The organism is Rhizobium sp. P1_B8 (genome assembly GCF_056406515.1).
Genome location: NZ_JBFTZZ010000039.1, coordinates 54,946 through 97,388, shown reverse-complemented (window position 1 = coordinate 97,388; position 42,443 = coordinate 54,946). Strand labels below are relative to the sequence as shown.

Here is a 42,443-nt window from a genome sequence, read left to right as displayed (position 1 = left end):
CCTTGCTCATGTCGTTGGCGATACCGCTGTAATAGCCGCTGTATTCCGGAAATTCGTGATCCTGGAACGTATTGCGTTTAAGCTCGCGATAGATCGTCGAACGATGACGACCGAGTTGGCGGGCAATCTCCGAGACGGAAACCTTGCGTTCTCTAAGATGAAAAAGACGCTTGCGATCAGGCAGGGTGAGCTGCGAATAGCAAAGGGACATGCATATATCTCCAAGGCGAAGCCATTGTTTTTATAAGCATGTCGCACTTGGAAATAGAATGTACCCGGCTACACACATATATCGCATAAGATAGATTATGGAACAGAAGGATGCCATTTGATTACAATGGCATACCTTCGTCATCCATCTCAAAGGCCCACTCTTTTAAAATCGACCTGCTCGAATTTGCGTCTTGACGATCCAGCACATCGACGAGTTCATCGGTGAACGTGCCCTCATGGAACAACTGATCCCAGCCGACAAACTCTTTCGAAACCCGTGTCTCGGACGACGCGCTTGGCCGCAACGTCCGGGTCAGAGAGTTGCTTTGACGGTATTCGACGGAAAGCTCGCCTGTCCGCTCACCGTTGCTATTCCTCAAGTGTCGAGATGACTTTCGATGGTCTTTGCAGCTCCGTTGCGGCAGCAGAAGCCGCGGCATCGGCGGGACCGCCGGAAACATGAACCGTCGGCGTTGCAAACTGGATACCTTTTTCCGCGAATGTCTTCTTGAGCATGGCGAGCGCCTTTCGGCGAACGCCGAACTGTTCGCCGGGTTTTGCCATGAATTTCAGCCGAATTTGCACGCCGTAGTCCGCCATCTGCTCAATCCCTTGCATTTTCAAGGGCTCGATGATGTTAGGACCGAGTTCGGCATCCTCCAGAAGCTCAACGCCGATGCGCTTGATGGTCTTGCGGACCTCCTCAAGGTCGCTGTCATAGTTCAGGGTGAGCGTAATGATGTCGATGACCCAGTCGCGGCTGAGGTTTTGCACCGCGCCCAGTTCGCCGAAGGGAACGATGGTGACCGGACCGCGATGGTGGCGCAAGCGGATCGATCGCAGCGAGAAACCTTCGACCGTTCCTTTATATTTTGCCGCCTGGATGTATTCGCCGATGCGAAAAGCATCGTCGAACAGATAGAAGACGCCGGAGATAATGTCCTTGACGAGTGTTTGGGCGCCGAACCCGACGGCTATGCCGACGACGCCAGCACCTGCCAGCAACGGTCCGATCTGGATGCCGACGGCATCCAGGATCATCAGGAAGCCGACGGCTCCGATCGCCAGGAACAGTACATTGCGAAGAATGGGCAGGAGGGTATTCAACCGTTGACGCCGGCGTGCATCGGGTCCTTCCTGATGCCCTTCCCGCACGCTTCGCGACGCCACCGCCATCTGACTGTCGATCAGCGTGCTTGCGAGCTTCCAGATAACGTCGGTCACCAGCAGCACGATAACGATGCGGATTCCGGCGCGGATCAAGCGCGTGGTCACCGTTTCGGCTGCGGCGAGGTCACTGAGATTGACATTCCACGCGCGGGCAATGAGGAGAGCGGCGACCACAATGAGACCGTTCCGCAGCGTTTGCATGATGACAACGGACCATCCGACGATGGCCGGATCTTCGACCGCCTGCCCCTCCCCGGATTGAATAATGCGACGAATGATATCATGAGCCACCGAAACGGTAAGCGGCAGAAGCGTAATGATGATCACCGTCCAGAATGCAGCGCGGAGCCCGGATACCCATAACAGCCACGATAGCAGGATGCTCGCGCTGAAGGCGACACAGACCAGCCGGCTCACGGGCGGCCCGTCAGAACGAAAGTGCCGCAGCCAGATCATAACGATAAAAGCGATTGAAACGACACCAAGCCATGCTGCGGTAAAGAGGTCGGCCAAGATGGGTGAAGCCCCGATCGTCCCCATCACTTCAATGGTGGCCCAGCCAGCCGCCAGCACTGCGACGATTCCGAGGAGCCAGTAGTACCAGAACCAGGCAAGCGAGGTGACAAGCGTCAGAAGCCGCATATGCGGCAGACGGGCGCCTGGCGCGATGACAATACGGCCCACAAGCACGCCAAGGCGCACCATGAGCGCGGCTGATAGCAGGATGAGCGCAATATCGCGAAACACGGCAGGCCATGGAAAGAGGATAAACGCGCCGAGACTTCCGATCAGGTAACCGACCAACGCGAGAAGACCCATTGAAAGCCGGGCGGCGTGGAGCTTGATCCGTTGCCGAACGGTGTCGGCAGGCGCGTTCAGCACAAAATGGAGCAGCCCTCGCCCTGACCACCAGGCAAGGCGCTGCGCAACGAACCCGCCTGCGACGAAGAGTATGACCGCCAAGATCAGGCCGACAGGTTCGATACGATCATCCGTTTGGAAGACCCGGATCGCCGACTGGATCTGCCCGGGAAGGGTCGGAACGGCATCGACGAGTGTCAGCAACCTCTGGCGCAAATCCTGTAGTGACGTGGCAATCGAAGTCGGTGCCGCCTCTTGCGAGACTGCCACCGGCTGCGCCGGTTCCTGATTGCCCGGAACGATCCGGCCGACCAGCGCTCGTCCGGAATCATCATTCGGCAATTCGATAATAACCCGGATCGGCGCCGAGGAATTGGTCGGCTCAGCCGCCGAGGCGGGGTTTGCGCTCGCCAGCAGAAGCGTTGAAAATACCACCGCCACGAATGCACGCACTCTGCGGAGGGGATGACGGTCGTCGATGATGCGCATGTGGCCGTGGTCCCCGCGATGGTGTCGTCGCTTTTGCCGGATTGGTCGAAACTTCGGACTTTGTGAAGCGTTGCACGACCAACGTCAATCGACGAACCGGTCTCGGGGACGCTGACTGCGAACCAAAGGCCAGGCGGCGTTAAGACCGCAAGCTTCTGAAGGCCTCCCTGATCTCCTGACTGAAGAGTTCCGGCTCCTCCCAGGCAGCAAAGTGACCGCCCTTGGAGGCGCGATTGTAGTAGATGAGCTTCGGATAAGCCTTCGACAGCCAATGCCTTGGCGGCTTGTAGACCTCGCCGGGGAACACCGTGACGGCGACCGGTACTTTGACGGCCGTGAGCTTGGCGCCCGACATGACGTTTTCCCAATAGATCCGACCACTTGAAGGGCCGGTGTTCGTCAGCCAATACAGTGTGATGTTGTCGAGGATTGCATCCTTGCCAAGAACCTGTTCGGGATCGCCGCGTGTATACACCCAGTCGGCGATCTTGTCGTAAAGCCAGGCGGCGAGGCCGACTGGAGAATCCGCAATCCCGTAGCCGACCGTCTCCGGCCGTGTGCTCATGATCGCTGCGTAGCCGAAGCCGTTGTTGAGGAAGTCCCGGGCCTCGTCGAAGACGACCTTCTCATCCTGAGACAGGCTATCGGGAGCCGGCCCTCCATTTTTAAGAGCCTGCGCTGCGTCCGCTGGGAAAGTCGTCGCACGCTCGACCCTGTTGACGTGGATCGCGAGTAGCCCATCGGGCGCCTGGCGACCCAGGGCGTCGCTGATGATCGCGCCCCAGTCGCCGCCTTGCGAGACATAGCGGTCATAGCCAAGCCGCTTCATCAGCACGTCCCAGGCAGCCGCTATCCGCTGGGGGTTCCAACCTGTTGCTGGTGGTTTCCCGGAGAAACCGAATCCTGGAATCGACGGGATCACCAGGTGGAAGGCATCATCAGCCCTGCCGCCATGCGCCGTCGGATCCGTCAGCGGCCCGATGACGTCAAGCAGTTCGAAGACCGAACCCGGCCAGCCGTGGGTCATGATCAGCGGCAGCGCGTTTTCATGGCGGGAGCGGACATGGATGAAATGAATGTCCAGTCCATCGATATTGGTGAGAAACTGTGGAAAACTGTTCAGCCTGCTCTCTGCCTTCCGCCAGTCATAGGACGACTGCCAGTAACGCACCAGTTCCTTCAGCCTGTCCGGCTGGACGCCCTGCGAACGATCCATCACGGTTTCGCCGTCGGGCCAGCGGGTCTCGGTGAGACGCCGCCTGAGGTCTGTAAGCGCCGCCTCGGAGACCTCAACCTTGAACGGTCGGATCTCTCCGGATGCGGCGACGACGACATCTGCAGCGGCGGACGTGCGTGGAAGGAGAGCGGCGGATATGCCGGCCGCGGCAACCCCCAACAACAGCGAGCGTCGCGATATATCCCTGTGTTTCAAAGAGTTCGGCAGTGCCATGGCACGTGTCCTTTCATGACATCGAGGGTCTTCCTGGGGCGGGAGGGGAAACGATGGCCCTGCCCCGCTTCAATGCCGAAAACGTCAGGTCTCGTCAGCTCCGGAACGAAAGATCAGAAACTTGTTGCCTTCCGGATCGCGAAAATATGCGCAGTAAGGACCCGTGCCATTCTCGCCACGTGGGCCAGGCGCTCCTTCGTCCGAGCCACCCGCCGCCAATGCCGTTGCATGGGCTTCGTCGACCTTTGAACGGGACGGAGCTTCGAAAGCAATCATTCCACCGTTGCCGACGGTGGCAGGGCGGCCATCGAACGGCTTGATGATGCCGAATTCGAGCGTGCGATGACCGTAGTAGATGGCTCGGTTGGGCTGGACGAGGACTCGTCCGATCCCGAACACGGCCAGAAGCTTGTCGTAGAATACCGACGCGGCATCCAGATCATTCGTGCCGACAGTGGCGTGGCCCCGGGAGGCTGCGGACCTTGTCGGGGGCGGCCGCAACTTGTCTGCTTTGGGAAATGTCGTTCATATCAGTTCTTCCTTATATTGTCGCGGCCGACGCTCTGCCTTCCGCACGCAAACGCCAACGAGCTGTCTCAAATCGGCGGCTGGTGGATATTTGGGCGGGTCGATGGCCGGCCGGCACCTCGCCAAAGTGAGAGGCACCCTCTCGTTCAGATGTCAGCCTTGGGCTGCCGGGTTTCGGCGTGCCGCCGTCGAGAGGGTTCCTCTCACTTTCTCCGGCTACCGCGGGTTGACGCCGTGCTCAATTATTTGTGGCGACAGCCGGCTTTTGGGCTTTGGCTGACCGCCGTTCAGAAAGGACATCCTATGTCTAAGGACAAAACCGTAAATGCTGCATCGGCCGCAGCAACTCTCTATTCCCAGGCGGCTGGAGCCTTCACTTCCGCGTCCAGAGAGGCCGCGCAAGACGCCGTCGACTTCATCGAGATCGATGAGGTCCTCACGCTGAGGAGGATGATTGTCCGCGCCCCCGCGCCAAAAGGCACGGTGCTTTTGCTGCATGGGTTTCCGGAAACGCTGACGGTGTGGAACGACATCGCGACAACGCTTGCTCACGACTACGACGTCCATGCCTTCGATTGGCCGGGCTACGGGCAGTCGTCGCGCCCGGCTTCGGAACGGTTTTCCTATGCGCCGATGGCGTACGCCCAGGTGTTGAAGGCCTATATCGAACGGGCAGGCATCGATCGGTCGAAGCTCGTGATCTACGCCACTGACATCGGTGCCCTCCCCGTCCTGCTGCTTGCTCTCGACGAGCCGATGATCGCCAGGCAGATCATCGTCGGAGACTTCGCGCCGTTCGACCGGCCGCACTACATGTGGGAGAACCTGCAGAACCTTAAAGCCGAGCCGACCGCCTCGCCGACCCGTGCCTACATGAACAAGACGAGCGACGAGATCCTCCAGAACGTGCACAGGCGCGGCCTATCTCCCGCTGAACAATTCGATCTGCCGGCTGACGTCCAGCGGGACATGACCCGTTCGTGGAGCCTTGACGGGATGACTTCAGCGGATGCCTTCGCCCACTACTACGCGAATTTCACCGGCGATCAGCATTATCTCGAGGCCAACCTCTCCCGCCTGAAGACGCCCGTGAAGGTGATCTGGGGCGAGAAGGACATCTACATTGCAAGGGAGATGGGCATCGAGTTCGCCGGCAAGATCGGTGCAAGAGTCGATATCCTGTCAGGTATCGGCCACTTTCCGCATCTTCAGAACTCGAAACAAACGGTTGAAGAGATCAACACATCATTCAGATAATGTTTGATTATTTTCGTTTTCAGATAGCGCGCAAGTGAGGCAATGCCCAGTCGACGAAAGCCCGTACCTTCAAGGCGAGAAGCCCCTGGCGGGCGTAGACGATATGAATAGGCTGCGGCGCGCCGTCGAAATTGCGGAGGATGGGAACGAGCGTGCCAGACGCCAGCTCGTCGGGAACCTGATAATCGAACAGCCGCGCGATCCCCGCCCCGCCGACGGCCGCCGCAACACAGTTCGCCGCGGTATTCACCTCCAGCCGGTTGCGGGGCACCGCCTCAATCGGCGTGCCGTCGACGTCGAAGGTCCAGAAGAATGTCCGCTTGTTGAAGATGATCCCGTCGCGATCGATGAGATCGCCGGGACGCTCCGGCATGCCATGCCGCTCGAGATAGGCAGGGCTCGCGCAAGTCATCAGGCGGAATTCCCCGACCTTGGCGGCATGGAGCGAGCTGTCGGCGAGGTTACCAAGACGGATCGCGATATCCACCTGCTCGGACACGAGATCGACCGTGCGGTCGAGCGACAGCAGGTTCAGCGATACCTCGGGATATTTGTCCATGAAGCTCAGCGCAACGGGCAGCACGTAGCGGCTCCCGTATTCGATCGGCATCGTGATCGTCAGCACGCCTCTGGGAGTCTGGTATTCCCCGGACGCCCTTCGTTCGGCCTCCTCCAAATCCGTCATGATCTTTCGGGCGGCGTCGACATAGTCGCGCCCCGCATCGGTGAGCTGAAGATTGCGGCTGGTGCGGACGATCAGGTTCGCCCCAAGATGTCGTTCAAGGTCCGCCACCTTGCGACTGACGCTGGGTAAGGGCGCGTTCAGCTTCCTGCTGCCGGCAGAGATGCTTCCGGCGTCGACGACGGCCAGTAATATGCGCATCGCTTCTAGACGATCCATCGGACACCGCCAGTAAGATATCGCTTCAGTTCAGCCCAGCTTAAGGCTTGGCTCTAGTCAAGCAGCTTCCGTATGGCCATGATCCCTTTTGCAGCATCCGACCAGGATTGACGCCAAATCAACACGCCGACGCTGAGGATGGTCGCCACAACGAAAGGGATTGGCCCGATAAACCAGAAGGCGGCTGCGACGGTGAAGTAGTAGGACCGGACACCAACGCTGAAGGATCGAAGAGCAGGGTTCAAAACCAGGGTCAGGGCGTTCGTCCAGCTGGCGATGTCCCGGTCTTCATCGCGGGATGGGCTCGCCCCGATCGCCGCCAGGCAGTAGTTGATCTGCCGGACCGCCCAGATGAAATCGGATAGTCCCCGCAGCAGTGTGGCCATGATCAGGAGGACCTTGCACTGGAAAAACCATGCCGGGTCCTGAGCCGCAAACATCGCAATCAGGCCACCCGATCCATAGTTCGGCTCCATGAATAGCGCGCCGCTGAGCCCAACGATGACGATGAGATTGGCGGATCCGAAGAAGGATGCTGAATTGATCGTGTGTCCCAGGATCGCGGCGTCGCCGATGAAGTTGTTGTCTCGCGTCAGGACCTCCCGCATCCAGGCCGCGCGAACGCGCACCATATCAACGGAAAGGCTATCGTTCCTCCTCGGCCACCCTGCTGCCATCAAAGGCTCGACCGCCACCCAGACGAGAATGAAGAAAACGATCGCCGCGACATTCAGAAAATCCATGGTGCCCCCGAACTGAATCTGGATTTTCTGAACACTACTTCGAGCTAACGGCAGCTCCAAGCGTCTATCGCCGCCCTGCCCTTCAGATCGACACGCCTATATAATGGCGTTGCATGGTCCGTCGCGGACTGCCGCGAGGTAACGGGACATCGTCGCAGCCCGAAGTCGAATGTGCTCGACCGCCTGTTGGGGTGTCACGGCCAGGAAACCGACATGGTCGCGTGGGCGGAGCTGGACGAAAGCGTCCAGATCCGAATCCACCACCGTTGCGATCTTGGGATAGCCTCCGGTCGTCTGGTGATCGGCCAGCAGAATGGTGGCGACGCCATCTCCGGCCACCTGCACCGAGCCCCGGACGATCGCTTCCGATGGCATGTCCAACGCGACGCTTGGCGCAAGCGACGGACCTTGGAGGCGTACTCCCATGCGATCATAGGCGTCGCTCAGGCGGAAGGGCGACGATAGGAAATTCGACAAGGTTTCTTTCGAGAAGAACCTATCCTGTGGACCAACCACCACACGCAGCTCGGATCGCGGTCTTGCGATGACCGGACATGTGATCGGACCATTTCGATCATTTCGCACTTCCGGATCGGCGAGAGTGAGCGTTTGACCGGCTGCAAGGCGCCCGCCGCCGAGGCCGGAGAGACTGTGAGTCGACATGCTGCCCAGCCAGGTCTTCGCCTCGATATGACCGGCGAAGGCCAGATAGGTCCAGCTTCCCCAGTGTCCCGGACGGATTGCCAGCCGTTCCCCGGCCTTCAAGGTGGCGACCATCCACGCGCCGCGCTTGTCGCCGGCATGCTCTATGATGAAGCCTCCTCCCGCGACGGCGAATGTAACCTCTCCCGACAGGCAGTCGAGAACCAGGCCGCCCATGGAGACTTCGATTGCTGGCTGACCAGCAGGATTGCCGACGGCGGCGTTGGCGGCTGCAAACGAGGTCCTGTCCATCGGACCGGAGGCCGGAACGCCATACCGCATCAATCCGTGACGTCCTCCGTCCTGGACCGCGACGTGAGGACCCGCGAAGTCGATTGCAAGGACGGCTTCGCTCATTCGGGGCACCTCGCGTCGAATTCGGCTCTCGATATGCGGCGGAAACGCACCGCGTCGCCGACGTCGAAAAGGAACGGACGGTCGTCGGACGCGGCGTCGAGGATCTTCGTCGGCGAGCGGCCGATGATCCACCAGCCGGTCGGCATGGTGAGCGTGCTCACCAGGCACTGCGGCCCCGCGATCAGCACGCTTCCGGCAGCTATGCCGCGAATGGGCGCCGGCTTCCTCGGCTGTTGAATGGCTTCGGGCACGCCTGCAAGATATGCATATCCCGGAGCGAAGCCGTACAAGAAGACGCTGTAGTCGCCCGAGAGATGGGCGGATATAACGTCTTCCGGCGATAATCCGCTTGCCTCGGCGACGGCGGCAAGGTCGGGCGCAAGATCAGGATCGTAGCAGACTTCGACTTCGCGCATCGCTCCAATCGTCGCTGGAACCTCAGCTCCCAGACGCTCGGCAATGGCCGCCTCCGTCGTGCGGTGATCGGCCACGAGCGGATCGAAGCATACGAGAATGCTGGCATAGGCCGGTACAGCTTCGACGAATCCTTGAAAGGGTGCCGCCTTCAAGGCGGCATCCAACTTGACGACCCGATCGTGGATCCGTTTATCGATGGTCGCGCCGAATTCGACGAGCACCGCGTGGCCGCCCACCGGACGGTAGTTCGGACCGGTGCCGGACGCTGCGAACGGGGTCTGTGACACGTCAGTCGGCGCCTTCGATCAGAATGAAATCCGCATCCGCGGCTCGCGCGCAGGTCCCGTAGGCATCCGGCTCGGTAACCCGGGCGATAAGATAGCCTTTGGCCATCACCTGTTTTCCTGTGTCGGTTGGAGGAATGGTGCCACCTCGATGCCTGCCTTTTGCAATTCCCTTCGCACGTGGACGGCCATGGCGAGCGCTCCTGGGCTGTCCCCGTGAACGCAGATCGAGTGCGCATCGAGAGGGATCGGAACGCCGTCGACCGTCGGCATGAGGCCGCTGGACAGGTACTCGATCAATCTCGAAGCTGCCTGCGCGGGATCATCGATCATTGCTCCCGGCAAGCTGCGCGGAACGAGCCGACCCGTGGAGAGGTAGCCGCGGTCGGCAAAAATCTCGCTGAAGACGGTCATGCCAGCATCGCGGGCCGCATGTTCCAGTTCCGTCCCGGAGATCGCCAGTACGGCAAGTTCCGGCGAGACCGCTCGGGTTGCGCGGATGATCGCGTCAGCGACCGGCCGTTCGTCGGCCGCCCAATTGGCGAGTGCGCCGTGCGGTTTGATGTAACGGATGCGGGCGCCCGCCAGAGCCGCAGCGCCCATCAGCGCCCCTGTCTGCGTCGCCACAAGCTGCTCCACTTCCCGGACGCTCAAGGGGATCAGGCGTCGTCCGAAGCCCTCGCGATCTGCAAAGCCCGGATGAGCTCCGGCGACGACGCCCCGTTGGCTTGCGAGCGCCAGCGTCTCCACCATGGTCGCCGGATCTCCGGCATGGCCGCCACATGCGATGTTGGCACTGGTGACGACGTCAAGGATCGCCTTGTCGTCGCCCATGCGCCAAGGTCCAAAGGCCTCCCCCAGATCAGAATTGAGATCGATTTTCGTCATGATTTCCCTCAACCCTTCGCGCCGGCCTTGTCAGCTTCGTCGCATTCTGGAACGTCGAAGCCGAGGTGGAGCACACCTTCGCCGTACGCGTCAAGAAAACGACGCTGCTGGCTGCGCGTGGCGAGCTTGTGTGGCGGTCTCGGGCCGCCTTTCGCGCAGAGCTTCGGTGGCAAGCTTACCATTCATTCGGCACAGATCGAACCCATCAAGCGTAGGTTCCTGCCAAGCGAGGACTCCTTAAATCGATTCCGATTTGAGGAATTATGCAGTAAGATCGGCGGCGAAATGGTCGAGCACGTCGTATTTTCTAAAGAGCCGGGGTGACGTGATCGACCGGCAGCATTGGCGCGCAGACTGGGGATGCGGAATGAACCTTGTCGACAGAGCTTTCGGAGCGTCCGAATTTTCGGATGCCGAAGAGCCTGGGATTTTCACCTGGGAGTTGGCGACCGACAAGGTTTATGCGGATTCGGCGCTGGCAAACCTCTTTGGGCTTGATCCGGAACAGACCCTCACAGGGCTGCCGGTCATACGATACCTCGACCGAATTCACCCTGACGACAAGCCATCTGTGGCCAAGGCGATTTCCGAATCGGTGATCACAGGAAATCCGTATCGCTGTGACTATCGGGTGTTTGATCGAAGCGGGCAAATAGTAGCCGTGGCTGCCTTAGGTCGCTGCTTCAGGGATGAAGACGGAAACCCGTCGCAATATGCGGGCATCGTATTTCCGACGAATGATCACGTCCAGCAGGACGAATTGTCTGCTCACTGCAGTGCGGCACTGAAAATCGCGCGGTCATCCGGCCTGCAGGCGACGGCCGATGCGCTTGAAGCGATTCTCAAAGAGCTTGCCAAGCCGATGCCTTCAGACGTCGCGCAGGTTCATTGATTCCTTCCCAAGTGCTAGTTGTCGCATCAGATTTTTGGCGATTGCGATGGTCTGTGCGAACCTTTGATACTTGACACCCGCAGAGGACGCTCTTCTCCGGGCAGTGATCGATGTTTCGGTCATCAGCAACGCGCCGCGCGCACCGCAGTCAGTGGCAAAGGACAGTGGGCATTTCGAGGCGGGTCAACAGGGACCGTGTAACCCCTCCCAAGATGAACTCGCGTAGCCTCGAATGGCCGTATGCGCCGGCGACGAGCAAATCTGCCTTGCGTTCCAGGGCTGCGCCTTGAATGACGTTAGCTGGCGAGTCTCCCTTCGCTTGCACGGCGGCGACATCGACGGCAAGACCAGCCTTGCGGAGCGCCGTCGCAAGGTGATCTCGGCCGCCCTCGTCAATCTGCTTATCATCGGTGATGGAAATCAGGACGATACGCGAAACCCGTTCCAGCAAGAACCTGGCACCCGCCAGTGTCCGCGCGACAGTGGCTCCTCCATCCCAGGCGACGGCAACAGCATCGATCCGGCCGGAGAAATTATCCGGGGGAAAAAGCAGGAGCGGTCTACCGCTTTCAAACAGCACGCTCTCGATCAGCGGCTTCATCAGCTCAGATGCTTCCAAAATAGAAAGATCATATGCGCGCGACAGCTCGGCAAGCGTTTGTGCGACAAACGGCTGCCTCACATCGAATGGCTGGATCTCGACCTCGACCTCGGCTTTTTTCGCATAATCACGGAGCGTCTGCCCGAGAACGGTTCCATTGTCTTTACTCAAGCGCTCCGCCTCCGCACGCATGTTGGCGACGTCAAGGAGTGATGGAAATCGCGGCTGAACGGGTTCGATTCTGACCAGCGGTATACTTGCCGTCAAACCGGCCTTTTGGTGAAGGGAAAAATCGACAGCATTCTGAAGGAGCGAGAAGGAGCTTGCGTCTGGATAGGTGGCCAGCGGTAAATGGAATTGCGCTTTCATGGCTGAAGTCCTCCGAATGCTTGCAGGTATCATTACATATGGGGGGTCTCTCGCGCTTTGACGAAGATCAAGGTCGCGAAACCGCGAAAGCGCGAGCGTGATAATGAACGTCCTCAACCGGAAGGAAGCGGAATTCGTTGGGCGAAGCGGCAAAGATCTATGCTAAGCGATCAAGTGCGATGCGCGATTGAATATCAGCACTTCGCAGAGCAGCTTGTGGATGAACAGCAATGGCATATACGGCGCAGCTGCCTTCGATGAATCGGCCGGCGCACCTGGACCCATCGGATGATGACATCATTGGTGACGACAGAAGCATTCCAGCGCCTCAGTCTGGCGCTTGCAATCGGCATTCTTGTCGGCATTGAGCGCGGCTGGCAGGATCGTGAGGCTGCGCCAGGCAAAAGAGTTGCCGGTATCCGCACCTATGGCCTGTCAAGTTTCCTCGGCGGCTTCTGCGGTTTCCTGCAGCCGGTGACAGGGCCGATTCTGCCGACAGCTATCTTTATATTCTTTTGCATCACGGTACTCCTCTTCAGCCGCATGCAGGCGGCACAAGAAGAGGATTACAGCGCCACCGGCACCATCGCCGCCCTGGCGGTCTTTGCGCTCGGCTTTGGTGCGGTCGTGGCGGATATGACGGTAACGGCCGCAAGCGCTGTGGCAATAACGGCCCTTCTTGCAGCGCGGGAGCCGTTGCATGGATTTCTTCGCCGATTGACCTGGCTTGAACTCAGGGCCGCTCTGATCCTGCTGACGATGACCATCGTCATCCTCCCTATCCTTCCCAACGAACCGATTGATCCTTGGCAGACAATCAATCCTTTCGAGCTTTGGATGATGACAATCCTGGTGGGAGCCGTTTCCTTTGCCGGTTATATCCTCATCAGGCTGAGCGGCGCCCGCGCCGGAATACTGCTGACCGGGACCAGCGGTGGCATCGTTTCCTCGACGGCCTTGACGCTTTCCTTCGCCCGTCAGTCGAAAGAGATGCCTGCCCTCTCGCCACTCCTCTCTGCGGGAGCAATGCTGGCGGGAGCCGTTTCTCTCGCCCGCGTGCTTTTGATTTGCGGCGTCATTGCACCAGCTGTTTTCAGGGAGCTTGCTCCATTACTCGCTCCGGCTGCTGCCACCCTCGCCATAGCAGGCGGCTTCGCCGCATTGCTGCAACGCCCGGATGACAGCACCGATTTTTCACCCCGAAACCCGCTCGAGGTGATGGTCGTGCTGCGCTTCGCACTCGTTCTCGCCGTCGTGACAGTCCTGACGCGAATGACCTTGATCGTCTTTGGAACTCAGTCGCTGATCGCCCTTTCATTCATCACAGGACTGGGCGATCTCGATGCGATAACGCTTGCCGTTGCGAAGCTGTCATCCATCCAGGTGCCTGCAGATGCGGCCGCTCGAGCCATCGCGGTCGCCGCTTTCGCCAATCTTCTGGCGAAAGCCGTTCTTGCTGCAAGTATGGGGACCATCGCCTATGCGGTTCGTTTTGCGATCGCAGGTGGTGTCGCGACCTTGGCCGGAATTGCCGGCTTGGTTTTGACATGAGCGCCTGTTCGCATGTCGATCACCGGCTCCAATGACGTTCGTCCAACCAATCGGTGCCTGGGGACACCATCAACGATCGTCACCGCGGTCTCGCCTCAGAGAGATGACCGGCAAATCCCGCAAGCAGCACGCCGAGCGGAAGACGTCGAACCAGTCTGGCCGCAATGAAGGTTGCGCCGATCGCCACGGCAAGTTTCAGCCAGGGATAGTCGCCGAGCTGGACATGGGCGCTTGCATCGACCGATGTGGCATTGGCTTTCAGCGCCGCTTCCGCATCCTCGCGCAGCATGCCTATGCGGGCATTCAGCAGCCTGACCTCATGCTGCAGAGCGTTCAGGCTCTCGTCGGCCTTTTCACGCGCGGTTTGCTCAGCGGCATCGGCAAAGGGCGGATCACCTTCCGCGATCAGTTCGTCGGGATCTGGCGGAAGGCCGTGGCGGTTGATGGATGATTGCATGGACGTATCCTCGAATAGGTGAGCGAGAGGCAATAAGGCCCGGCATTGCGGCCGGGCCTCATAATATCAGTGGTCGCGCCGGAAACCCTGGCTCTGGTGAGATCCGCCTTGCGATTGGGTCTGCGATTGGCGATTGGTTTCGTCCGATGACGGGGTGTCGGGGTCGGGCAAGGTATAGGCACGCACCTTGGCGCTTCCATGCGTGGTGTCGCGCATTGCAACCGGGCGCGCATCGTCGAACGCGCTCTCGGACACAGCGAGATCCTCCGACGATTTGCCGCCAGAGGGTTGGCCGGCAAAGCCGGTATTGGATGCGCCTTGCTGTCTGTCCTCCAACGACCAGAGATCTGCCCGCTCATCCATGTCGATGCTGCCCTCGTCGTCCAGAATATCGTGGACGGTCTCATAAAGCGCGTCATCGATATCATTGACCTGGACGAGGAAGCCGCCGCGCCGCAGCCCTTCTGCGTAGACCGCACGATCCTCGTCGGGGAAAAAGAAGTCTGCCAGCGCGTCGAAGAAGCCGCTGCGGTCGTCGCTCATCGCGCCGGCATTTTTTCCATCCGCCTCATATCCAGGCATCAGCCTTATTCTCGCAACCGGCACGCCCGCATCTTCAAGACGGGAGACGGCGGATTCGGCCTCCGGCCGGCTGTCGAAGAATGCAGTAAGGCTGCTGCCGCCTGTCGGTCCTGAAAAGGCCGGGTTGGTATCGTTGTAAATGCTGCCCATGGGACTCTCCTCTCGATGTCTGGCCCAGCCGCCAATCCGAAGTTTGGCGAAGTCTGGTGTCCTGACTTGAAGAACCGGCGGCTGAGTTGAATGTTCCAAGGGAATGGCATGGGAATGACTCCGCATGTCGCTCGCGTTCCATAACGTTGCCGCCTGCCATCAGATACGCAAAGTCGCAAATTGCGCCGCTCGCGAAATCCCTCAGCGGTTGACGTCAAACCGTCGAGACGCTAGCACGGCTTTGACGCATTGGGGATAATTCATATGGACATGTTTACGGCAGCCGGTCTGACGGCTTTGCTGCAGGTCATCGCTATCGACCTCGTTCTCGCCGGCGACAACGCCGTGGTTATCGGTCTTGCCGCTGCCGGCCTCGAGGCCACGCAACGCCGCAAGGCGATCATCGTCGGCATTCTGGCCGCGACAGTTCTGCGTATTCTCTTTGCCAGCGTCGCAGTCTATCTGCTGGCAATCGTCGGCCTGCTGCTGGCCGGCGGCTTGCTGCTGCTCTGGGTCTGCTGGAAGATGTGGCGTGAGCTTCGCGCCGGCCATGGCGAGAACCACGAAGCCGCAGGTGCCGTAGGCGCGCCGAAAAAGACCTTCTTCCAGGCGGCGACCCAGATCGTCATCGCCGACGTTTCGATGTCGCTCGACAACGTTCTGGCAGTTGCCGGTGCGGCGCGCGAACATCCGAGCGTGCTGGTCATCGGTCTCGGCCTGTCGATCGCGCTGATGGGTATTGCCGCAAACCTGATCGCCCGGTTGCTCACCAACCATCGCTGGATCGCCTATGTCGGTCTGCTGATCATCCTCTATGTCTCGCTCGACATGATCCACCGCGGCGCCGTCGAGGTTCTGCCCTACATGCAGTGACCCTGCATGCAGGGACCGGGCATGCGGTAACGCGGCTCAGGTCTCGATCCTGACCTCGGTCTCGAAGCTCATCTGGTCATACGCCGGCACCACATGGTCCGGCGTCTCAGCCATCACCACGTCGTAGTCGAGCGGCGTGTGCATATGCGTGAGGATCGCCTGTTTCGGCTTCAGCCGGCCTATCCAGTCGAGCGATTGTTCCAGCGACAGATGGCTCGGATGGTAGGTATATTGCAGCGCGTCGATGATCAGCATGTCGAGATTTTGAAGCTTCTCGACTGTCTGCGGCGGGAAGTCGCTGATATCGCTGCAATAAGCCACATCGCCGATGCGGAAGCCGAGCGAGTGGATGTCGCCGTGCTGCTGGATATGCGGATGGAAGGCAATCGTGCCTCCGGGGCCGTGGATTTCCAGAGGTTCGTCGAGATTTTCGATGACAATCGGCAGCACGATCGGCGGATAATTGCTGCCCGGCGGCGTTTCCAGGCAATAGCCGAAGGCTTCCCGCAACCTGTCCATCGTAAATTGGTCGGCAAAGATCGGGACCCGGCGGCGGGTATTGTGAAAATAGCCGCGCAGATCGTCGATGCCGTGAATATGATCGGCATGCGGATGGCTGTAGAGTACGGCGTCGACATGGTCGGCCCCTGCCCTGATCATCTGCTCGCGGAAATCCGGCCCGGTGTCGATGACGACGGTAGTCACCCCACCATCCGGTGCGAATTGCTGCACCATGAAGGCTGCGCGCGTGCGCCGGTTCTTCGGATTGTCGGGATTGCAGGCGCCCCAGTCGCCGGTGATGCGCGGCACGCCCGGTGACGACGAACAGCCGAGAATGGTGAAACGCCGCCGGTAGAGCACGCCGCTAGATCCTCGGCATCTTCGAGAACAGCCGGAAAGCGTTCTCCGTCGTGATCCGCGCGACCTCTTCGTAGGACAGGCCGATCGTATCGGCGAGCACCTCTGCCGTGTTGACGACGTAGGACGGCTCGTTGCGCTTGCCGCGCCAGCGCTTCGGCGCGAGATAGGGCGCGTCTGTTTCCACAAGCAGCCGCTCATGCGGGATTGTCCTGGCGATCTCGCGCAGTTCTTCCGACTTCGGGAAGGTCAGGATGCCCGAGAAGGAAATATAGCCACCGAGTGCGACACCGGTCTTGGCAAGCTCCGGGCCGGCGGAGAAGCAGTGGAGAATAAAGGGGAAGGCCCCCTTCCCGCTTTCCTCTGTCAGTATGTCAGCCATGTCCTCGTCGGCGCTGCGGCTGTGGATGACGAGCGGCAGCCGGGTCTCGCGCGCCGCCGCAATATGCCGACGAAATCCGGTCTGCTGATCCTCAGGCTTCTGCGTGTCGTAGAAATAATCGAGACCGGCCTCGCCGATCGCGACCACCTTCTCATGGGCATTGGCGAGACGCACCAGCTCTTCCGTCTGGATATCCAGCTCTTCGTCGGCATTGTTCGGATGCGTGCCGACCGAGCAGAACACCGAGGGATATTTCTCGGTGATGGCAAGCAGCGCGTCGAGCTTGCGCACCCGCGTCGAGATCGTCACCATCTGCTTGACACCGGCCTGATGGGCGCGCGTGACAATCTCGTCCCGCTCCGCCTCGAAGTCGGCGAAATCAAGATGGCAATGCGTGTCGATCAACACGGCCTCAAGCCTCCGGAGCCACGTAGCGCGGGAAGACCGGCGTCGGCGCTTCGAGCGCCGTTCCGGCAACCAGACGGCCGGCTTCGCCGAGGGCAGCAAAATCGCGCTTGTCTGCAGGTGCTGCAACAAGATCGAGCAGCTTGCCGGATGATTCCGGCATGAAGGGCTGCAGCAGGATGGCAATCTGGCGCACGACTTCGGCGGTCACGTAGAGCACCGTGCCCATCCGCTCCGGATCGGTCTTCTTCAGTGCCCACGGCGCCTGGCCGGCGAAATAGCGGTCGGTCTCGGAGACGACCGAAATGATCGAGGCGAGCGCCCGATGGATCTGCTGCTTGCCCATATCTTCGCGGGTCGAGGCATGCAGTGCGTCGACTTGTGCCAGCATCGCCTTGTCTTCGTCGCTGAGGACCCCGCATTCCGGGATCTTGCCGTCGCAATTCTTGACGATCATCGACAGCGAGCGGCTGGCGAGATTGCCGATGCCGTTGGCGAGGTCGGAGTTGATGCGGGTTCCGATTGCCTCTTCGCTATAGCTGCCGTCCTGGCCGAATGACACCTCGCGCAGGAAGAAGTAGCGCACCTGGTCGAGGCCGAAATGGTTCACCAGATTGACCGGATCGACGACGTTGCCGAGCGACTTCGACATCTTCTCGCCCCTGTTGAGCAGAAAGCCGTGGGCAAAGACCCGCTTCGGCAGCGGCAGCTTCGCCGACATCAGGAAGGCTGGCCAGTAGACGGCGTGGAAGCGAATGATGTCCTTGCCGATGATGTGCACGTCGGCCGGCCAGTATTTCGCCCGCGGGCCGTTCCTGTCCTCGATATAGCCTGTTGCGGTGATGTAGTTGGTCAGTGCGTCGACCCAGACATACATGACGTGGGCCGGATCGTTCGGCACCTTGATGCCCCAGTCGAAGGTGGTGCGCGAGACCGAGAGGTCCTTGAGGCCCGACTTGACGAAGGAGATCACCTCGTTACGGCGCTCGGCCGGACCGATGAAGTCGGGGTTCGCCTCATAATGCGCAAGCAGCTTTTCCTGGTATTCGGAGAGCTTGAAGAAATAGCTTGCCTCTTCCACCCACTCGACAGGCGTGCCCTGCGGCCCGTAGCGCACGCCGTCAGCGCGGAGCTCCGTCTCGTTTTCCTGGTAATAGGCCTCGTCGCGCACCGAATACCAGCCGGCATAGCTGTCCTTGTAGATGTCGCCATTGTCGGCAATCAGCTTCCAGATGTTCCGCGACGTTTCGTGATGACGCTCCTGCGTGGTGCGGATGAAATCATCATTCGAGGCGTTGAGCAGCGTCGCCATCGCCTGGAATTCGCCGGAGTTGCGGTCGGCGAGCGCCTGTGCGGTGATGCCCTCGGCGCGCGCCGTCTGCTGCATCTTCTGGCCGTGTTCGTCGGTGCCAGTCAGGAAGAAGACATCCTTGCCATCCAGGCGCTGATAACGCGCCATTGCATCGGTCGCGATCAGCTCGTAGGCATGGCCGATATGCGGCTTACCGTTAGGGTAGGAAATCGCGGTGGTGATGTAGAAGGGTATCTTGTCTGTCATGGCGGCCAATGTCCGGCTAACTCTATAAAAATGGTCAGCCGCTCTTAGCGCATGTCACCGCCGAGCGAAACCTCAACTTTCCAGCTGTCGATGATTTCCCAGACGCTGGCGTGGTGAACTTGACTCGGCTTCTCGCCCAATCTACCCGTCTTGGGAAAGAGGGCGGGACAAGAACGAAGTGCCAGTTTTCATCTACCGGATTTGTCGCGGCCCCGCGCAGCCAGGGGCGCTTGTTTGACATTCGAGCCGCTCTATTCGCTTTCCGGTCTGTGTGTCGGCGCCCTCGTCGGTATCACCGGCGTTGGCGGCGGTTCGCTGATGACGCCCCTGCTGGTGTTGCTCTTCGGCGTTCATCCGGCCACTGCCGTCGGCACCGATCTTCTCTATGCGGCGATCACCAAGACGGCGGGCACAGCCGTTCACGGCATGCATGGGCGGGTCAACTGGAAGATCGTCGGCAGCCTCGCAGCCGGCAGCCTGCCGGCCGCCCTGCTGATGCTGTGGCTGCTGGCAGGCGTCGATCGCAAAAGCATCGGCGTGACCAATACCATCACCACCGCGCTCGGCTGGCTTCTCGTCATGACCGCGATCATGCTGGTCTTCCGTGGCCCGATCCTCGAATTGGCGCGCCGCGCCATCGGTGATCGAACGCCGCCAAAGCCGACGACCATCCTCGCCCTCACTGTCATTCTCGGGTTCGTTCTCGGCGTACTCGTCACCTTGACCTCGGTCGGGGCCGGCGCGCTGGGTGTGACGATCCTGCTGGTCCTCTATCCCCGGCTCGATGTGCGCGAGATCGTCGGTTCCGATATCGTCCATGCGGTACCGCTGACCTTGATCGGCGGCACGGGCTATTGGCTGATCGGCGAGATCGACTGGCCGATGCTGCTTGCCCTGCTGATCGGCTCTATCCCCGGCATCATCATTGGAAGCCTTCTGGCGCCGAAGCTGCACGAACGCACCATCCGCATCGTCCTTGCCGCCACGCTTGCTGTCGTCGCATTGAAGCTGTTGACCGGCTGATCAGAGCATGGTGCCGAAAAGTATCAGCGGTGACGCGCTTTAGAGGCCTGGCTGCTTGATATCGGCGAGAATGCTGATGATCGTCTGCTTGCGGTCGAGGTTGTAGGCATCGGAAACGGTGAGCCGTTCGGTGATCTCGGAATAGAGCCGCGCCAGCCGCTCCGCAGCAGTGATCTGCCCTTCGCCCGCTGCCACGCGAGCCCGGTTCATGATGTCGTCGCCGACGTGGCTGACGAAGAAATCGAAAATCGTGTCGCTTTCCCTCCCCGAAAGCGCGTCGGCCAGCCGATGCATTGCCTTGCGTGCTGTCGGTCCCTCGGCGGATAGCATCTCGTCATAGGCGGCGATGATCTCGCCGCCGCCGTAGTTCAAGAGTTTCAGCGCCTCACCGACGCTGCCCTTGGCGGCCGAAAGCACCGCCCCGCCTTCGCCTGATATGCCGAGATGGGCAAGGGCCGCGACGAGTTCATCGTCGGCGAGCGGCGCCAGCTTCAGCGGCAGGCAGCGCGAGCGGATCGTCGGTAGCAGCCGTCCCGGCGCATGCGAGAGCACCAGGAAAAGCGCCCGCTTCGGCGGTTCTTCCAGGATCTTCAGGATGGCGTTGGCCGCATTGCGGTTCATGTCGTCGGCCGGATCGATAATGACGATCCGCCAGTTGCCGGTACCGGAGGTCTGCGAGAAGAATTTGCCGGCGCGGCGCACCTCGTCGACTGTTATCGCTGATTTCACCTTGCCTGTCTTTTCGTCCACCGGCCGGGCAAGGTGCAGGAGATTGTGCGAGGCGCCCGACGCGATCTGCCGGCTGACGGGAGAGGCAGGATCCGGATCGCCGATCGTCTCCGGCGCTGTCTCGGGATCGGGATGCGAGAGCACGTGATTGGCGAAGCGGAAGGCGAGCGTCGCCTTGCCGATGCCTTCCGGCCCCTCGATCAGGATGGCGTGGTGGCCCTTGCCGGACCGGTAGGACTGCGCGAGGAAGGCTTCCGCATCCTTATGGCCGAACAGCCTGGTATTTTCTCCCGGCCAGATGGCGCCGTCGAGCAGTCCGGGCCTTTCCTCACTCATACTGGGCCTCACTCATGATGTGCGGCTTCCGGCATTCGGGCACGGCCTGCGGGCGATAGCAGCTGTTTGACGATCGCCAGGATCTCGGCGCCGATCGTCTCTTCCGCCTGCATGGCGTTGACCACGTGGCAGCGCTCCGGCTCGCGGGCGGCGATATCGAGAAAGGCCTCGCGCCGTTTCTCGTGCGTTTCCAGCCGCTCCTTCTCGAAGCGATCGGGAGCATCGGCCGCAGCACGCTTTTGCGCCCGCTCCAGCCCGACCTTGGCGGGGATGTCGAGAATCACGGTGCAATCCGGCATGACACCGTTGATGGCGATGCGCTGCAGGGTCTCGATGAAATCGGGCTCGAGATTGCCGGTGACGCCCTGGTAGACCCGGGAGGAATCCATGAAGCGGTCGCAGAGCACGACCTTGCCTGATGCAAGGGCCGGCCGGATCACCTCTTCGACATGGTCGTTGCGGGCCGCGGCAAAGAGGATCGCCTCCATTCGCGTGCCGAAGGCTTCGGCAGCCCCCGACAACAGCACATGGCGCACCGCTTCGGCGCCCGGCGATCCGCCTGGTTCGCGCGTCACCAGCACGTCGTGACCTTCGCCCTTCAGCGCCTCGGCGAGGCGGCGGATCTGCGTGGATTTCCCAGCGCCTTCCCCGCCTTCAAACGTAACGAACAATCCCGTACCGGATGACAATGACAACTTCCCGCATTCCAGGCGCCGCACGCGCCCTGCTCCTTCTATCTATCCGAAGATATCAGGTAGGAAAACCTTTTGCCGCGGCGACATATTCACCTTTCCCGGCAAATTGCATGAAAGGACCGGGCTTTTAGCCGGGCGCGGACTTATCCCAGAGCCAGGAGAAGAACAGCGATTCGCCGAGTTCCAACACGGCGTCGACCGCCCGGCTGCTGAGCGAGCCTTCGCCGACCGCCTGCACGGTATAGAGCGGCACTTCCCTGAGCAGCCGGCTGCCGGCAAAAATCCTCAGCGTGCCTGCCTGGGTATCCGGCTTGACCGGCGCCGTCAGCGGCCAGCGATAGATGATGCGCGCCGACAGCCGGTCGGGATTGCTGATCGGAATATAGACGCTGACCGGCGCCTTGGCGACGAGATCGACGGTGCGTGCCGTGCCGCCATAGACGCTGGCGGCACCGATCACTTCCTTCTCGGCGAAGATCTGCCGGTTTTCGAAGGCCGTCAGCCCCCATTCGAGCACCCGCTTGGCCTCCTCCGTCCGCTCCTTGTCGGAATCGATGCCGGCAAGCGCCAGAAACAGCCGCCGGCCGTCGCGCTCAACCGACGCGACGATCGAATACCCCTCGCCCTCGGTAAAGCCGGTCGCCAGCCCATCGGCGCCGAGATCGAGCCCGAGCAGCGGGTTGCGGTTGCGCTGGAAAATCTTGTTCCACTCGAAATCCGGCTGGGCAAAATAGGGATAGAGGTTCGGATAGGTCTGCTGCAGGGTCGCGGCAAGCGTGACCATTTCGCGCGCCGTCACCTTGCTCTTGCCGTCGGGAAGGCCGGTGGAATTGCCGAACTCAGCTTTCTCCATGCCGAGCTCGTGGGCCCGGCGCGTCATCGACACGGCAAATTGCTGCTCGCTACCGGCCATGCCTTCGGCGAGGATGATGCAGCTGTCATTGGCGCCCTGGATGGCGACGCCCTTGATCAGGTCCTCGACGCGCACGTGCGATTTGAGGCTGGCAAACATCGTTGCCGTCCGCGACGGCGCGCCGCCCGTGCGCCAGGCATATTCGGAAACGGGATATTCGGTATCGAGCGTGATCTGGCCCTTCGTCACCGCCTCGAAGACGAGATCCATCGTCATCAGCTTGGCGAGCGAAGCCGGCGAAAAGCCCTGGTCCTCGTTCTTGGCGAGAAGCACAGTGCCGGTGGCAGCCTCGATCATATAGGCCTGCGCCGCCTTGGTAGCGAAACCGGCGGCACCGCCATCGGCTGCAAACGCGCCGGTGGCAAACGGCATCAGGCATGCAAGCAGGCGAAGCGCAGGCTTCAGCATCGCAATTTCCATTTATGGAGCGGCGTATGTCGAGAGGTTAGAGCCAGGGAGAATCCGATGCAATGCCATGCTCAGCGCGCGACGGATTTGGCCTGATGACGCTTGGCTGCGGCAAGGATCGAATCCTGCGTCAGCCCGTCATTGCGCACCATCACCGCATCGAAAGCGAGATCGACGGTCACCGTCTTCACCTCTTCGTCCTGGTAGCCGAGCGCCAGCGAATTCTGAGGCCGCTCATAAGGCATCGGACCGATCTCGGGCAGTACGACCATCTGATCCATGGCCTGCGCGCCATTGTTGAAGGACGGCGGCGATGGCGCGACCAGAACATGGGCAGCCGGTGCCAGAGCGGGTGCTGCGTTGTAGCGTGCGCTCGGCGTCGAGCCGGCATAGGAGGTTGCCGACATCGGCACCGGCACGTTGGCCGGCGTCTCGTAATCTTCCGAACTCTGCAGCTGGTCGCGGGTGATCTTGCGGCTGTTGGAGGCGACCATCACGCCGGTTGCGATCTGGCCTTCCGGATTGACGCCGGGAATACGGCTGCCCTTCGGCACGTAGGAAGCCATCAGATAGGGCATGTCGTGGCCGTCCATACGGGCGCGGCCAACATATTGCACGCGCACCTTGCCGGTGCCGCTGTGCTGCAGATCGAGCATATCGGCCGTCTTGTTGGAAAGGTCGATGATACGGCCTTCGTGATAGGGGCCGCGATCGTTGACGCGCACGATGACGGAGGAGCCACTTTCGAGATTGGTGACGCGCGCATAGCTCGGCAGCGGGAAGGTCGGATGCGCGGCGGAAAGATGCATCTGGTCGTAGACTTCGCCGTTCGCCGTCAGACGCCCGTGAAAGGCCGAACCATACCAGGAGGCGACGCCGACCTTGTTATAGGCGAAGTCTTCCTTCGGGTAGTACCACCTGCCCTTCACCTCGTAGGGGTTGCCGACGATGTAGCGGCCGCCGCCCTTGGGGATATTGTTGCCGGTGGCGACCCGCGGGCTCGCCTTCACGCCATATTCGGATTCGGAGAAATATTCTTTGCCGTGGGATTTTTTCTTCGGCACTGCCTGCGTCGTGCCACACGCCGCAACCGTTGCACACATCGCCGAGATCGCCAGCCACCGTGCTGTCGTTGCGAAAGACGCCGCCCCGTATTCCAGTTTCATATGTCCCACGCCGCTCAAAGATCGTTATGGTTAAGGAACCTTGCCCCATCCTGGGCCAATAACGCCTTATCCCCACCCGCCTAACGAGGCTTTAATCTTGTTAAGTTCATGGCAAATTTACGAACGATTTCGCAGCGATAGCGACAATTCTAATGATTATGGTTTATAAATCACTAACGCGAGCCCTTTCCGCCTACCCTTCCGCCGCCGCAATGAGGCCGGAAATCATCGTGCCGATGCGGGGCATATGGTGAACATCTGGGCGCTTCCGGATGCCCCAAAAGCTCCATATTGAAACACGGTCTGCGCGTATTTCGCGAGCGGCAGCGCGGCACTCCTTGCCTATCCCGGCGATATGACGCTATGCACGCTCATCGCGGGTTGGGGGCATAAGAATGGGCCAATTTTCAAAAGCTTGATCTTGCTGGTGGTGATGTCAGCCCCATCGGCGGTCGGCGCCGCCACGGAGAGTTTCCCCGCCTATTGGCGCAAGACGATGACCAATGATCCCTCGACGAATTTTTATCTTGCGGAGACCTTGAAACCCTTGCCGAACAAGGATGCCGAAACCCTCAAGGTGCTCAGGCTGTCGCTGATCACCGGCAACCTATGCCTCGGCGCCGCCGTCGATAGGAGAACAGGCGAAGCCTATCTGCAGCGGGCCGGCTATGACCGCATCTGCGGAAAGACGTGGGACGAAGCCGCCTTCCTCGCCGACGACTGGTTCAAATATTTCAACTACCGCTCCCTCGCCCATCTCTGCGCCGGCATCGACTATATTTTCGGGCCGAAGGGAAAGCTGGTGCCCAATCTGGTAAAGGCCGGCAAGGGTGAACCGAAGGGACCCTACGATCCCCAAAATCCCTACCTGCGGCTTCCACCCCTGCGCAAGCCGAATGGGTAGGTCACCCCGCCGACTGGCTATGATGCAACGCGGATCGCGTATTTGACTCTTCGCGGCTGTATGGGAACGAAATGGCCGCCGCAGGCTTTGAAGGTTTAGACCTTTGAAGGATCACCATGAACGATGAAACCCTGACGCAGCTCGACACGGTCAGCCAACAGCTGCATGCCCGATCTCTGGCGCTTTCCCAACCAGATAAAGACAACGACATCGCAATCCTGATGTCGGCACTCGCTGTGACGATGGAGGCGGTTCGCTCTCTCTGCGAGGATATGAACCAGCTCAACGGTCCGAAGGGCCTCGGATCTGACGGGGGCTAGGTCTCGCATGTCTCCGGCGCAATTCACGGAGAGCTTGCGCCGGGGAATGCGATCCGCGCGAAACACTTCTTCCACATCGGTGGACCGCCACCTACGCTGCCGGTGGACGATACCGAATAGACTTCGCCTTTTCCAAGGCTTCGATCGTATCCTCGACGCTGAGGAGGACAGTGGTCTCCATGGAGCTGAGCGCGCCTCCTGCACCGATCGCAAGCGCGACTGCCGCCATCGATACGTTATCAGGCGCCTCCCACAGATTCCAACCATCACGCTCGCCGAAGGCGTACCAGAATCCATGGAGCTTTCCGCCCACAGACTCCATGTAACTGCGTGCCGCCTCTCGGCGATCCTCGGGGTTTTCGATCATTCGCGCCCACGTCTCGGGCGTGTAGCTGAAGCGCGTGAGATACATGGCCATGGTTCGTTTCCTCCGCCAGAACAACACAGTAAACGCTCAAGCCGGGGCGAACGCGAGTCATTTCCAATGTACGGAACAGGCCGCCCTGCCTGTTTCGTTTCGCAAAGAGGCAGAGACTGAGCGAACGAGTCGCGCGAATGAGGGACGGGATGTCGCCTTGCATTCATTGAGGACGTAATAACTACGGGAAAAGCGGTAGTAGACGCCTACCGGATGGCCAGAAAACCCATCCCATCACGAATCCGCGTATTTCTTGGCCGTAACCCGAAGCCGGTCGCTGTAGTCATAGATCTGGTCAAGACTATCCACGATTAGCCGCTCCTCACTCTCGCCGTCGAATAGACCGATGTATTTGACCGATCGATTGAACCAAAGTCGAGCGAGCGGTTTGCGGTTATTGTTGTCGATCAAGATACCGCAATAGGACTTTTGGTCTCGCATCATTACGCGCTTCGAAGAGATGGTGTCGCGGACAATTGCCTTCACGATCATATAGCCCTCGCGTTCTTCTTCTGTCGTTACGACATCAGGCTCCTCCTCGACGGGCGTATCGATCTTCTCAATTACCTCCTCGGTGTCAGCGAGGGCACTGGAAAGCCTACTCTTCACGGTGTCCATAATGACTTCACGAAAGGCTGTCCTAACAACGCCGGTCAGCATTTCTTTGACCTGTGCGGTCATTCGGCCCTCGTAGACGCCGCCAGAAACGGTGCGCACAAAATCATCGGTCGGCTCTTCGATCAGCTTGGAGATTACCTGCTTTATACCGGAGGTGTATTTCAGGCGCTCGGCCGTCGCCAGGATCGCCGCAACATCAAATGCGGACTTCTCGAATTTTCGTAGTTCGGTGACTATGCCAGCACTGAAGTCTGTCACGTCAAAAACAAAAAATGGCCTAGTGTCGAGTTTATTGGGAGCGTCGAGGTCGGTGTAAAAATTGAATGTCCGTCCATTAGTTAGGATTGCGAATTTCGCGTTGGTTACGCTGAAATATCGGTAAAGCTGATCGAGGTGCTTCTTGTCGAGTGACACTGAGATCGGCTTGCATTCGATCAGGATGCGGATCTCTTTATCGATCTTGATCGCATAGTCGACCTTCTCGCCCTTTTTCCCGACGGCATCGGCGGTGAACTCCGGCACCACCTCAGTTGGATCGAAGACATCGTAGCCCAAGGACCGAAGGAAAGGCAGCACGACGGCTGTCTTTACGGCTTCTTCCGTAGCCATGGTGCTTGAATGCGATTTCACGCGTTCAGATATCGCGCGCAGACTTTCTTCTAACGTGCTCATGATTCCCCCAGCAGTTATAAAAGGAAGAGTTGCTGAAGTACGAATTCCAGTCAATCCAGAATTGCGGGGCAAATGACGAATTGATTGTATGCGCGATCGGGTGGTTATCGACAAAAAGCTTTCCTGCCAGTCCTAGATCTCCATTCAAGATGCAGAAGACACCGACTTAATGAGCGAGGATTGGATGCGTCCGGTACCTTTTGCAGCCTCAGCGCTTTATTTCAGATCCGGTGCTACAACGGCGGCGTTAACGATGGGGGATCATGAAGTTTGAGATTGTAGCATTGGCCATGCTGATCGGCGTGTCAGTTGCAGATTGGGCATATTGAGCCGACCGCACCATCATGCGTGAACGGGTCCGGCAGATTTGATGACCAATACGACTTCGACAATTGCCAACGCAATGTCGAGAACTTCAAATCGGAGATTGAGAGCTTCGTTGACTGCAAGCTACGAGAAATCAATGAAGCTGACGATGAGGCGGAGCAAGCTGCGGAGGAAGCTAGGAGCAAGGCCACTGAGGCACAAGACGTTGCGAGCAAGGCCAAGAATGAAGTTGAAAGGCTCAGTTCTGATCACAGCCAGGCCGTCAATGATTTCAATACGAGAGCAGGCAACTAAGCAGGAGCTCTTAGTCAGCAACGGAGCGTCTTCTCGCCGTCTGGTTGAGGTCAAAGCGCGCCTCCACAGTGCGGCAGACGTGGGTTGGCTCCCTCTTCGACCCAGCTTGGTGCCGAGCCACGCTCGACCTATATTCGCAAGTGAGGCCGGGAGTGCTGGCAAATGCTGCAGAGCAAGTTGACGCTGCTATCAAAGCTGCTAAAAAGCCAGCCATCGAGTGATTGGGTAGCAAATCGGTCGCAATAGCCGGTTCGCAGAAATCAACAGAATGTCGATTTCACCACCTTTTCAAGCAGATGGAAGAGTGTCCGAGTGGTTTAAGGAACCGGTCTTGAAAACCGGCGTGCGGGAAACCGTACCGTGGGTTCGAATCCCACCTCTTCCGCCATGCAACATTGAATTTGCTGCATAATTTCCGCTTTCTGCCCAAAAGTTGTACGCTTATCATAACGATAAGATGCCATCTAAGCGGAACCGGCGCGCAGTGGTCGGGCTTCCGTTTTGCTGTCGCCCCGATGATCGACTGGACGGATCGGCCTAGAAACAAGGTGACTTCGTGTTAAGTCGTACTTCTCGTCGTACCGTGGGTATTGGGCCTCCCTCACCTAGCCCTAAATCGGCACCCCCTAATCCTTGCAAAAATTTACAAGGCGAATAGATTCAGTCCATCAGATAGCTTTTGCTGGTGACCACGGATGTACTGGCACCGTGCTGATGCAATCAAAGAAGGGTCGGCGCGAGCACTCGCCCCGACCTTTTTCTTTGCTGGCGCCGACAGCAAAAAAAGCCCCGCCCGAGGGTGAGGCTGACAGCGCTAAGGGAGGGCTTCCGTTTTGCTGTCGCCCCGATGATCGACTGGACGGATCGGCACCGAAATAACGACCTCTGATGCCCGTGTCGTACTTCTCGTCGTCCTGCGCGGACGGCTAGAAATTAAAATACAGGCTCACACCTGACCTACGTTGGTAGGGGTAATAGTCGCGATAGCCGTAGTGGGGGTATTCATAATTTCTGGGATAGCCATAGTTCCGCGGACGGTAGCATGAGCCGTAATACCGACAGTCTCGGTAAGCGTATCGCCGGGGCTTCCAGTGGCCATTCGCATGCTTTTTGCCATGGCTGCGGTGTTTGACCTGCTCGATGTCGGCGGCGTGCATTGGCACTGCTTTCGGCACGACGATCGGTGTGGCGTTTAGCGGCAGGGCGAAAGATGCAGCCAGGACTACGGCTGCAAGTGCGGGAAAAAGTTTCTTCATCATCGGCGCATCCTTTCAGGCGTCTAGCCTGGGTTAATAAGCATTAACCTAGGATGAACGGATGGGCGCTGCCTTGATCTAGCCATCGCGGCGGCTTGTAACGCCGCGTCTAGCCACCTCTTTCACAAACCAAAGTGAAGCCTTTTCTTTCGATTACGAAAAGTATCCAGCATCTCCTCCACGAAAGCATCTTTGTCTACCGGCGTGCCGGGATGCAATCGATGCTCCTGTACCCACTGGTCCCATTCCAATGCTTTGATTGCGTCTCTAATCATCCTGTAGCGCTCCGCCAGGCGCTCCCTTGTTAGCCCGGCAGTTTGGATCTTCAGGAGCTCGACCTGTCTCCATGCAGGTCGAGCCGCCAACCAGACGCCGGCTATCGCCAGCACCGCCACAAACGCCACACCATTGTCATTGGTGGCGTGAGATCGAGTTCTCCGTGAACGGCGAGGCTGGGAAATAACGTCCGCATTGCGGCTGGAGCAACGCGAGAAGACCAAGACCGACCGGCGACCTTTGCGTCGATGATGAGATGATGTACAGGCTGCGGCAGGACGCGACTGCCATTAACTCAAGAATGGGGTCGGGCGGCAGATTGACGTCACGTCGCTGCCACGAGATCACGTGGCCGTCCTCTGAGCCGGAGTCGTAAAGACGTCCTGACATGACACGGCAACCTTGCGCCGCTTTAGGTTCTCGGCGTTCGCGCAGCTTGATCCTGCGCGAGAGGCATATCCCGGCTGATTTGATATCATTGGGGCTTCAACAGCAAGGGAAACAGCCGTGATAGCGGCGGCGCCAAGGTTCTTCGAATTTTCCAGATTTTGGTATACCCAGTGTCTTAAGCGGCCCAACAAGCGCGAGGCTCCCTTATGATCGTTCAAGCTTGCATCAACGGCGCACGGCCGAGGGATTTCCATCCGCTCATTCCGCTGACGATCGATGCCATGGTGCGCGATGCCGCCGCTTCGGTCGCGGCGGGTGCCGCGGAGCTCCACATTCATCCGCGCGGAGCCGACGGCAAGGAGAGCCTTGCCGCCGTAGACGACACGCTTGGCGCGATCCGCCGCGCCTGTCCGGGAACGCTGATCGGTGTGTCCACCGGCGCCTGGATCGAAGGCGATCGGGAGAAAACGCGGGCAGGCATCCGCTGCTGGCGCGTTCTGCCGGATTATGCGTCGGTGAACCTGTCGGAAGACGATGCGCCTGGTGTCATCCAGCTGCTCCGGCAGAAGGGCGTCGGGATTGAAGTCGGGCTGGCATCGGTCGCCGATGCGGAGCGCTACACCAGCCTCGAAGATCATGAGCGGGTCTTTCGACTGTTGATCGAGCTTGACGACGAACAGGATCTGCAGCGCGCATGCGATATCAGGGATGGCATCATCGAGGTGCTTGAGCGCAGCCGCGTCAATCGGCCGATCCTCCTGCACGGCTTCGACGGGACTGTCTGGCCCTTCGTCCGATCGGCGCGCGAACGCCGCTATTCCACCCGCATCGGCCTGGAAGATGGTAAGCACCTCCCGGATGGAACGATTGCGAGTGACAATGCTGCATTGGTCGCGGCGGCCGTTGCAATCTTCCGCGGCCAATCGAACTGATCCCACTGTCGAATTTTCGCCGTTGTCGGTCCCCTTGATCCCGGCCGATCGTTGCTCGCGAACTAGAACCATGACAACTGAATAGAAGCTTTCCGGTTTTCGGAATTCGGGGCGCCTGATAAATATTCACGAAAAATACGAGTATATGAGGACGCCAATAGAACCCCAGAAGATAAGCGGTGCCAGTATCATCCCGGCGACAATAATCTTAGTCACAGCAAAAACTCCGCAAACTCCGACCCGGCGCAAAATCTATGGCAGCGGCCGAAGCGTTAGTATGGGCACGAAGTCCGAGACAGGTCGGACCTTGGTCTGAGCTTGGCTGCGGCGGATGCCCATTTATCCCCACGCGCTGGGCGCTGCCGGTAAGGGATCGCCGGCGTTCTGGAGGCCTGCGCGTGAGTTGATTGAAGAAGGGTCGCGTAGGACTGAAGAGCAGCCTGGCCGGCCCCGTCGCATTGACTATCCCATGCCAACATGATTTCCCGTCCGGATCACGACAGCGCTGTGCGTCTTTTCAGACGCGCAAAAGACGCTGCAGCACTTTGAATTACTGCGGGGACATCATGGCCGACATCATTGTAAAGGACAGCAACGGGACTCAGCTTCAAGACGGCGATTCCGTGACGCTGATCAAGGACCTCAAGGTCAAGGGAACTTCGGAGACGCTGAAGCGCGGAACCCTGGTCAAGGGAATTCGCCTGACCGACAATCCTGGTGAGATCGAGTGCAACACCAAGCAGGTCAAAGGCCTCGTACTGAAAACCGAGTTTTTGAAGAAGGCATAGAGGGTCTCCTCGCCCACCATCAATCGTCCTTGAGTGCCTCCTGCGGCAGTTCCTCGGTGATCACCTCGAAGCGGGAAAGCGTTGCCGGGCCGAAGGCCGTCGACATGGCGACGTCGGTAGCGTCACGCCCGGTCGCCATCAGGATCCGGCCGATGCGTGGCGTGTTGTGGCGGGCATCGACCGTATGCCAGTGGCCTCCGAGAAACACCTCGAACCAGGCGCTGAAATCCATTGGATTGGGATCGATCGGAACGCCGATATCGCCGAGATAGCCCGTGCAATATCTGGCTGGGATATTCATGCATCGGCAAAGCGCGATGGCGAGATGGGCAAAGTCGCGGCAGACGCCCGCCTTATCGGTGAAGCCGCCATGCGCGGTCCGGAGAACGTCCGCCTTCAGGTAATCGAAGGTGATGTGGTCATGGACGAAATCGCAGATCGCCTGGACACGCGCCCAGCCGAGCGGCGTCGATGAGAATGTGGCCCAGGCAAAATCGGCAAGCCTGTCGGTGTCGCAATAGCGGCTGCCAAGCAGGAAGACCAGCACATCATCTGGCAGGTCATTGATCGCGTGCTGGACGGCATCGTCGGGAACGATGTCGGGCTGACCGCTGTCGTAGATCTCGAATTCCGTCGAGATTGTCGTCAGGCCCGGCGGGGCGACGATCCGGCTGCAGGCATTGCCGAACACATCAGTATAGCTCCAGGCCTCGATCGGCTGGTCGAATGTCAGGATCTGATCGCTGAGAAGATCGGCACGACGGGATGGGTGGATATTGAGGACGAGCAGCATTGGCGTTGGATGCATGCATTCGTAGCCCAGATGAAACCCGGCGCGTATCTTCATGGTGGCTTCCTTGTCGCGTCTCTGCATTGGCAGAGGTGAGTAGGGAACGCTGATCGCGCTACCCGGTTCCCGCAAGACCGGGACTGTCACCGCCTGGCTAGCCAGATTGCCTTGTGGTGACGTTCACCTGCACCGTCATGCTGTCGAAATCCTTCCCATCCCCGTCATAACTGCCGCTCAACGGGACTGCCTGGCGCGGATCGCGGGCAACGGCGACACGAATGAGATCGCGGTTGCCGACGATGCCGTTGGTCGGATCGAACTCCGTCCAGCCGGCGCCGGGAAGATAGATCTGGCACCATGCATGCGTCGAACCGCCGCCGAGCACGGTGGAGCCGTCCCGGTCGGGAACATAGACATAACCCGTGACGAACCGCGCCGCGAGGCCGAGGACGCGTGCCGCCTCCATCATCAGCAGCGCAAAATCCCGGCAGGTGCCGGAACGAAGCTGCAAGGTCTGCACCGGCGTCTGAGTCCCATGTTCCTGGCGCCGCGCATAGACGAAGCTTTCCCGAATGGCATAACAGAGCGTCATCAGTAGGTGCCCGGTCTCCGTCGGACGTCCAACGCGCACGAACTGGCGCGCCCAGCGTCCGACCTCGTCGTTCGGATCGGGATAATGGCGCTGCATCGCCGGCGTCAGATCGGCAATCTCATCCTTGTCGTAGGAGAATGGATAGGTCAGGGCCTCGTCGTCGACCTTGAGATCCAGGGCGACCTGCGGCGTATGATCGAGCGTGATCCAGGTTTCGAAACGAAGCTCGGACGCCGGCCTCGAAATATTGATGAGCGCCACGCAATTGCCGAAAACATCGTGGATCCAGCGCACATGACTTTCCTCAGGATAGATCGTCAACGACGCTTCGATCAGCCGCTGGTCGAAACTGTCGCGCGGTCGGAACATCAACCGGTGCTCGCCGAATTCGACCTCCCTGACGTAGCGATAGGACGTGATGTGGCGGACGGAGAAAATCGTCATGAGCCGCCGTCCGGTAATCTGTTCACTTTGCTGCTCCAAGACGGCGATGCCGCCCCTCCTCTGCGGAAGCGCCCAGCCCGCTTTCCCGCTCATCCCGATTTCTTGTCATATAAGCACATTCGAAAGATTGCTATTGTATCTTCAACCGATCGACGGCAGGGCCGTCCAACCTAAGAGGATAACATGCATATCATCTGGGACGTTCTGACGCTTCTGCTGACAATCGGCTCGCTCTATGGCGGTCGCGAATACCGGATTATTCGCGCCCGTGCCCGCGCTCAAAACTGGGGCAACTTCTGACCTGATCCCAATATCATTGATTCGATCCGGATATCTCTGATTCAATTTTGAATCATGGTGCGCATCGGATCCGTTGCCGGTCGCGGTTACGTCGAATGACGTAAAGCCACACGTTTAAGAAAGTGCTTTATTAGCTGAGACGGAGTCTATCCGTCCATTCTCCCTGTTATTCTAAGCCCGCCTCACCCCAGGCGGGCTTTTTTATTCTGTCGCCTGCGTCACTTCTTTGAGCCGGCGGAAAGCACCCGATGGGTCGCGTTGTCCATGGCGTGGCTCGCTTCCTGTCCATCCTTCTTCAGCCCGTATGCGGTATTGCCGCAACCGGAAAGTGTCAGCAGGCAGATGCAGGCGATGGCGATTGCAGCTTTTGGCATCAAGTGTTTTCCCCCGGATTGAATGGCGGTTCAGAGCATGATGCCGAGAAGTGTGAGCGGTTTTCGGACGACATCATGCTCTAACTCTTAATTTAGAACAGGATTCAGATTTTAGGCCGACTGGGCCTAAAATCATCCTATTCTAGAGAAAATGATGCACTCCTCGCCAAAATCAATCCGCAGGAGATAAGCGCGAACTGGCGGTATGGAACTCCATGACGCGGATCGGCGTTAACGGGAGCTATCCAACCGGGGTTAACGACATGGATTATCAGATTGCCTTCGCTGCGACGGTCGCAACAGCATCCTTCCTCTTCTTCATGTTGATCGTCCACCGGACCTGATTGCAAGCCGGCGGCGGATTGGGCTTGAGGCGCTCGATCACTTGACCATCGCCGACCCACTTTGCGATCCGGAGAGATGGCAGCACCAAGTGCTATTGCGTCTGCAGTCGGCGTTGATCAGGCGGCGTAGACCGGAATGTCTGGCGAGCATAGATCGCCGAAGATCCGTCAGCAAACAGGGGAAGCGTGAAGAAGAAGTGTTTCGACATCCGAAAGTATTACGACAATCAAAAATGTGTTAAAGTTTAATCAATTGTGAGGCTTAACTATCTGTTAACAATATAGTTGCGCTCCTTCCGCTTCCGCTTATGCTTTACGCAAAAGGGGAGAGGAAAGATGTTTAGCAAAAGCCTGATCATGCCTTTCGGATTCGCAATGCTCGCCATTGCCGGCCTGCTCTTCCAGATTGCCGCCCACGCGCTGAACTCTCCGGTCACCTTGCTGCAGCCGTGAGTCACATAAGTTGCTGAACCTGCAAGCAATCTCAGTAACTGGGAGTGGAACTTCCTTTCGTTTCGTGCATTCTGTGACTCGTTTTGCCAGGAGGGAGATAACCATGGAAGACGCAGGCGTGGGTTGGATTGCAGCCATCATTATCGGCGGTGTCGCCGGATGGCTGGCGGAAAAGGCCATGCGCAGCAGCATGAGCCTGCTCATGAACATATTGCTCGGCATCATCGGCGCGATTGTCGCCAACTGGATCCTCGGTTTGTTGCACATCCAGCCGCTCGCCGGTTGGCTGGGTTATCTGATCACCGGTTTCGTCGGTGCCTGCATCTTGATCGCGATCGGGCGCGTCATCCGCCGCTGACGGTAGCTTTTGCCGTCAGCGGAAGTATTGAAAGCCGGGCGTTCATGACGTCCGGCTTTTCTTCACCTATATTCCCGTTCAACGGCGGCTGAGCAGGCCGAACACGTAGGCAATGCCTGCCGTCACAGCGAGTGCCATGAGCGGTTCTTCGCGCACCTTGTCGCGCAGTTGCTCCGTCATCAGCGAAGCCTCGTCGGTAACCGCCGACTTCGCCCCCTGCCCCAGCGCCACCACGCTTTCCGTCAGCCGGGAAAGATCGTTGCGAAGGGCTGCGACCTGCGCCGACAGATCGTCTGCTGCTATGTCAGCCTTGACGCGCGCAGCGGTGGATTCGGCGGAAGCGGTTTTCAATTCTGCCATGGTCTGCTCCTGTTTCATGGGATGCCGCTTCAACGAAATGGCGGCCAAAAAGGTTCCGTTGGAGCCGATCTTTTGTTCGCCGCAAAGCTGCTGCCGCGCTGCCGTCGGTCCGCGCAGCTTTTCGCGTGACAAACCCTTCATTTCCTGTCGGGTTTGTTTTAAGGAACGTCGAATGTCTGCCCGCGCGCGGGTCAATGATACTGCGAGGTTTGCGTTTCTATGTTCCATATCCTGAGAAGGGCCGCTCAGACCTGGGTCGCCAAGCTGCTGATGCTTCTGCTGGTCGCGTCCTTCGGCATCTGGGGCGTCTCCCGGTCGCTGATAACGGGCAGCAATAGCACCACGGTCGTGACCGTCGGCGATCAGCATGTGGACGTCAACGAATTCCACCTCGCCTATCAGCGCCAGGTGGCAAGCGTCAGCCAGCAGTTCGGCACGCGCCTCACCCCCGAGCAGGCCCGCGCCTTCGGCATCGAGCAGCAGGTGCTCGCCCAGCTCGTCGCCGGCGCCTCTCTCGACCAGCTCGCCGAAGACATGAACCTCGGCCTGTCGCAGGATCGCCTCGCCCAGTTGATCGCCGACGATCCGGCGTTCAAGGCGGTCAACGGCCAGTTCGACCGCGAGCTCTTCGTCTCGCGTCTTCGCAATGCCGGCATCCGCCAGGACGATTACATCAAGGAGCGCAGCAAGGTCGCTGTCCGCAGCCAGGTGGTCGATGCCATCTCCAACGGGTTCACGGCCCCGAAGACGCTGGTCGATGCCCTGAAACTCTATGGCGATGAAAGCCGCAGTATCGACTACCTGCTGCTGACCAACGCCAATATCGAACCGATCAAGGCGCCTGCCGACGACGTGCTGGCGACATGGTTCGATGGCGTCAAGCAGCGCTACCGGGCGCCGGAATACCGCAAGCTCGTTTATCTCAAGCTGCAGCCCGCCGATATCGCCGATGCGGCGACCGTCACCGACGACCAGATCCACGAAGCGTTTGACAAGAGCAAGGATACCTATCGAACGCCGGAAAGCCGCACCATCGAACAGCTGACCTTCACCAGCAAGGATCTCGCCGTCGCCGCCGAAACGGCGCTGAAGAGCGGCACCGGCTTCGACCAGCTGGTTTCCGACCAGGGCAAGACGGCAAGCGACGTGCTGCTCGGCGAGTTCACCAAGGACAAGGTTCCCGACCAGGCCGTTGCCGATGCGGCTTTTGCGGTTTCGCGCGATGGCGGCACGACGCCTGTCGTCGATGGCTCCTTCGGCCCCGTCATCCTGCGCGTCACCAACATCAAGCCTGAAACGACGAAGAATTTCGACGAGGTGAAGGAGGATATCCGCAAGCAGCTGGCACTCTCCAATGCCTCTCAGGAAGTGATCAACGTTCACGATCGCATCGAGGACCTGCGCGCGGGCGGTTCCACGCTCGAGGATATTGCCGGCCAGCTGAAGCTCACCGCCGTGGCCGTCGACGCCGTCGATATGACCGGCGCCGACAAGGACGGCAAGGAGGTCAAGGATCTCCCCGCCAAACAGCAGCTGCTCGGCGAAGCCTTCAAGACCGAGGTCGGCGTCGATGCGCCGCCGCTGCCGATCGGCAATGACGGCTATGTCTGGTTCAACGTCCGCGAAATCACGCCGGACCGCGAGCGCCCGGTGGCCGAGGTGCACGAAAAGGCCGTCGAAGACTGGACGGCGGAGCAGCAGAAGGCCGAGCTCGCCAAGAAGGCCGGTGAATTGAAGGCCGAAGCGGCCAAGGGCACGGCACTTGCCGATATCGCGACGCCGCTCGGCATCGCCGTCGAGAGCAAGAGCGGCGTCACCCGCTCCACCGATGATGCGGTCCTCGGCCGGGCCGGCATCACCGCCGCCTTCTCCGGCCCCGTCGACACGGTCGCAAGTGCCGTCGGCGCCGATCCCTCGACGCAGATCCTGCTGAAGGTCACCGAGGTCAACACGCAGCCGACCGGCGATGTGCTGAACAACCGCGATGCCCAGATCACCGCCATGGCCAATGCCGCCGGCGATGATATTCTCGATCAGATGGTCAACCTGCTGCAGACGCAATACGGCGCGCAGATCAACCAGACCCTCGCCGAACAGGCGACGGTCCGCTAGGAGGCTCTATGACCGATCTGAAGCCGTTCCTGGCCAAGGCCGCAAGCCGCGAGCCGCTGACGCGTGAGGAGGCCCGAGCCGCCTTCGACATCCTGATGTCGGGCCAGGCGACGCCCTCGCAGATCGGCGGCTTCCTGATGGCGCTGCGCGTGCGCGGCGAGACCGTCGATGAGATCGTCGGCGCTGTCACCGCGATGCGCTCGAAAATGCTGACCGTCGAGGCCCCGGCCGATGCGATCGACATCGTCGGCACCGGCGGCGATGCCAGCGGCACCTACAATATCTCGACGTTGGCGGCGCTGATCGTCGCCGGCGCCGGTGTTCCCGTCGCCAAACACGGCAACCGGGCGCTGAGTTCGAAATCGGGCGCGGCCGACAATCTGGCGGCACTCGGCGTCAAGCTCGACGTCGGTCCCGAGATCATTTCCCGCTGCATCGCGGAAGCCGGCGTCGGCTTCATGTTCGCCCAGCTGCATCATTCCGCCATGCGTCATGTCGGCCCCTCCCGGGTCGAGCTTGGCACGCGCACGATCTTCAACCTGCTTGGGCCGCTTTCCAGCCCGGCCGGCGTCCGTCGCCAGCTGCTCGGCGTCTTCTCGCCGCAATGGCTGGTGCCGCTTGCCGAAGTCATGCGCGATCTCGGCTCCGAATGCGTCTGGGTGGTCCATGGCGATGGCCTCGACGAGATCACCACGACCGGCATTACACACGTCGCGGCACTCGAAGACGGCAAGATCCGCACCTTCGATCTCTCGCCCGCCGATTTCGGCGTCAGCCCTTGCTTGCTCGCCGACATCAAGGGTGGTGACGGTGTCGCCAATGCCGCAGCCCTTCGCGAGGTGCTCGGCGGCGCCAAGAATGCCTATCGCGATATCTCGCTCGCCAATGCGGCTGCCTCGCTCGTGATCGCAGGCAAGGTCGCAACGATCCGCGACGGCATGACGCTGGCCACGCAATCGCTGGATAGCGGCTCTACCGCACTCGCTCTCGACAAACTCATCGCCGTTTCCAACGATATCGACTAGGATTGCCCGATGACCGATATCCTGAAGAAGATCGAACTCTACAAGCGCGAGGAGATCGCCGCCGCCAAGGCGACGGTGTCGCTTGCCGACTTGAAGGCGATGCAGGCTGATCAGTCCGCCCCGCGCGGCTTCCACAAGGCGCTCGTTGCCAAGCGTGATGCCGGCCGCTTCGGCCTGATCGCCGAAATCAAGAAGGCGAGCCCGTCGAAGGGTCTCATTCGCCCGGATTTCGATCCGCCGTCGCTGGCGAGCGCCTATGAGGCCGGCGGTGCCGCCTGCCTTTCGGTGCTGACCGACAGGCCGAGTTTCCAGGGCGCGCCGGAATTTCTGACGGCCGCTCGCGCTGCCTGCACGCTGCCGGCGCTGCGCAAGGATTTCATGTTCGAGACCTATCAGGTGCAGGAAGCCCGCGCCTGGGGTGCCGATTGCATCCTGCTGATCATGGCTTCGCTTTCTGACGACGAGGCCGAACGCCTGCAGGACGAAGCCTTTGGCCTCGGTATGGACGTGCTGGTCGAGGTCCACGACGCCGAGGAGATGGAGCGGGCCCTGAAGCTTTCCTCGCTGCTCATTGGCATCAACAACCGCAATCTGCGGACCTTCGAAGTCAGCCTGAGCGTCAGCGAGACGCTTGCCCCCATGGTGCTGGACGACCGGCTGCTGGTCGGCGAAAGCGGCATCTTTACCCATGCGGATTGCAAGCGCCTGCAGGCCGTCGACATCAATACCTTCCTCGTCGGCGAGAGCCTGATGCGCAAGGACGACGTAGCCGCCGCCACCCGCGCGCTGCTCTTTGGCGAAGCCGCCATCGCGGCCGAATGATGAGCGGCCAAAAGCCAGGGCTCACTCATATCGATGCCTCCGGTGAGGCGCATATGGTCGATGTCTCCGATAAGGCCGAGACGGTGCGCATCGCCACTGCCGAGGGCCATGTGAAGATGGCGCCGGAAACGCTCGCTCTCATCGTCCAAGGCAATGCCAAGAAGGGCGATGTGATCGGGACGGCGCGCCTTGCCGGCATCATGGCGGCAAAACGCACCGCCGATCTCATCCCGCTCTGCCATCCGCTGATGCTGACGAAGGTCACGGTCGAGATCGAGGAAGATACCGCCCTACCCGGCCTGCGCGTTACGGCAACCGCCAAGCTGACCGGCAAGACCGGTGTGGAGATGGAGGCGCTGACCGCCGTCTCTGTCGCTTGTCTGACGATCTACGACATGGCCAAGGCGGCCGATAAGGCAATGGAGATCGGCGGCATCAGACTTCTAGAAAAGTCCGGCGGAAAATCCGGCGATTTCCGTCATCCGGAGGCAAGATGAACCTTCTTCCGGTCGCCGAGGCTCTGAACCGCTTGCTCTCTCGCGCAAAGCCCGTTGCGGCGTCCGAGACGCTGCCGCTTGCCGAGGCTGAGGGCCGCGTCCTGGCCGTCGAGCTGACGGCCCGCCTGACCCAACCGCCCTTCAACGCCTCTGCCATGGATGGCTATGCGCTACGCCGCGAAGACGCGCCGGAGCCAGGCGCCGTGCTGACGGTCATCGGCATGTCTTCCGCCGGCCACGGCTTCGAGGGAAGCGTCAGCCAGGGAGAGGCCGTCCGTATCTTCACCGGCGCGCCTGTTCCGCCAGGCGCTGATAGCGTCCTGCTGCAGGAGGATGCGGAGAAGATCGAGGGCGGCATCAGAACCAATTTCCCTGTGCGGCATGGCCAGCACGTGCGTCCCCGCGGCCAGGATTTCGCCGAAGGCGAAGCCGTATTGTCGGCCGGCACCGTGCTCGATTTCTCGCGGCTGACGGTCGCTGCGGGCATGAACCGGCCTGATGTCGAGGTGCTGCGGCGCCCGCTGATCGCCATCCTCGCAACCGGCGACGAACTGCTGCCGCCCGGAAGCACGCCCGGCCCTTCGCAGATCATCGCATCCAATACGTTTGGTATTGCAGCCCTTGCCCGCAAAGCCGGCGCCGATGTACTCGATCTCGGTATCGTGCCTGATGACAAGGCCAAGATCACCGCGGCGATCGGCACGGCGCGGGACGCCAAGGTCGATGTGATCGTCACGCTCGGCGGCGCTTCGGTCGGCGACCATGATCTGGTGCAGGCCACGCTGATCGAGGCCGGCATGCAGCTCGATTTCTGGCGCATCGCCATGCGCCCCGGCAAACCGCTGATGGTCGGCAGCTTCGGTGAGACGCATGTGCTCGGCCTGCCCGGCAATCCGGTCTCTAGCCTCGTCTGTTCGCTGCTCTTCCTTGAGCCGCTGATCCGCAAGCTCGCCTCCCTGCCGCCAGTGCGGCGCGAGGCAACGGTGGAGGCGGCCGTCACACTGCGCGCCAATGACCACCGGCAGGACTATATCAGGGCGAAACTTTCGAAATCCGCTGCCGGCGCCTGGCTCGCCGAGCCTTTCGGCAAGCAGGATTCCTCGATGATGAAGGTCTTCGCCGCAGCCGATTGCCTCGTCATCCGCCCACCGCATGCGCCGGAACTGCCGGCCGGAGCGCCCTGCCCGGTCATGCTGTTGCGGCCGGATCTCTTGGCATAATCTCAGCCTTTCAGCCGTTGCCGAAGAACGCAAAAACGCCCGCCGGCGCGGCACCGCCGGTGCCCCCACCGAAATCCGCAACTATATGGGTGGCGATTCGGCGGAGTTCGCCCCGCGGCAGGTGGGCCCGTTCGGGATCGCCGATCAGCACCTCGATGCCGCTCGCCTCGCAACGCCGCAGGAAGGCCATCACCCGCAAGGCGAGCGTGGGATCGTAGAACAGGTCGCCGACCACGAGGAGGTCTATCTCCGGTGGTGGATCCTCGATGATATCGGCGGCCCGGGCTATGATATCCACGCCGTTGATCGCCGCGTTGAGGCCGATCGCGGCAATGGCATTGGCATCGATGTCGACCGCCGTCACCGTGGCGGCTCCGGCCTTCGCCGCCGCGATGGCGACGAGCCCCGAGCCGGCGCCGAGATCGAGGACACGGCGACCCACGACTATTTCCGGCCGGTCGAGCAGATAGCGGGCAAGCACGGCGCCGCCGGCCCAGGGATAGGCCCAATAAGGTGCCGGATCGGCTTCTCTGCGGCCTGCAAGCCGCCAGAGCCCGCTTGCGGGGCCTGCCGTATGAAGCCGGATCTCGGGAATGGACGGAACGGGTGAGATCGGCAGATTAGCTTTGATAAAGGCGACCGGATCGGGTTGCTGCATGCCCGGGCGTTTCATCGTCGTCTGCTCCTGCCGCCACCGAAGCTCAATAGTTCTTCATGGCAAGATGCGGCATGCCACCGTCGAGGAATTCAGTGCCATAGGCAACGAAGCCAAAACGCTCGTAGAGCGGCAGCTTGTCCGCCTGCGCTGTGAGATAGAAGCGGTTGTCGCGTGCGCCGCGATGCAGTTCCATTGCACGCCCGATCATATCAGCCGCAATGCCGCGGCCGCGCCATCGGCCAGCAACCGCAACCCGGCCGATCTTCACATGTTCCTCGGCGTAAATGGCTCTCAGCGTGCCGGAAACCTCGCCCGCCGTGACAGCGACGAGATGATGGGCGCTGAGATCGTCGGCATCGAATTCCTCGGCTTCGGGAACCTTCTGCTCATATACGAAAACTGCGCGTCGCAGCCGGAAGGCCTCATTGCAGAGCGTACTGAAAACCGGAACGCTGAGGATTGCCGTTTCCACCATCATCCTTGCCTCGCTGAGGGATACGACCCAAAACCCTCCGCCAAGACCGGCGAAGGGTTGCTGCATAATTCCTCAAATAGGAAACGATTTTAAGGACAAATTATGCATTAATTCAAAGCATTACAGCGCGGTGCTGCAGCGACAAAATCAGCCGGGCCTCTTCTTCGAAAACTTGCCCTTCGGCCCGGCGCCGCCTTTGCCGTCATATTTGGCGCC

The 42,443-nt window shown here is 60.1% G+C and carries 45 protein-coding genes, 1 tRNA gene and 1 pseudogene (1 of these 47 running past the window's edge); 17 read left to right on the top strand and 30 right to left on the bottom strand.

Annotated features, from left to right (window positions below; translation table 11 throughout):
• The 4 genes and pseudogenes from AC1D2N_RS32295 to AC1D2N_RS32280 all read right to left on the bottom strand — a co-directional run.
• Nucleotides 1-211 (bottom strand): helix-turn-helix domain-containing protein (locus AC1D2N_RS32295; protein WP_477982720.1); only part of this gene is annotated, 211 nt, incomplete at its 3' end.
• Nucleotides 212-582: 371 nt separating this feature from the next.
• On the bottom strand, nt 583-2,733 hold the full coding sequence (locus AC1D2N_RS32290) for a mechanosensitive ion channel domain-containing protein (RefSeq protein WP_130652407.1): 2,151 nt from the start codon (nt 2,731-2,733) through the stop codon (nt 583-585).
• Nucleotides 2,734-2,872: 139 nt separating this feature from the next.
• Entirely contained in the window at nt 2,873-4,183 is a 1,311-nt protein-coding gene (locus AC1D2N_RS32285; RefSeq protein WP_130652408.1) for an epoxide hydrolase family protein, read from the bottom strand.
• A gap of 84 nt (nt 4,184-4,267) precedes the next feature.
• Nucleotides 4,268-4,712, bottom strand: a pseudogene (locus tag AC1D2N_RS32280) (VOC family protein).
• 302 nt (nt 4,713-5,014) lie between these two features.
• Here AC1D2N_RS32280 and AC1D2N_RS32275 point away from each other — a divergent pair.
• Nucleotides 5,015-5,968 carry an alpha/beta fold hydrolase gene (locus AC1D2N_RS32275; protein WP_130652409.1) on the top strand — a complete coding sequence of 318 codons (954 nt, stop codon included), beginning with the start codon at nt 5,015-5,017 and terminating at the stop codon, nt 5,966-5,968.
• A 19-nt stretch (nt 5,969-5,987) separates the two neighbouring features.
• On the opposite strand, the gene AC1D2N_RS32270 is transcribed toward AC1D2N_RS32275, so the two are convergent.
• From AC1D2N_RS32270 to AC1D2N_RS32250, 5 genes are all read right to left on the bottom strand, one after another.
• Nucleotides 5,988-6,869, bottom strand: coding sequence for a LysR family transcriptional regulator (locus AC1D2N_RS32270; RefSeq protein ID WP_130652410.1), 882 nt, complete (start codon nt 6,867-6,869; stop codon nt 5,988-5,990).
• A gap of 53 nt (nt 6,870-6,922) precedes the next feature.
• Nucleotides 6,923-7,612 carry a DUF599 domain-containing protein gene (locus AC1D2N_RS32265; RefSeq protein WP_112903117.1) on the bottom strand — a complete coding sequence of 230 codons (690 nt, stop codon included), beginning with the start codon at nt 7,610-7,612 and terminating at the stop codon, nt 6,923-6,925.
• A gap of 96 nt (nt 7,613-7,708) precedes the next feature.
• A complete protein-coding gene (locus AC1D2N_RS32260; RefSeq protein ID WP_130652411.1) occupies nt 7,709-8,680 on the bottom strand; it encodes a 5-oxoprolinase subunit C family protein in 972 nt (323 codons plus the stop codon).
• A complete protein-coding gene (locus tag AC1D2N_RS32255; protein WP_026188393.1) occupies nt 8,668-9,375 on the bottom strand; it encodes a 5-oxoprolinase subunit B family protein in 708 nt (235 codons plus the stop codon). The genes AC1D2N_RS32260 and AC1D2N_RS32255 overlap by 13 nt, the downstream gene beginning before the upstream one ends.
• Before the next feature lie 105 nt (nt 9,376-9,480).
• Nucleotides 9,481-10,260, bottom strand: coding sequence for a LamB/YcsF family protein (locus AC1D2N_RS32250; RefSeq protein ID WP_130652412.1), 780 nt, complete (start codon nt 10,258-10,260; stop codon nt 9,481-9,483).
• Nucleotides 10,261-10,627: 367 nt separating this feature from the next.
• Here AC1D2N_RS32250 and AC1D2N_RS32245 point away from each other — a divergent pair, with 367 nt between their 5' ends.
• Nucleotides 10,628-11,152, top strand: a complete 525-nt coding sequence (locus AC1D2N_RS32245; RefSeq protein WP_018242055.1) for a PAS domain-containing protein — start codon at nt 10,628-10,630, stop codon at nt 11,150-11,152.
• 148 nt (nt 11,153-11,300) lie between these two features.
• Here AC1D2N_RS32245 and AC1D2N_RS32240 read toward each other — a convergent pair whose 3' ends face one another.
• Nucleotides 11,301-12,122, bottom strand: coding sequence for a universal stress protein (locus AC1D2N_RS32240; RefSeq protein WP_130652413.1), 822 nt, complete (start codon nt 12,120-12,122; stop codon nt 11,301-11,303).
• A 288-nt stretch (nt 12,123-12,410) separates the two neighbouring features.
• On the opposite strand from AC1D2N_RS32240, the gene AC1D2N_RS32235 reads away from it, so the two are divergent.
• Complete coding sequence (locus tag AC1D2N_RS32235; RefSeq protein ID WP_028733714.1) at nt 12,411-13,673, top strand: MgtC/SapB family protein; 1,263 nt, start codon at nt 12,411-12,413, stop codon at nt 13,671-13,673.
• A 79-nt stretch (nt 13,674-13,752) separates the two neighbouring features.
• Here AC1D2N_RS32235 and AC1D2N_RS32230 read toward each other — a convergent pair whose 3' ends face one another.
• Both AC1D2N_RS32230 and AC1D2N_RS32225 read right to left on the bottom strand, forming a co-directional pair.
• Entirely contained in the window at nt 13,753-14,130 is a 378-nt protein-coding gene (locus tag AC1D2N_RS32230; RefSeq protein WP_130652414.1) for a P-loop NTPase family protein, read from the bottom strand.
• A 66-nt stretch (nt 14,131-14,196) separates the two neighbouring features.
• Nucleotides 14,197-14,862, bottom strand: coding sequence for a hypothetical protein (locus tag AC1D2N_RS32225; RefSeq protein WP_130652415.1), 666 nt, complete (start codon nt 14,860-14,862; stop codon nt 14,197-14,199).
• 264 nt (nt 14,863-15,126) lie between these two features.
• Between AC1D2N_RS32225 and AC1D2N_RS32220 the strand changes: the two genes are divergently transcribed.
• Nucleotides 15,127-15,735 carry a TerC family protein gene (locus tag AC1D2N_RS32220; RefSeq protein WP_018445305.1) on the top strand — a complete coding sequence of 203 codons (609 nt, stop codon included), beginning with the start codon at nt 15,127-15,129 and terminating at the stop codon, nt 15,733-15,735.
• Nucleotides 15,736-15,771: 36 nt separating this feature from the next.
• Here AC1D2N_RS32220 and AC1D2N_RS32215 read toward each other — a convergent pair whose 3' ends face one another.
• The 3 genes from AC1D2N_RS32215 to metG are packed head-to-tail and all read right to left on the bottom strand — an operon-like array spanning nt 15,772 to nt 18,938.
• Entirely contained in the window at nt 15,772-16,596 is an 825-nt protein-coding gene (locus AC1D2N_RS32215; protein ID WP_130652416.1) for an MBL fold metallo-hydrolase, read from the bottom strand.
• A 4-nt stretch (nt 16,597-16,600) separates the two neighbouring features.
• Nucleotides 16,601-17,383: a TatD family hydrolase gene (locus tag AC1D2N_RS32210; protein WP_130652417.1), complete on the bottom strand. Its 783-nt coding sequence runs from the start codon at nt 17,381-17,383 to the stop codon at nt 16,601-16,603.
• Between the two features lie 4 nt (nt 17,384-17,387).
• On the bottom strand, nt 17,388-18,938 hold the full coding sequence (gene metG, locus AC1D2N_RS32205) for a methionine--tRNA ligase (protein WP_130652418.1): 1,551 nt from the start codon (nt 18,936-18,938) through the stop codon (nt 17,388-17,390).
• A 234-nt stretch (nt 18,939-19,172) separates the two neighbouring features.
• Between metG and AC1D2N_RS32200 the strand changes: the two genes are divergently transcribed.
• A complete protein-coding gene (locus AC1D2N_RS32200; RefSeq protein ID WP_018242065.1) occupies nt 19,173-19,961 on the top strand; it encodes a sulfite exporter TauE/SafE family protein in 789 nt (262 codons plus the stop codon).
• A 39-nt stretch (nt 19,962-20,000) separates the two neighbouring features.
• On the opposite strand, the gene AC1D2N_RS32195 is transcribed toward AC1D2N_RS32200, so the two are convergent.
• From AC1D2N_RS32195 to AC1D2N_RS32180, 4 genes are all read right to left on the bottom strand, one after another.
• Nucleotides 20,001-21,026: a DNA polymerase III subunit delta' gene (locus tag AC1D2N_RS32195; RefSeq protein ID WP_018242066.1), complete on the bottom strand. Its 1,026-nt coding sequence runs from the start codon at nt 21,024-21,026 to the stop codon at nt 20,001-20,003.
• An 8-nt stretch (nt 21,027-21,034) separates the two neighbouring features.
• A complete protein-coding gene (gene tmk / locus AC1D2N_RS32190; RefSeq protein ID WP_018242067.1) occupies nt 21,035-21,715 on the bottom strand; it encodes a dTMP kinase in 681 nt (226 codons plus the stop codon).
• Nucleotides 21,716-21,848: 133 nt separating this feature from the next.
• Nucleotides 21,849-23,042, bottom strand: coding sequence for a D-alanyl-D-alanine carboxypeptidase family protein (locus AC1D2N_RS32185; RefSeq protein WP_018242068.1), 1,194 nt, complete (start codon nt 23,040-23,042; stop codon nt 21,849-21,851).
• A gap of 71 nt (nt 23,043-23,113) precedes the next feature.
• On the bottom strand, nt 23,114-24,208 hold the full coding sequence (locus tag AC1D2N_RS32180) for a septal ring lytic transglycosylase RlpA family protein (RefSeq protein ID WP_113543492.1): 1,095 nt from the start codon (nt 24,206-24,208) through the stop codon (nt 23,114-23,116).
• 433 nt (nt 24,209-24,641) lie between these two features.
• On the opposite strand from AC1D2N_RS32180, the gene AC1D2N_RS32175 reads away from it, so the two are divergent.
• Both AC1D2N_RS32175 and AC1D2N_RS32170 read left to right on the top strand, forming a co-directional pair.
• Entirely contained in the window at nt 24,642-25,112 is a 471-nt protein-coding gene (locus tag AC1D2N_RS32175) for a hypothetical protein (RefSeq protein WP_245484466.1), read from the top strand.
• A 116-nt stretch (nt 25,113-25,228) separates the two neighbouring features.
• A complete protein-coding gene (locus tag AC1D2N_RS32170; protein ID WP_028733723.1) occupies nt 25,229-25,432 on the top strand; it encodes a hypothetical protein in 204 nt (67 codons plus the stop codon).
• 91 nt (nt 25,433-25,523) lie between these two features.
• Here AC1D2N_RS32170 and AC1D2N_RS32165 read toward each other — a convergent pair whose 3' ends face one another.
• The gene (locus AC1D2N_RS32165; protein ID WP_165403090.1) at nt 25,524-25,850 is read right to left on the bottom strand and encodes a GYD domain-containing protein; all 327 of its coding nucleotides are present in this window, start codon (nt 25,848-25,850) and stop codon (nt 25,524-25,526) included.
• A 234-nt stretch (nt 25,851-26,084) separates the two neighbouring features.
• Entirely contained in the window at nt 26,085-27,140 is a 1,056-nt protein-coding gene (locus AC1D2N_RS32160; protein WP_165403091.1) for a type I restriction endonuclease, read from the bottom strand.
• Between the two features lie 309 nt (nt 27,141-27,449).
• Here AC1D2N_RS32160 and AC1D2N_RS32155 point away from each other — a divergent pair, with 309 nt between their 5' ends.
• Nucleotides 27,450-27,761 carry a hypothetical protein gene (locus AC1D2N_RS32155; protein ID WP_130652420.1) on the top strand — a complete coding sequence of 104 codons (312 nt, stop codon included), beginning with the start codon at nt 27,450-27,452 and terminating at the stop codon, nt 27,759-27,761.
• 298 nt (nt 27,762-28,059) lie between these two features.
• Nucleotides 28,060-28,149, top strand: a tRNA-Ser gene (locus AC1D2N_RS32150).
• Between the two features lie 538 nt (nt 28,150-28,687).
• Here the strand turns inward: AC1D2N_RS32150 and AC1D2N_RS32145 are convergent.
• Both AC1D2N_RS32145 and AC1D2N_RS32140 read right to left on the bottom strand, forming a co-directional pair.
• Nucleotides 28,688-29,020, bottom strand: a complete 333-nt coding sequence (locus AC1D2N_RS32145) for a hypothetical protein (RefSeq protein WP_197728260.1) — start codon at nt 29,018-29,020, stop codon at nt 28,688-28,690.
• Between the two features lie 119 nt (nt 29,021-29,139).
• The gene (locus AC1D2N_RS32140; protein WP_130652421.1) at nt 29,140-29,421 is read right to left on the bottom strand and encodes a hypothetical protein; all 282 of its coding nucleotides are present in this window, start codon (nt 29,419-29,421) and stop codon (nt 29,140-29,142) included.
• Between the two features lie 468 nt (nt 29,422-29,889).
• Here AC1D2N_RS32140 and AC1D2N_RS32135 point away from each other — a divergent pair, with 468 nt between their 5' ends.
• Both AC1D2N_RS32135 and AC1D2N_RS32130 read left to right on the top strand, forming a co-directional pair.
• Nucleotides 29,890-30,615: a 3-keto-5-aminohexanoate cleavage protein gene (locus AC1D2N_RS32135; protein ID WP_130652422.1), complete on the top strand. Its 726-nt coding sequence runs from the start codon at nt 29,890-29,892 to the stop codon at nt 30,613-30,615.
• Between the two features lie 566 nt (nt 30,616-31,181).
• A complete protein-coding gene (locus tag AC1D2N_RS32130) occupies nt 31,182-31,403 on the top strand; it encodes an alkylphosphonate utilization protein (RefSeq protein WP_018242078.1) in 222 nt (73 codons plus the stop codon).
• A gap of 19 nt (nt 31,404-31,422) precedes the next feature.
• Here the strand turns inward: AC1D2N_RS32130 and AC1D2N_RS32125 are convergent, their stop codons facing one another.
• From AC1D2N_RS32125 to AC1D2N_RS32115, 3 genes are all read right to left on the bottom strand, one after another.
• Nucleotides 31,423-32,250, bottom strand: a complete 828-nt coding sequence (locus AC1D2N_RS32125) for a transglutaminase-like domain-containing protein (protein ID WP_130652423.1) — start codon at nt 32,248-32,250, stop codon at nt 31,423-31,425.
• Between the two features lie 97 nt (nt 32,251-32,347).
• Nucleotides 32,348-33,229: a transglutaminase family protein gene (locus tag AC1D2N_RS32120; protein WP_028733729.1), complete on the bottom strand. Its 882-nt coding sequence runs from the start codon at nt 33,227-33,229 to the stop codon at nt 32,348-32,350.
• Between the two features lie 518 nt (nt 33,230-33,747).
• Nucleotides 33,748-33,903 carry a hypothetical protein gene (locus tag AC1D2N_RS32115; protein ID WP_047622869.1) on the bottom strand — a complete coding sequence of 52 codons (156 nt, stop codon included), beginning with the start codon at nt 33,901-33,903 and terminating at the stop codon, nt 33,748-33,750.
• A gap of 900 nt (nt 33,904-34,803) precedes the next feature.
• Between AC1D2N_RS32115 and AC1D2N_RS32110 the strand changes: the two genes are divergently transcribed.
• The gene (locus tag AC1D2N_RS32110; RefSeq protein WP_018242084.1) at nt 34,804-35,058 is read left to right on the top strand and encodes a GlsB/YeaQ/YmgE family stress response membrane protein; all 255 of its coding nucleotides are present in this window, start codon (nt 34,804-34,806) and stop codon (nt 35,056-35,058) included.
• A 78-nt stretch (nt 35,059-35,136) separates the two neighbouring features.
• On the opposite strand, the gene AC1D2N_RS32105 is transcribed toward AC1D2N_RS32110, so the two are convergent.
• A complete protein-coding gene (locus AC1D2N_RS32105; RefSeq protein ID WP_026188395.1) occupies nt 35,137-35,418 on the bottom strand; it encodes a hypothetical protein in 282 nt (93 codons plus the stop codon).
• Between the two features lie 219 nt (nt 35,419-35,637).
• Here AC1D2N_RS32105 and AC1D2N_RS32100 point away from each other — a divergent pair, with 219 nt between their 5' ends.
• The 5 genes from AC1D2N_RS32100 to AC1D2N_RS32080 are packed head-to-tail and all read left to right on the top strand — an operon-like array spanning nt 35,638 to nt 41,094.
• Nucleotides 35,638-37,530: a peptidylprolyl isomerase gene (locus tag AC1D2N_RS32100; protein ID WP_130652424.1), complete on the top strand. Its 1,893-nt coding sequence runs from the start codon at nt 35,638-35,640 to the stop codon at nt 37,528-37,530.
• An 8-nt stretch (nt 37,531-37,538) separates the two neighbouring features.
• Nucleotides 37,539-38,555, top strand: coding sequence for an anthranilate phosphoribosyltransferase (trpD, locus tag AC1D2N_RS32095; RefSeq protein ID WP_130652425.1), 1,017 nt, complete (start codon nt 37,539-37,541; stop codon nt 38,553-38,555).
• Between the two features lie 9 nt (nt 38,556-38,564).
• Nucleotides 38,565-39,377: an indole-3-glycerol phosphate synthase TrpC gene (trpC, locus tag AC1D2N_RS32090; RefSeq protein WP_130652426.1), complete on the top strand. Its 813-nt coding sequence runs from the start codon at nt 38,565-38,567 to the stop codon at nt 39,375-39,377.
• On the top strand, nt 39,377-39,874 hold the full coding sequence (gene moaC, locus AC1D2N_RS32085) for a cyclic pyranopterin monophosphate synthase MoaC (protein WP_130652427.1): 498 nt from the start codon (nt 39,377-39,379) through the stop codon (nt 39,872-39,874). The genes trpC and moaC overlap by 1 nt, the downstream gene beginning before the upstream one ends.
• Nucleotides 39,871-41,094: a molybdopterin molybdotransferase MoeA gene (locus AC1D2N_RS32080; protein WP_130652428.1), complete on the top strand. Its 1,224-nt coding sequence runs from the start codon at nt 39,871-39,873 to the stop codon at nt 41,092-41,094. The genes moaC and AC1D2N_RS32080 overlap by 4 nt, the downstream gene beginning before the upstream one ends.
• Before the next feature lie 10 nt (nt 41,095-41,104).
• Here the strand turns inward: AC1D2N_RS32080 and AC1D2N_RS32075 are convergent, their stop codons facing one another.
• From AC1D2N_RS32075 to AC1D2N_RS32065, 3 genes are all read right to left on the bottom strand, one after another.
• A complete protein-coding gene (locus AC1D2N_RS32075) occupies nt 41,105-41,767 on the bottom strand; it encodes a class I SAM-dependent methyltransferase (RefSeq protein WP_130652429.1) in 663 nt (220 codons plus the stop codon).
• Between the two features lie 28 nt (nt 41,768-41,795).
• On the bottom strand, nt 41,796-42,230 hold the full coding sequence (locus tag AC1D2N_RS32070) for a GNAT family N-acetyltransferase (RefSeq protein WP_080764150.1): 435 nt from the start codon (nt 42,228-42,230) through the stop codon (nt 41,796-41,798).
• Between the two features lie 144 nt (nt 42,231-42,374).
• Nucleotides 42,375-42,443, bottom strand: the 3' end of a protein-coding gene (locus AC1D2N_RS32065) for a DEAD/DEAH box helicase (RefSeq protein WP_130652430.1). Its footprint extends 1,887 nt past the window's final position; 69 of the gene's 1,956 nt are visible here — the last part of the coding sequence; its start codon lies beyond the right edge, outside the window — the gene reads right to left on this strand; it ends in the stop codon at nt 42,375-42,377.

Bases quoted from the DNA above. Each gene is read 5' to 3' on its own strand.
- AC1D2N_RS32290 (WP_130652407.1), bottom strand. From the start codon at position 2,733: ATGCGCATCATCGACGACCGTCATCCCCTCCGCAGAGTGCGTGCATTC.
- AC1D2N_RS32285 (WP_130652408.1), bottom strand. From the start codon at position 4,183: ATGGCACTGCCGAACTCTTTGAAACACAGGGATATATCGCGACGCTCG.
- AC1D2N_RS32275 (WP_130652409.1), top strand. From the start codon at position 5,015: ATGTCTAAGGACAAAACCGTAAATGCTGCATCGGCCGCAGCAACTCTC.
- AC1D2N_RS32270 (WP_130652410.1), bottom strand. From the start codon at position 6,869: ATGGATCGTCTAGAAGCGATGCGCATATTACTGGCCGTCGTCGACGCC.
- AC1D2N_RS32265 (WP_112903117.1), bottom strand. From the start codon at position 7,612: ATGGATTTTCTGAATGTCGCGGCGATCGTTTTCTTCATTCTCGTCTGG.
- AC1D2N_RS32250 (WP_130652412.1), bottom strand. From the start codon at position 10,260: ATGACGAAAATCGATCTCAATTCTGATCTGGGGGAGGCCTTTGGACCT.
- AC1D2N_RS32245 (WP_018242055.1), top strand. From the start codon at position 10,628: ATGAACCTTGTCGACAGAGCTTTCGGAGCGTCCGAATTTTCGGATGCC.
- AC1D2N_RS32240 (WP_130652413.1), bottom strand. From the start codon at position 12,122: ATGAAAGCGCAATTCCATTTACCGCTGGCCACCTATCCAGACGCAAGC.
- AC1D2N_RS32235 (WP_028733714.1), top strand. From the start codon at position 12,411: ATGATGACATCATTGGTGACGACAGAAGCATTCCAGCGCCTCAGTCTG.
- AC1D2N_RS32230 (WP_130652414.1), bottom strand. From the start codon at position 14,130: ATGCAATCATCCATCAACCGCCACGGCCTTCCGCCAGATCCCGACGAA.
- AC1D2N_RS32225 (WP_130652415.1), bottom strand. From the start codon at position 14,862: ATGGGCAGCATTTACAACGATACCAACCCGGCCTTTTCAGGACCGACA.
- AC1D2N_RS32220 (WP_018445305.1), top strand. From the start codon at position 15,127: ATGGACATGTTTACGGCAGCCGGTCTGACGGCTTTGCTGCAGGTCATC.
- metG (WP_130652418.1), bottom strand. From the start codon at position 18,938: ATGACAGACAAGATACCCTTCTACATCACCACCGCGATTTCCTACCCT.
- AC1D2N_RS32195 (WP_018242066.1), bottom strand. From the start codon at position 21,026: ATGAGTGAGGAAAGGCCCGGACTGCTCGACGGCGCCATCTGGCCGGGA.
- AC1D2N_RS32185 (WP_018242068.1), bottom strand. From the start codon at position 23,042: ATGCTGAAGCCTGCGCTTCGCCTGCTTGCATGCCTGATGCCGTTTGCC.
- AC1D2N_RS32180 (WP_113543492.1), bottom strand. From the start codon at position 24,208: ATGAAACTGGAATACGGGGCGGCGTCTTTCGCAACGACAGCACGGTGG.
- AC1D2N_RS32175 (WP_245484466.1), top strand. From the start codon at position 24,642: ATGTCAGCCCCATCGGCGGTCGGCGCCGCCACGGAGAGTTTCCCCGCC.
- AC1D2N_RS32170 (WP_028733723.1), top strand. From the start codon at position 25,229: ATGAACGATGAAACCCTGACGCAGCTCGACACGGTCAGCCAACAGCTG.
- AC1D2N_RS32165 (WP_165403090.1), bottom strand. From the start codon at position 25,850: ATGGCCATGTATCTCACGCGCTTCAGCTACACGCCCGAGACGTGGGCG.
- AC1D2N_RS32160 (WP_165403091.1), bottom strand. From the start codon at position 27,140: ATGAGCACGTTAGAAGAAAGTCTGCGCGCGATATCTGAACGCGTGAAA.
- AC1D2N_RS32145 (WP_197728260.1), bottom strand. From the start codon at position 29,020: ATGATGAAGAAACTTTTTCCCGCACTTGCAGCCGTAGTCCTGGCTGCA.
- AC1D2N_RS32135 (WP_130652422.1), top strand. From the start codon at position 29,890: ATGATCGTTCAAGCTTGCATCAACGGCGCACGGCCGAGGGATTTCCAT.
- AC1D2N_RS32130 (WP_018242078.1), top strand. From the start codon at position 31,182: ATGGCCGACATCATTGTAAAGGACAGCAACGGGACTCAGCTTCAAGAC.
- AC1D2N_RS32125 (WP_130652423.1), bottom strand. From the start codon at position 32,250: ATGAAGATACGCGCCGGGTTTCATCTGGGCTACGAATGCATGCATCCA.
- AC1D2N_RS32120 (WP_028733729.1), bottom strand. From the start codon at position 33,229: ATGACGATTTTCTCCGTCCGCCACATCACGTCCTATCGCTACGTCAGG.
- AC1D2N_RS32115 (WP_047622869.1), bottom strand. From the start codon at position 33,903: ATGCCAAAAGCTGCAATCGCCATCGCCTGCATCTGCCTGCTGACACTT.
- AC1D2N_RS32110 (WP_018242084.1), top strand. From the start codon at position 34,804: ATGGAAGACGCAGGCGTGGGTTGGATTGCAGCCATCATTATCGGCGGT.
- AC1D2N_RS32105 (WP_026188395.1), bottom strand. From the start codon at position 35,418: ATGGCAGAATTGAAAACCGCTTCCGCCGAATCCACCGCTGCGCGCGTC.
- AC1D2N_RS32100 (WP_130652424.1), top strand. From the start codon at position 35,638: ATGTTCCATATCCTGAGAAGGGCCGCTCAGACCTGGGTCGCCAAGCTG.
- trpD (WP_130652425.1), top strand. From the start codon at position 37,539: ATGACCGATCTGAAGCCGTTCCTGGCCAAGGCCGCAAGCCGCGAGCCG.
- trpC (WP_130652426.1), top strand. From the start codon at position 38,565: ATGACCGATATCCTGAAGAAGATCGAACTCTACAAGCGCGAGGAGATC.
- moaC (WP_130652427.1), top strand. From the start codon at position 39,377: ATGAGCGGCCAAAAGCCAGGGCTCACTCATATCGATGCCTCCGGTGAG.
- AC1D2N_RS32080 (WP_130652428.1), top strand. From the start codon at position 39,871: ATGAACCTTCTTCCGGTCGCCGAGGCTCTGAACCGCTTGCTCTCTCGC.
- AC1D2N_RS32075 (WP_130652429.1), bottom strand. From the start codon at position 41,767: ATGAAACGCCCGGGCATGCAGCAACCCGATCCGGTCGCCTTTATCAAA.
- AC1D2N_RS32070 (WP_080764150.1), bottom strand. From the start codon at position 42,230: ATGATGGTGGAAACGGCAATCCTCAGCGTTCCGGTTTTCAGTACGCTC.